Source organism: Telmatospirillum sp. J64-1 (assembly GCF_006980715.1).
GTDB lineage: Bacteria > Pseudomonadota > Alphaproteobacteria > Rhodospirillales > Magnetospirillaceae > Oleiliquidispirillum > Oleiliquidispirillum nitrogeniifigens.
This window is the reverse complement of record NZ_SBHN01000009.1, coordinates 57,672-114,695: the sequence shown is the minus strand read 5'-3', so window position 1 is coordinate 114,695 and position 57,024 is coordinate 57,672. Positions and strand designations below refer to the sequence as shown.

The following is a 57,024-nucleotide window of genomic DNA, read 5'->3' as shown; positions in this document are numbered from 1 at the left end:
TGGAGGCGGGCCACGACGGCGGGACGGCACAGGCGCAGGCGGCGGGCCAAGCCGGTGACGTCGGCATGGCCGATGGTGACGAGGCGGGTTGCGATCGCGGCACCGGGCAGGGCGCCGCCGCCTGCCTCGGCCTGGCCAACCTCGACACGGGCGTCCCAGCCCTGGGCGGAGAGCTGTTCCGCCAGGGAATGGGCGCGGCTTTCCAGCCGGGCGATGTCCTGGCTCAGCATGGACAGGACGGGCAGGCGGTCCTGCGGCCGGTCGGCATCGCGATAGAGGCGCAGGGTCGCCTCCAGCGCCGCGAGGTTCAGTTTGTCGATGCGCAGGGCACGCAGCAGGGGATGGGCCTTCAACCTCTCGATCAGTGCCTTGCGTCCGACGATCAGCCCGGCCTGCGGCCCGCCCAGCAATTTGTCGCCGCTGAAGGTGACGAGATCGACCCCGGCCTTGATGATTTCCCGCACCGTCGGTTCATGGGGCAGGCCCAGGGCGGGCAGGTCGATCAGGGTGCCGCTGCCCAAATCCTCGATCACCGGCAGGCCGTGGCCGTGGGCCAGCGTCACCAGGTCCGCCAGGGGCGGGGCGGCGGTGAAGCCGGTGATGCGGTAATTGCTTTGATGGACCTTCAGGAATGCCCGCGTTTCGGGCCCCAAGGCGGCTTCGTAATCTTTCGTCCGCGTCCTGTTGGTCGTGCCGACCTCGACCAGCCGGGCGCCGCCCTGGGCGATGACCTCGGGAATGCGGAAGGAGCCGCCGATCTCCACCAGTTCTCCCCGCGACACCACAACCTCGCCGCCTTGGGCCAGGGCCGACAGGGCCAGCAGGACGGCGGCGGCGTTGTTGTTGACCACCAGGGCCGCTTCGGCACCCGTCAGCTCCCGCAGCAGCTCCGGCACCGCGCCGTAGCGCGACCCGCGACGCCCGTCCTCCAGGTCGAATTCCAGGTTGGAATATCCTTCGGCGGCCTCGACGACGGCCGTCAGGGCTTGGGAAGGCAACGGCGCACGGCCGAGATTGGTGTGAATGACGATGCCGGTGGCGTTGATGACGCGGCACATATGGGGGCGGCTTTCGCGTTCCAGCCTTGCGCGGATCTCGGCGAAGAAGCGGCCGGGGGAGAAGAGGAGATCGTCCTTGTGACGCCATTCCTGGCGCAATTCGCCCAGGCGCGCGCGCACCGCACGCGTAAGACTGCGCCGCGAGAATTCCTCCCTCAGCGCCTGCGCCTCGGGCATTTCCAGCAGCAGATGGGTCTGCGGCAGGGCCCGAAGGACGTCGCTTCCGCGATTCCTGGTCTGGGACATCATCCTGCAAGAATGGGAAGGAACGGAGGACGGCACATCCCCTCCACATGGCAGAGGGCGGTCCTACCATGGGTAGGGCCTTCCGCCATCTCGACGGCACCATCGGCTGTGGGTATGATTCCTTACCCTATCGAAAAGGAGCGGCAGAGATGGACCAGCGGATCATCGATCTTTATGACGAATACACCCACAAGCCGTTGGATCGTCGACAGTTCCTCGATCGCCTGGCAAAGCTGACGGGCAGCATGGCCGTGGCGTTGTCGCTGGTGCCCTTGCTGGAGGCCAGCAAGGCCGCCGCCGCCATCGTGCCCGAGGACGATGCCCGGCTGCGGACCGAAACCGTTTCCTTTCCCGCCGCGGAGGGCGACCTCTCGGGCTATCTGGTTCTCCCGGCGGAGGCCTCGGGACCGCTGCCCGGCGTGGTGGTGGTGCACGAGAATCGCGGCCTGAACCCGCATATCCGGGATATCGCCCGCCGCGTGGCCCTGGCGGGCTATGTGGCGCTGGCGCCCGATTTCCTGTCCTCGCTGGGCGGCACGCCCGAGGACGAGGACAAGGCGCGCGACATGATCGGGCAATTGGACCAGGCCCGCACCACCGAGAACGCCCGCCAAGCCGTCTCCTGGCTGCGCGGAAGGGAGGAGACGACGGATCGTGTCGGTGCCATGGGGTTCTGCTGGGGCGGCGGCGTGATTGGACGGCTGGCCGTGGCCGAACCGGACCTCGATGCGGGCGTGGTCTTCTACGGCCCGGCGCCCGACCCGGCGCAGGTGAGCCGGATCAGGGCGCCGCTGCTGCTGCACTATGCCGGTCTGGACGAGCGCATCAACAGCGGCATTCCCGCCTTCCGCCAAGCCTTGGACCAGGCCGGAGTGACGTATCAGCTCTACATGTATGAAGGCGCCAACCATGCCTTCAACAACGATACCTCCGAGGCCCGCTTCGATCCCCAGGCGGCGGAACTGGCGTGGCAGCGGACCCTGGCCTTCCTGGAAGAGACGCTGAAGTCGGCCTGAGCTTTATTCCCCGACACGTTCGGCCGTGACGGCGGCCGTCTGCTGGCCCATCGAGGCATCGCCCTGCAGGGCTTCGCCCTCGATGGTGCCGGCGAAGCGGACCAGTTCCTCCTGGCCGTCGCGTTGGGGCCGAGCCTCAAAGGTCAACTCGCTGCCCTGCAGCCGGGCATTCTCGATCGGGGCTTCGGTGCCGAAGGCATGCAGGGTGCCGGTCACATGCTGGTATTGCTGGTTCAGTTCGACCTCGAAGGTCTCTCCGTTTTCCTGCCATTGCCAGCGCCCGGCAACATCGGCGGGAACGATCCACAGATGCACCGAGCGGCCATCGACCGTCTCGCTCTGGTCCGGTTCCCAATCCCCCATGTCGAATTGATGGGATACGACGCGGGTGCCGGGGCGCAGTTCCTCAAGGATCCGGGGGCGAAGCTGCACGTTGACCGACGGCAGCAGATACATGGTGACCACCGTCGCGTCGCTGAAATCGAAGTCGAAGACGTTGCCTTCCACGAATTCGACGCGGTCGCTGACATTGGCCTGCCGTGCATTCTCGATGCCGTCCTGCACCCGTTCGGGGTCGAGATCCACGCCGACGCCGCGCTGCACCCCGAAGTCCCGCGCGGCGGCGATCACGATGCGTCCGTCGCCAGATCCCAGGTCGTAGAGGATGTCGTCGGGCTGCACATCGGCGATGGTCAGCATCCGCTGCACCACGTTTTCGGGCGTCGGCACGAAGGGGACATCAAGCTCGTATTGCGCGCTGGCGCAGGCCGGAAAGGACAGGGCGGCAACCATACCGCAAAGGGCGGACAGGGTGCGGCGGGGAATGAACATGATTCGAGCCTCCTCTCTCACTCGGGGGAATGGGACGATGGAGCGGCGCCGGCAGGCATCCGGCGGCTCAACAGAAGAAGCGGCAGGCCCAGGGCCAGCACCGCCACGCCCGCCAGGGCGCCGATGCCGGTATAGCTGACGCTGGAATAGAGCATATAGGCGCAGACGAGGCAGAACAGAGCCGGGGTCAGCGGATAGAGGGGAACCCGGAACGGCCGCTCGCGGGCGGGTTCGCGTAGGCGCAGGACGAAGACCGACAAGCCCGTCAGCAGGAAGAACAGCCAGAAGACCGGCGACAGGTAATCGACCATGGTCTCGATCCCCCGGCGGCTGAGGGCGCCCAGCAGGACCAGGGCCAGGGCGATGCCCCCTTGCAGCAAAAGGGCCTGGACCGGGGCGCCGCGGTCGCTCCAGTTGGACAGGAAGCCGAACAGCGGGAAGTCCCGTCCCAGGGCGAAATTGGTGCGTGCGCCGGTGAAGATGGTGACGTTCATCGAGGCCAGCACCATCACCAGCACCAGGACCGCGATGAAGGTCCCGCCGGCATTGCCGAAGGCCGCCTGCATCACGTCATGGGCCACGGCGGAGGAGGCCGCGACGCCCTCGGGCGTCAGCACGCGAAGATAGACGAAATTGACGGCGAGATAGAGCAGGGTGATCAGGACGATGCTGGCGACCAGGGCGACGACCATGTTGCGCCGCCCGTTCTTGACCTCGGCCGAGATGTAGGCGGCCTCGTTCCAGCCGCCATAGGTCAGCAGGACGAAGATCATCGCCATGCCCCAGGCGGCGGAACCGGCACCCGCGGTCGGAATTTCGGGCGGCATGACATTCTCCGCCTGACCGATCACCGTCAGTCCGCCGGCGATGACGCAGAACAGCCCCACCAGGGTGGCGGCGAAGAGCAGGGTCTGGGTGGACATGGCCTGGCGCAGGCCCAGCACGTTCAGCCCGGTCAACCCGATCACCGCCAGCGCGGCGTACAGGACCGCGCCCTGTCCGCCCAAGGGCAGGATCTGGTTGGCGTAATCGCCGGCCACGAAGGCCAGCAGGGCAATGCTGCCGGTCTGCAGCACGCTCATCCGCGCCCAGGCGAAGATGAAGCCGCAATTGCGTCCATAGGCGCGGTTCAGGAAATGGTATTCGCCGCCGGTATGGGGATGGGAGGTGGCGAGTTCGGCGAAGCACAGGGCGCCGATCAGCGAGATGATGCCGCCGGCCAGCCAGGCGGCGAGGATCAGGGCTTCGCTTTCCAGGGCACCGGCGACGAGGCTGGGAAGGCGGAAGATGCCTGCCCCGACGACGGTTCCGACGATGATGGCGATGGCATTGACCAGGGATAGGATTGGCTTTGGATGTCCGCTGCCCATGAACTCCTCGTAACGTGGACATGACAATAAAAAGCCGCCAAGTCAATGCCTTGGCGGCTTTTCTTCAACCCCCGCCGATGCCCTCGACGACAATACCGGTGCCGCCGCATTCTTCGCATGTTCGGCCGTTCTCGAGCTGGCCGGTGCCACGGCAGGTACGGCAGATGTCTTCGCCGGTGCCGGGCGTGCCCTTGGCGGCTTCGTCGCCGGGCATCATGGGGCGCTTGTCCTTGTCGGAGTCCTGTTGCGGTTTATCAGCCAATTCCGCCTCCCTTGTTCTGCTCCTTGGAGGATGTTCTTTTGTCCTACACGGCAGGGAACCGAAGGTTCTTGCTAAAAAGGCTCAATAGTCGCCTTCAAATGGCTGATAAACCTCATCACGATGAGGCCGGACGCCATGGGCGAAAGGGGCGGGAATATCCATTCGCCCCCATGGAAGCGCTCTCCACCCTGCCACTGGAAATCCTTGTGGGCAGGGAAGCAATTTCGTACTGGACCTATGGTCGTGCGAGAATATTACCTTTGTTTCGGCTGCCATGCCAGACCGAAGATGGAGATCGACCGTTTTTTTGTTATATCTGAAATCATGCGAATATTACGATCCGCTTTGCTTCTGTTCCTGTTATCTTCCGCCGGCTGCAATCTGCTTTCCCATCCCGAGGGAGAGATATCGGCGCGGCCGGTTCCGCTCGAGTCCAGCCAGCCCGAACGCACGATCCTGGGCGCACTGGATTATCGCGGCGGCTTGCGCCTGAACAGCAGTCTCGATGGTTTCGGCGGCTTTTCCGGCCTTTCGGTGCGTGAGGGACGGGCCACCGTCGTCAGCGACCGGGGGCGCTGGTTCTCGTTCGACCTGATCCATGACGACGACGGCCGCTTGGTCGATGCCGCTGTACTGCGCGGCGGCGATCTGCACGAGCCGGATGGCCGACCGGTCCAGGGGCGACGGGGCGATGCCGAGGAAATTCAGGCTGAAGCGGACGGGACTTGGCTGGTGGCCTTCGAGCAGGATCACCGCTTGTGGCGCTATGGTCCTGATTTCGCTTTTCTCGGGGAAGTTCCGCTACCTGCCGAACTAGGCCCGCTGCTGCCGAGCAATGCCGGACTGGAAGCGGTGGTGCGGCTCGATGATGGGCGGCTGCTGCTGATTGCCGAAGGCAGCCGCAGCCCCGAAGCCGAGGACGTGACCCCCGCCTGGGTCGGTCCCGACGACGGCTCGGACTGGCGGCGGCTGTCCTATCGCGCCGCTCCGGGATACAAGCCGGTCGGCGCGGCGCGCCTGCCCGACGGCAATCTGCTCGTGCTGGAGCGCCATTTCTCGCTGATGGGAGGCTTTGGCTCCCGTATCGTTCTTGTTGAGTCCAAGAAAGTCTCGGAAGGCGTTGTTTTGCAAGGGAAAGAACTCGCTCTTCTGCGCCCTCCGGTCGTGACCGACAACTTTGAAGGAATATCCGTGTCGTCATCCGGTGATGGTGAAGTTTATCTCTATATAGTTTCAGATGATAACTTTTCGCCGTTGCAGGGAAACTATCTCCTTTACTTCTCAGTTACACTTAAGGAATGCTGCGAATAGTGGGGAGTCCAGGGTCATAGAGCGCTGGCCATATTGCTGTTCCGGCTGGCTATAAAATACTCTTAAGGGTAACCCGCCCAGGAAGTGAGAAAAGCCATGACCCTTGCATCCTGCACCGTTTACCCAGCCGATGTGAGCAGCATTCTCCTTTCGGCAGTAGGCGAGATGGACGCCGGATTGCTGCTCTACGACCATGCGGAAAGGCTGATTTTCTTCAACAAGAGCGCTGTCGAACTGCTCGGCCCGGCCGGAGCGGGGCTGCGGGCGGGGCAAGGCTTCGGCGAATGGCTCGATGCCTGTCGCAAGAAGGGGGCTTTCACCGGCTTGGCGCAGGAATGGATGTCCGCGCTTCGCGTGCAATCCAGGACCAACGGGTGCGGGGACTATCTGACCTGCCAGGGACGGTGGCTGTCCCTGCGCTGGAGTTCCTGCGACCAGGGCGCGCGGATGCTGACCGTGACCGACGTCACCGCGCAGAAGGCGCGCGAGACCGGACGCAAGGTCGAGGAATTGTTCCTGCTGCGCGAGGTGGTGGAAAGTTCGCACGAGGCGCTGGCCGTCTTCACCTATGACGGACGGATCACCTACGTCAATGCCGCCTATCGCCGCCTGTTCGGCGAGAATTGCGGCAAATATTTCTGCGATCCCTATCTGCCCGAAGCCCAGGCGGTCATCCTGGAGCAGATACGGCCCGCCTTGCAGAGCGGCAACGATTGGGAAGGCGTGTTGCAGGCCGTCGGCGCCGAAGGGCGGACTCTGGCGGTCTGGCAGCGCCTGGGCGTGGTGCGCGACGAGAAGGGGCGTCCCGCCTTCTATTTCGCCATGCTGCACGACCATAGCGGCCAGCAGCAGGTCGAGGACGAACTGGTCAAGGCGAAGGAGGCGGCGGAACAGGCGAATATCGCCAAGACCCGCTTCCTGGCGGCGGCCAGTCACGACCTGCGCCAGCCTTTGCAGGCCCTGAACATGTTCGTCGCCGTCCTGGCCGAGCGCGCGGGGCCGGAGTTGACGCCCCTGGTCGGACGCATTCAGGATTCCGTGGGTGCGCTCGAAAGCCTGCTCAACAGCCTGCTCGAAGTTTCGAAGCTGGAGGCCGGGCTGGTGGTGCCGGCCCGCGAGACCTTCTGCATCGGTACCTTGTTGCAGCGCCTGGGAGCCGAATTCAGGGCCGAGGCCGAGGCCGAGGATCTGGACCTGCGGCTGGTGAACAGCAATCTGCGTGTGGAAAGTGATCCCAGTCTGGTCGAGCGCATCCTGCGCAACCTGCTGCACAACGCCCTGCGTTACACGCCTCAGGGCCGTATCCTGATCGGCTGCCGGCGCCGCGGCACCGTCCTGCGCGTCGAAGTCTGGGATACCGGCATCGGCATCCCCGAGAACCAGACGCAGGCGATCTTCCGGGAATTCTATCAACTGGGAAATCCCGCCCGCGACCGGCGCCAGGGCCTGGGGCTGGGGCTGGCCATCGTCGAGCGCCTGGCGTCCCTGCTGGGCCATCGCCTGCATGTGCGTTCGAAGCTGGGGAAGGGCTCGGTCTTCGCGGTCGACCTGCCTTTGGCCGTGCACGACGCGCAGCTGGACGAGCAGGGAGAGACGCACCACCTGTCGCCGCCACCGGCGACCAGACGCGAGGCCTGCGTGGTCATCATCGATGACGAACCCGACGTGCTGGAAAGCACCCGCCTGCTGCTGGAAAGCTGGGGCCATCACGTGCTGACCGGATTGAACACAGACCAAGCCTTGCGCCGGGTGTCCAATTCCCGCTGCATGCCCGATTTGATCATTGCCGATTACCGGCTGCAGAACGGCAGCAATGGCGGTTTCGCCATCCAGCGCATGCGCACACGGCTGCAGAAGGAGATTCCGGCGATCATCCTGACCGGCGACACCGCCCCGGAACGCCTGCGCCAGGCCAAGGCCAGCGGCCACGGCCTGCTACACAAGCCGGTCCAGCCGCAGGCCCTGCGCGCGGCCATAGATCAGGCCCTCGCGCGCTATCCGACATAGGGCGTTCTTAGCCCGAAAGTCTGTACCTCCAAGACTTCCTTGATAGCCTGCCTCCTTCCGTCCCAACTCAACTGCGGAACGGAAGGAGGAGGTTCTATGGCCGACAAGTTGCCCCCCCAGCATCAGGAGCGCCAGCCGGGCCAGACCGGCGAGATGCAGCCCAGGCCCCAGGATCACGCCGAAGCCTATCAGGGCAGCGGCAAGCTTCAGGGCAAGGTCGCCCTGGTCACCGGCGGCGATAGCGGAATCGGGCGGGCCGTGGCTATCTGCTTCGCCAAGGAAGGCGCGGATGTGGCCGTGGCCTATCTTGATGAACACGAGGACGCCAAGGAAACGAAGCGTGCCGTGGAACAGGCCGGGCGGCGCTGCATCCTGATGGCCGGGGATGTGGGCGAGGAATCCTTCTGCAAGCAGATCGTGGAGCAGACGGTCAAGGAATTCGGGCGGCTGGACGTGCTGGTCAACAATGCCGCCGAACAGCATGTGGTCGAGAAGCTGGAGGAGATCGACGCCGCCCAATTGGAGCGGACTTTCCGCACCAACATCTTCTCCATGTTCCACATCACCAAGGCCGCGCTGGCCCATCTGGGCGAGGGGGCGGCGATCATCAACACCACCTCGATCACCGCCTATCGCGGGTCGAGTTATCTGCTGGATTATTCAGCGACCAAGGGCGCCATCGTTTCCTTCACCCGTTCGTTGTCGGCCAATCTGGCCTCGCGGGGGATCCGGGTGAATGCGGTCGCGCCGGGGCCGATCTGGACGCCCCTGATCCCGGCCACCTTCCCGGCCGAGCATGTGGAGACGTTCGGCCAGAGCCAGCCTTTGGGGCGGCCGGGGGAACCCGATGAGATTGCCCCCAGCTATGTCTTCCTGGCCTCGGCGGATTCTTCCTACATGACGGGACAGGTGCTGCATCCCAATGGCGGTGAGATCATCGGAGGCTGAGGTCATGCGCGTCCTGCCGGTCCTGCTTTCTATCTCCCTGGCCTGGGCGCTGCCGGCCGGTGCCCAGGAGGCCGTGCCGCCTCAGGTGGTGGAACCTGCTCCCTATGCCGAGCCCCAGGGGCCTCAGCCCATCTATCCGCGTGTCCTGGAAAGCCCGGCTCCCTGGCTGGAACGCCGGGACGCTGGCGGGCAGACCGCGGACCTCTCTGCAGCCAAGTCGGGTCAGGCGGCCCATTACCTGTCCCTGGCCCATAGCGAGGGCACCATCGCCCTGCGCCACCTGATCATCGCCCTGACCCAGGACACCGATCCGGCACGGCTCCGCGCGGCGCTGGACGTGGCGCTGAAGGCCATCGAGCCGATGGCGGTGCCCGAGGCGCGGGGCGCCACCCTGGGATATGGCATGCGCCGCCCCACCGGGCGTGCCATCAACAGCCTTGATTCCTCCATGGGCGATGCCGCCTTCAATGCCCGCCGGGCACTGGCGCAGATGGACCGGCTGGTCGAACTCGGCCATCGTGCCCGCGCGGCATCCGACCGCGAGGCCCGGCGTCTGGCCGGGGAAATGCGGGCGCTGCTGGAAGAATCCCTGGAATTGATGGACCTGGCGCTGGCCGAAACCGGCTACGGACAGACGCTCGCCGAAGCGCCTTAGAACAGCGTGCGTCAAATATGACGCGCTGTTCTCTGCGGCCGTTGAGGCCGTGGCCAAGCGCGCGGAGGCGCGCGCCCGGCGAGGGCAAATATAGAAACTGAAAGCATGATGCAGATTTACTGCATCACGCTGTAAGTTCCGGCGCTGTCCTCACCCCGCCTCCGAATGGCAGGACAGTCCCATCTCGCCTGCCGTGTTCTCGATCGTGTTGAGGCAGGATTCCACGGCTTCTTCCGGGATCGAGACGGAAAAGCGGGTGACATAGGTGCTGCCTTCGCCCGAAGGCAGCCTTTGCGCATCGAGCCGCACGATATTGGCACGGAATTCGCCGAAGACCTCGGTCAGGCGGGCCACAAGGCCGGGCTGGTCGCCGCCCGAGACGGCGATGCGGTGGGTGATCTTTCCCGACGGGCCGGAGGCCGAGGACAAGGTGAAGGGGCGCACCTCGATTTCCGCGCCCTGCAATTCCTCCAGCTTGCCCAGATCCTCGGCCACTTCTTCGGCGGAGACATCGTCGGGCAGGTCGCAGACGCTGGTGAATTCGGCTCCCCGGCCCAGGACGGCAAAGGATGTGTCGCCCAAATCCGCCCCCAGGTCGAACAAGCGCCCGGTGATGGCCGCCACCAATCCGGTACGGTCGGGGCAGAACACGGAAACCAGACAGGTCTTCATCCGGCGTCTCCTCTGAATTCTCGGAAACTGATGAACTCGGAAATACTGGTGTCGCTACTGTGGGGATGAAAGGGCGCAGAGAAAAGAGGAAATCGGCGGTTTCCTCCCTCTGCGGAAGTGTACAAATTATGTTCTCATAACGAACCAAATGGTTTAGAATAGGTTAACTCGTAGCTGGGTTTTCTTTCATCGCAGGCAGGGTGGGGTATGGTCCCGCCGCGGCACGATCGGATCGGAAAAGTTCATGGCACTCGCGGCTCGCATATCGGCTTCGGCCAGTCCAAGCGCTGCGGCGGCAACCGCCCGGGTTGCTGCTGGTGGGCGCAATGTGGCCGTGGTCTCGACGCCGAAGGTCGAGGACATGAGCGCCACGCACTGGGCCAGCAACCAGAACGAATCGCTGATCCATCATGACGAGGAATACCCGCAGGATTCCCATCAGCGCCGTCGGCGCAGCCTGTCGCAGAACCAGGATTTCCCCGCCTTCCGCAGCTATTTCGTCAACGCCTATACCGTTGCCGAAGCAGCCGGTCAGACCCAGGGGAACACGCCTTTCGCGCTGCTGATCTCGGAAGTCATGCGCGCCGTCGGGCGCTACGAGATCAATGCCCAGATCCTGCAAGGCGTCCCACCGCCGCCGGGCAGTTCCGTGAACCGCTGGCTCTAGCAGGTTGCGGAAAACCTCCTGCTTTCATCAGCAACTTGCGTCCGCGGAGTCTCGGGCTGGTTCCGCTTGAACGGAAACAGCCCGGGGACCCTCTATTTTTTCCCGTCCTTCAGCGCCAGGAAGGGCAGCAGGGCGCAGTCATGGCGCGAGCGATGACGGGCCAAGGGGGCGAAGGGGGCCCAGCGGGACGTAGGGTCTTCGTTGCCGGCCAGGATGGCGCGCAAGGCGGTTTCCTCGGCCAGCAGGTCGGCAAGGCTGCGTCCCGGGGCGGCTTCGGCCAGGGTAGCGGCGGCGGCCTGACAGATCATGCAGCCCTTGACCTCATGACCCAGGGCATGGACATGGTCGCCTTCCATCCGCACATCCAGCGTGACGCGATCCCCGCAGAAGGGATTGTCGGCGCTGTAGCTGGCATCCCTCGGTTCGAGCCGCTGCGGCTTTGCTCCCAGGGCCGCCAAGCGCTTGATCTCGGCGTGGTAGACCTCCTCGCTCATTTCTCGCTCCTCGAAAGATCCAGTTCCGCGAGGGCCTCGGGCGAGTCCACGTCGCGCAGGACGGCGTCGTCTTCCATGACCACTTCGCAGACGGTTTCAGTATAGGCGGCGATCAGGCCGCGCGCGCCGACATCTCCTTCCAGCCGGGACATTTCCTCGAAGAATACGCGGTCCAGCAAGACGGGATTGCCGCGCTTGCCGCGATGGACGGGAATGCAGATGCCGCGCGCCTCGTCGGGGTCGAAAGCGGCGATCAGGCGGTCGAGATGGTCGGGGCGGAGCAACGGCATGTCGCCCAGGCAGATCAGGGCGCCATCCACGTCGGCGGGCATGGCGGCCAGGCCGCAGCGCAGGGACGAGGCCATGCCGGTGGAGAAATGGCGGTTGTAGACGAAGGTGACGTCCAGCCCTTCCAGGGCTTCGCGCACCTCTTCGCTTTGATGGCCGGTCACCACGACCACCGGCCAGGCCTTCGAGCCCAGGGCGGCCTCTGCCACATGGCGCAGCATCGGCCGTCCGTCCACCAGGGTCAGCAGCTTGTTGACGCTGCCCATGCGCCGGGATTGACCGGCCGCCAGGATGACGGCGCCGATCCGCGCTTCATGGGGCAGGCCCTCCAGGGGCGGGCTGGCGCTGCCCTGGGGCGCGGGGCAGGCGGAAATGTCCTTCAGCAGGCCGCCCGCGCCCATGGTCATGATGTCGCGCGGGGTGATGTCGATCCCGGCGGACAGGCGCTGGAGCACCCAATCCAGGCCGTTGAGCTTGGCCGAGCGGCCGCAGCCCGGCATGTCCACTACCGGGATCGAACCGATCCTGGCCAGCAGCAGCAGGTTGCCGGGGTCCACGGGCATGCCGAAATGCACGATCTCGCCGCCCGCACGGGTGATGCCGCTGGGCACCACGTCGCGCCGGTCCACGGTGGCGGAGGCGCCGGAGATCAGCACCATGCGGCAGCCGGTGGCCAGGGCCTTGGTGATGGCGCGTTCGACCGCTCCCTCGTCATGGGGCACGCGCTGCTCGCTGGTGATGCTGCTGCCCAGGGCCTCGACCCGGGCGCGCATGGTCTGGGCGGTGGCGTCGAGGATACGCGGGCGGGTCCCGGGAAGCTCGGTCAGGATCAGCGCGACCTGCATGGGCTGGAACTCGGCCACGCGCAGCAGCGGTCCGCCCGCACCCATCAGTGCCTGGCAGGTTTCCAGCAGCGAGCGGCGCACGGCGAAGGGAATGATCTTGACCGTCGCCACCACCTGGCGGGCGGCGACGATTTCATAGGGTGGCAGCGAGGCCACGGTGATCGCCTCGTCCACCAGGTTCAGGCGATCGAGCCGCTCGCGGTCGATGACGGCCAGCCCCGAAGTGGTGGCGACGATGTTGCAGCGTCCGGTGAAGGCGGCGCTGCGGGCGGTGCCGGGGCCCGCCAGCACCTCGGCCACGGCGCTGGCGGCTTCGTCCTCGGCCACATCCTCGGCCTCAAGGCGGATGCCCGTCACCGCATGCAGGCCCGATTGTTTCAAGGCGGCCACATCCTCGGCCGAAAGCAGGCGTCCCTTCTTCATCATGCGGTCGCCGACGCGAAGGGAATGAGCCAGGATCAGGCCTTCGGCATCGTCGAGATGAAAGGAATCAAAGATCAACGGGTGGCCTTTCCGTGTCTTGCCGCAATGATCTGGGCCAAGACGGAAACGGCGATCTCGGCCGGCGAGCGCGAGCCCAGGTCCAGGCCGGCCGGGCCGTGGATGCGGGCCAGTTGCTCGGGGCCGAAGCCCCGTTCCGTCAGCCGCTCCAGCCGCTGGGCATGGGTGCGGCGGCTGCCCAGGGCACCGATATAGAAGGCCGGACTGTTCAACGCCACTTCCAGGGCCGGATCGTCCAGCTTGGGGTCATGGGTCAGGGTCACCACGGCGCTGCGGCGATGCGGCGGCTGGGCGGCCAGGGCCTCGTCGGGCCAGGCGGTGACGATCTCCAGCCCCGGAAAGCGCTCGGGCGAGGCGAAGGCGCGGCGCGGGTCGATCAGGCGCACGGCTAACCCGCTCATGCTCGCCATGGGCAGCAGGTATTGCGAAATATGCACGGCGCCGACCACCACGATCTCGGCGGCGGGCGCATAGCTGCGGACGAAGATTTCCTCTTCGCCTTCGCCGAGGACGCCGCTCCGATCCTCGTCGAGCATGGTCCGGACCTGGGCGAGGCGGTCGGGGGGCAGGGTCAGGTCGCCGGCGCTGCCATGGTCGAAGATCAGGCCCTGCACGCCGTCGCCCAGCCGGGTCGCCAGGGCGACGGGCAGACCCTCGGCGCGGGCTTGGCGCAGCTTGTCGAGGAGTTTGCGCTGCATGTCAGTCGATCCGTTCGATCATGATGCGGATGGCGCCGCCGCAAGCCAGGCCGACGTCCCAGGCCTGCTGGTCCGAGACGCCGAAATCGAGGACGCGGGGTTTGCCGTCGGCGATGACTTCCAGCGCCTCGCGCACCACCGCTCCTTCGACGCAGCCGCCCGAGACCGAGCCCAGGAAGGTGGTGTCGTCGGCGACCACCAGATGGCTGCCCGCAGGGCGGGGCGACGAGCCCCAGGTCTTGATCACCGTTGCCAGGGCGACGCCCCGGCCCTGGTCGCGCCATTGGGCTGCGGTGTCGAGCAGGTCATTGTCAATGCGCTCGTTCTGCGTCATTTGCGGATCCACTTGCCACTGGCGTCCATGACGTAGCTGCCGGCCGGGGCGTTCTGGATCAGCCTGTCGCCGGTGATGGCCTGGACCTGCGCAGCCGGCACACCCTGCTTCGCGGCGATGTCGCGGTAGCGTTCCAGGCGTTGGGAATTGACCTGTTCCACCAGGCTGCGGAGTTGGGGGGTGGATTGGCCGACGATGCCGACCATGCCGTCCGGGCGTTCGCCCACCAGGCCCTGCGCCTTGGCGGTGGACAGGTCGAGGGCATGGGCGGCGGACGGCAGGCCCGCGAGCGACAGGACGGCCAGCAAGGCGATGGCCAGCATTTTCAATTTGGAGCCTGACATAGCGGCCTCCCTTAGAAGAGGTCAGGATTATTGCGGATCAGGTCGTCGACCTCGCGTTCGACGCGGACCCGGATTTCCTGCTCGATTTTCACGTTCAGATTAATGACGATGGGCTTGTCCGGCGGCTCGATCTTCACCGTCGGCTGGCATGCCCCCAACAGCAGGGCCAGCCCGACAAGACCCAAGGCCGGGGCGGCCCATCCTCTATGAAAAAAATAACCCTGCACGGCGCGCATCCTTCGCTTAAGGCGCAATGCCGAAATCCGACATGCGCTCCTGTATTCTATCCGGAATTCGGTATCCCGTCAGTGCTTCGCCTAAAATTGTGTCAAGTTTACCGCTGACATTGAGATTGAACTCGACCGGATAGCCCCCGAACAAGTCGGGATTCGCCCCGGCGAGATGCAGGGTCGCCAGCATCTCCTCGCCGGCCCGGCCGTTCAGCGTCATGTACAGGTCGCGGTAGTGGAAATTGTCCAGGGCCTGCAGCATCAGATCGACCGAACCGCCTCCGGCGGCCAGTCCGGGCGGGGGTTCGCTGGGGCGATAGCGCAGGATGCCCGGCCCGTTGGAGCGCAGGATCCCGTCCGAGATGATCACCTGGGCGTCCTGGATGGCGACGGGAATGCTGCCGGTCAGGGTTCCGGTGGCGGTCAGCCCCTCCATCTCGATCATCTCGGCCAGCCGGGCGAGGTCTAGGCCGCTGACATCCAGCGTCACTCCATGAGTCCGGGCGGCGGGGTCGAACAGGGTCTCGCCGATGGACACGCTGCCTCCGGCGAGGTTCAGGCGGGCTTGATGGATCAGCCAGTTCCCGTTCTCGACGCGGAACAGGATTTCTCCCTCGGTCAGGGGCAGGCCCGCTTCGACGAGGGCCACCGCCGCGGCCTGATCGGGCAGGGTGGAGAGCGGCGCCAGGTTGTTGAAGGTGATGACGCTGTTGAGCAGATGCACCGGCACGCCGCCCAACTGGCCGGAGAGGTCGCGCAGCAGCAGGTCGACGCGCGGACGGAGCGTCCCGCCCTGCCAGGTCATGGCGCCCTTGGCCGAAAGGCTGCCGGTGGTTTCGCGCAGATGGTCGGCCAGGATGGGGAAGAAGCGGCCGGGCTGGTTGCCGGGGCCCAGGTCCAGCGGCGGCATGGTGATGTCGGCGCGGCCCTGGTTGGTGGCGGTGTCGTGCCAGCCCTTCACATTCAGGGCCAGCGGCCCGTTCGCGGCGCGGCCTTCGAAGGCGAGACGCTGGCCGTCGGGGCGCATGGTGCCATGCACGGCAAGCGGCGCCAGGGGGGCGGGCTCCTGGGTCAGGCGCAGGGCGGCGACGGCGAAATCGGCATGGTCCAGGGCGGGCATGTGCAGGGTGATTCCGGCAAGCTCGACATTCTGCTCGGGCAGGGCGAGGCGCGCATCGGCCATGCGCAATTCCTGGGTCAGGCGATCCTGCCCCGGCTCCCACTCCGCCCGCAGATGCAGCCGCCCGGTATTGCCCTGAAGGGGCCGTTCCACGCCGCCGAGATAGCGCCCTTGCAGATCGGCGGGATCGGCATCGATATCGGAAGACAGCACCACGCCCCCACCGGCGACATAGCTGACCTCGATCAGCGGCCGGGGCGAAGGGCGCAGCCTCAGGTCGATGCGGCTGGCGGCGCGGAAGATCTCGGGGATCAGCAGGTTCGACGTCCGCAGCAGGCCCGGCTGGTCGAGGACCATCTGCAGGCTGAAGCCGTCCAGCCGCAGGCGGCCCGGGGCCTGCAATTCCATGGCGCGGGCGGACAGACGGGGCGAAGCGACATTGAGGGCGGTCACGGTGAGGGTGGCCGCGCCTTCGGCGACGGGGGGAGAACCGGCGAAACCGCGCAGGGCAAGGGTGGCGTCGACCTGGGCCTCGGGCAGGGGCAGGTTCAGCAGTGCCAGATCGCCGTCCAGCGACAGGATGCGCCGGGGGATCAGGTCGTCCAGGACCTCCGCCGCGCCCGACAGGTCGGCGACGAGGCGCGTCTGGTTGATCCGTCCCCGGATCTGGCCGCTGCCTTCCACATGCCACCAGTTTTCCTGAGGACGGGCGGTGAGGGCGACGCCGCTGATCGTCACCTCGGCGTCACCCGCCAAGCCCTCGTGCAGAGTCTCCGGCAGACGGGCCAGCAGGATGTCGGGAATGTCGGACAAGGCGATACGCAGCGCCTCCGGCGCCGTCAGGTGCCAGGCTCCGTCGCCATGCTCGGCCAGCAGGTCGAGGGCGAGGGTGGGACCGTTGACGGTCAGCCTTCCCCAGCCTTCGCCATTCTCCAGCGATGCCTGCGCCTGGAGCAGGGTCGGGGTCTTGGCCGCCAGCGACGTCTCGCGCAGCAGGTCGGTCAGGATGGCCTCGGCCTCGACGCTGATGGCCCCATCCAGGCTGCCACGGGCGGCGAAGGGCAGGTGGCGTTCGCCCAGCGGGGTATCGAGTTGCAGGACGGCGTCTTCAAGGATGATCTGTCCGACCTGCCAGCCGCCTCCTTCCTCCTCCTCCTCCGTTTCGTCCTGGCGCAGGGCATCGAGGGGGCCGAAGGACAGGCCGTTCCCGTCGAGGCGCGCCTGAAGACGCAGCCCTGCCGCGCGGATGGCGGCCAGACGCTGCCGCCGCAGGTCTTCCAGCGACCAGGACAGATGCAGGCTGTTCAGGTGGACTTGGCCATCCCCCACGCTGATATCGGTGACATGGGCGCCGCCCAGGCCGATCCCGGCGACGGTCAGGCCGTCCGGCTCCAACCCCCGCTCGCGCAGCTGATGCAACACGATTTGTTCGGCGATGCGCGGCAGGAAGAGCCAGGTTCCACCCGCTACCAGCAACAGCAGCAGGAGCAGCGCCAGCAGGGCCGGGAACCAGCGGCGCCGGGGGCGGGGAACCTCGCGGGGCTGGTCGGGCTCTGTCATCGGGGAAAACATCCCTGTGGAGAGAGGAGACGGGGCGCCTTTCGGGAGGGGTGTTTCCCCAGCCGAGGTAGAAGGTGGCCTGCTCGCTTCCTCCGGTCAAGACCGGGCGCGTCCGGGTGACCCGAAGGGAGGTGCCGTAAGGGGCGTAGCGTCCGGAGGCCGGCACGATTATGTTTAGGGAGAATAGCGCGACCGACCCGGAGAAGCATTGCATGGCCGCAGCCGCCGTGGAGTCCGTCTTCGACGTGGCATACTGGTTCATCGACCGTGCCCTTGAAGACAATGAATATCTGCAGCCCCAGAAGATGCAGCGTCTGCTGTATCTGGCCCAGGCTTATTTCGCCGTGGCCCATCACGGCCGTCCCTTGATGCCGGCGACCTTCGTCGCGCTGGAGGTCGGCCCGGTCGAACCCAATGTATACAGGGCCTTCGAACTGGGGCGTCCGCCCATGGAGGTCCGCCCCATGGCCGAGAATGTGCGTCATTTCCTCGACAGCATCTGGCGGCGTTTCGGATCCCATTCCGCCGATCACCTGACGCGGGTACTGTGCAATCATCCGCCTTTCGCCACCGCCTTCGCCAAGGGACCGCGAAGCGAGATCCCGCTGGCCTCGCTGGCACAGTTCTATGGCGCTCCCCAGCTCGCCAAGAGCCAGGCCGCACCGCCCTTGAAGCAGGTGCTGCGCCCGCGCGTCATGCGTTCGCAATCGGGCAAGCCGGTCAATGTCCATGCCTGGGTACCGAGCAAGACGGTCGTGAAGAAATAGTCTTCCTTCCTTACCGTGACCGCCGCTGCATCTGGCGGCGCATCTCGGCGCAGGCGTCGATATCGCGGTGGCGCGGCGTGAACCACAGCAGGTCGAAAGGCAGGCTGCCGTCCCACCGCGCCGCATAGGCCGCCGGGTCCTCGGTTTCTTGGCCGATCTCGACGAAGGCCAGGCTCAGCACCCCGGCCCGCGGGGCGATGGCGCGCAGATGCATGGGCACGCCGCGATCCTGGCGGACATGGCCGTTGCCGGCGATCAGGGCGGCGCCATCGGTCGCCGGGGCCGCGGCGCCTTCGAGCATCGACCAGGCCATGGTGGCGTCGCGGGCGCGCTGGACCTCGACCATCGGGGCGATGGCGTGGTCCGGCATCATATGGCAATGGCTGACCGCGATCTCCTCCGCCATGGCCTCGGCGATCGGGGCGGGCAGGGGAGCGTCGAGGCCCAGGCGTTCGGGCGGCGGCGCGCCTTCGCGGACCATTGCCCTGATTCGCTCGTTGGACAGATTGGCGGTCAGAATCGGCAGTCCGGCATCCAGGGCCGCCTGGGCGATGGGGCGGTAATGCTCCCAATCGGGCCAGCCCGACCGCTCCCACTCCACCGCCGGTCCCAGACCCTCGGCATCCCGGGGAGAGCGGCTGAGATGGTGCTGAATGGCCGGGGCCTGATCCTCGCGGAACATCTCGAAGGCCACGGCCGGACGCCGGTCGCGGCGGATCAGCTGCTCCACCAGCCAGGCCTGGAGGCGATGATGGTCTGGATTGCCGTGGCTTTCCCCCAGTAGGACGAAACGGGCACCCGCCATCTGGTCGAGAGCCGTTTGCACGTCGAGGAAGCGTCCCGTCGAAGGCTGCCAGATCCGTCCGACCAGCGGCGCTTCCTGCCCCAGGCTGCTCTGCCAGGGCGGGACGGGCGGCTCGGCGGCGAAGGCGCGGGGCAGAAGCAGCGTCAGGACGGCGATCAGCCACAGGAGCGGGCGAAAGGGGACCGGGGACATGGACTCTCTCAGCCTGGGAGTAAAAACCATCATATCATTGTGGAATTTGGGGCGAAGAAAAGGGAAAATCCAGCGAACCATGTCAGAGGGGATGCCGTTTCGGGGGGCTTTTTGCGTCAATTCGGGGAAAATCTGTTAAAGTCCCCCTCGGAAAGGTCGGAGGAGAACGGATGATACGCTGGCTTGCGACCGCACTTTGCTGTCTGCTGGGGGGGCTGGGCACGGCCCAGGCCAAGGAGCCGATCGTCATCAGGTTCAGCCATGTGGTCGCGCCGGACACGCCCAAGGGCAAGGCGGCCGAAAAGTTCAAGATGCTGGCCGAGCAGCGCACCGACGGCCGTGTGGTGGTGCAGATCTATCCGAACAGCCTGCTCTACGGCGACAAGGAAGAGCTGGAGGCGCTGCAACTGGGCGCGGTGCAGATGCTGGCGCCGTCCCTCGCCAAGTTCGGAACGCTGGGCGTGCGGGAATTCGAGGTCTTCGACCTCCCCTATATCTTCCCTTCGCGCGAGGTGCTGCACCGCATCACCAACGGCCCCATCGGCGCCGCTTTGCTGAGCAAGCTGGAGTCGCGCGGGATCGTAGGGCTGGCCTTCTGGGATAACGGCTTCAAGCTGATGAGCGCCAACCGCCCGCTGCGCAAGCTGGAGGATTTCCAGGGCCTGAAGATGCGCATCCAGTCCTCGGTGGTGCTGGATGCCCAGATGCGGGCGCTGGGCGCGCTGCCTCAGGAATTGTCCTTCTCCACCGTCTATCAGGCCTTGCAGGCCGGTATTGTCGACGGCACGGAGAATCCGCCCTCGAATATGTATACGCAGAGAATGCACGAGGTGCAGCGGCACGCCACGCTGTCGAACCATGGCTATCTCGGCTATGCGGTGATCGTGAACAAGGCCTTTTGGAATGGCCTGCCCAGCGATATCCGCTATCAGCTGGACAAGGCCATGGCCGAGGCGACCCTTTATGCCAATGAGATCGCGGAGCGCGAAAACCAGGAAGCCCTGGAACAGATCCGGGCCGCCGGCACGACCATCATCCACGAACCGACCGAGGAAGAACGCCAAGCCTGGCGCAAGGTGCTGCTGCCGATCCACCGCGAGATGGAGAACCGGGTCGGCAAGGATCTGATCGACGCCATCTACCGGGAAGCCGAGGCCGTCCAGAGCCAGGAGTCGTGAACAGCGACGCTGCGTGACGCGGGCTTGCCGCGTCATCCGCACTGGCCGTGCCGGAGCGGAAGAAGACCGGGATCAGATTTTGCCTGAAAGGCTGCTGCCGTTCAGGAAGATATCCACGGCATCATCGACCAGCCGGTCGATTTCCTCTTCCTCGGGTGGCGGGCGCACGCCCAGGATCAGCGCCAGATGCACCTGCCCGGCCAGCATGTGAAGGAACATGCCTGCCGCCTGACGCGGCGGCAGGGGTTTCATCAGGCCGGCCTCCTGGGCGGCGCTGACATGCTTGGCCACGGCCTGATAGATCAGTTCCGGACCGGCTTCGAAATAATGCTTGGCCAGGTCGGGGAAACGTTCGGCTTCGTGGATCACCAGGCGGTGCAGGCCCAAGAGGTCGGGCAGGATCAGGCTGTGCAGGAAGTTCCGCCCCAACTGGCGCAGGGCCTCGCGCGGGGAGACACCTTCCGAGGGGATGGTGACCGCTTCCCGGATCATGCGGCATTGATGCTCGATGATCTCGGCGAACAGCCCTTCCTTGCCGCCGAAATAGGTGTAAAGGGTGGTCTTCGATCCCCCCGCTTCCTGGATCACATCATCGATCGTGACGCGGTCGTAGCCTTTTTCCAGAAAAAGGCGGGTGGCCTTTTCCCGCAGTCTTGCACGTTTTTCTTGTGACACAATTGCCCTCCCTCTGGCTAAGGGTAACTTGTGTCCATCGCCGGTGCAATGGGACGCTCGGCTATCTGCTGTCCGGCCGCACCCGCGGATGCGGCCGGGGCGGAAGGCCTATTTCGGGGGCTCCTCCGGATCGTTCTGCGTCAGCATCTCGTCATGCTCGGCCATGTTCCAGGGCAGGCTGGCCGGAGAGATGTGGAGGAAGTGCAGGTATTTCTCGAGCTGGTCGAGGATGTCGCGGATGACCTCCTGCTCGTCATAGCCATAGATGTCGTAGGACTGGCCGCCACGGCTCAGGAACACCTCGGCCCGGTAGTAATGCTCGTCCCCCTCGTCGTCGCGGTCCATTTCCGGATAGGCGAAGCTGGGCAGGGGGTAGGCGCGGCTGCGGATTTCATAGAGGAAATCCAGCTGGTCGGGTTTCAGCACCTCCAGATAGGCGCGGCCGGATTCCTCGTCGAAAGACACTTCGGTCGGCCAGTCCTGCTTCTTCAATTCCAGCTGCAGCTTGTGCATCGCCTGCATCACGGTGGTGGCGATGAAACGGTCCACCTCTTCCTTGGTGGGGAATTCCACCAGGCCCGCCAGGCGCTTCTTCCACAGCGAGGCGGTGACCCGTTGGGCGCTCTGCATATAGGCCTTCAGGCTGGTCTCGCGGTGGCCCTCGATGATCAGGGCGCGCCACATGCCGATGGCGGAGAGCAGCATGATGATGGCGAAGGGCAGGGCGCTGACGATGGTCATCGTCTGGAGCGCGTTCAGCCCGCCCGCCAGCAGCAGCGTCGCCGCCACCACGCCTTCGATGACCGCCCAGAACAGGCGTTGCCAGGCCGGCGTCTTGGTGGCCCCGCCCGAAGCCAGGGAATCGATGACCAGCGAACCGGAATCCGAGGAGGTGACGAAGAAGGTGACGATCAGGATGATGGTGAGGAACGAGATGATGGGAGTCAGGGGCAGCAGTTCATAGAGCTTGAACAGGGCGATGGCGTGGTCGGTCTGCACATCGGTGATCAGGCTGGTATAGCCCTCGACCATGATCAGGTGCAGCGCCGTGTTGCCGAAGATCGAGAACCACAGGAAGGTGAAGATCGTCGGTACGAACATCACCCCGAAGACGAATTGGCGGATGGTCCGTCCCCGGCTGATCTTGGCAATGAACAGCCCGACGAAGGGGGCCCAGGCGATGGTCCAGCCGAAGATGAACAGCGTCCAGTTGCCGATCCAGTCGCTGCGGCTATAGGCCTGGAGGTTGAAGGTGCGCTCGATGATGTTGTTCAGGTAGCTGCCGGTATTCTGCAGGAAGGTTTCCAGGATGATGATCGTCGGGCCGACCAGGAAGACGAACAGCATCAGCCCCACTGCCAGGACCATGTTGACGAGGGACAGGCGCTTGACGCCCTTGTCCAGGCCGGCCACGACGGAGATGGTGGCAAAAGCGGTGATGACGGCGATGGCGGTGATCTGGACGTTGATGCTGATGGGGATGGCCGGCCATAGATAGTTCAGCCCGGCATTGATCTGGGCGACCGACAAACCTAGCGTGGTGGCGATGCCGAAAAGCGTGCCGAGGATCGCGAAGACGTCCACCGCATGGCCGATCGGGCCGTGGATGCGTTCGCCGATGATGGGATAAAGGGCCGACCGCATGGATAGCGGCAGGCCGTGGCGGAAGGCGAAATAGGCAAGAACCAGCCCGACCAGCCCATAGATCGCCCAAATATGGAAACCCCAATGGAAGAAGGCGATCTGCATCGCCTGTCTTGCGGAATCCACCGTCTGCGCGCTGCCGTAAGGCGGCTCGGCGTAATGCAGGACCGGCTCGGCCACGCCGAAGAACAGCAGGGCGATCCCATATCCGGCGGAAAAGAGCATGGCGAACCAAGCGGGGAAACTGTATTGCGGTTCGGCATGGTCAGGCCCCAGCTTGATCTGTCCCCATTTCGTGAAGGAGATGGAGACGATGAAGACCAGGAAAATCGCCACCGCCAGCATATAGAACCAGCCGAAGCTTCGGGTGACGTAGCTCAGCGTGGCGGAAAAGGCTTCTCCTGCCATTTCGGGATTGCTGATGGTGCCGATGATCAGCAGAAAAGTCACGGCAATGGCAGGAATGAAAACCGGCGCGAGAAGGGTCGATCGAACGATCTTGTTTTCCGGCGACATGATTTTTCTTCCGATTTCACCTTATGAGGAAGTGATGCCCTCTTTCCGGTAGAAACTTCCGTGGATTACTTTCCGTAATAAGTTTTGTTTTGTGAATTTATGCTTGCGTGATTTCTGAACTTTGGGTGCGCGCGCCCCTCCTTCAACAGGGGCGTCCTCGGCCCCGGTGGGGGAAGAGGCTTCTTGCAGGCAAGGAAAAGGCCCGCAGGTATACCTGCGGGCCTTTTAGGGGGATGGCGCTACCACAGGATCTGGGCGTAGCGCTCTTCGTTTTCTGTCATGAAACGAAAGCGATGGGCCGCTTCGTTCCAGTCGGTCCAGTCGTGGCGAGCCGCAACGGCCATGCCTTCGGTGGTGTCCAGCAAACCAGGCCGTTGATGCCTGCGGTCGCAATGCACGGGGTAGACATGACCGCATCGCGCTTCGAGGACCGCAAAATGGTTCAGGCCGTCGCTGATCAGGCGGTAAGGCCTTTCCTCCTGGATGATGGTGATGTCCATGGCAGTCTCCCTTCGCCTTGGGGACCATTTCAAGACGTAAGGGTCTCTCCCGCCAATTCGATGCCCTGCCGCCTGTTCATAGGGATTACCCCGTCAGGCGCGGGAAAAGGGCGATTGCGTCTTCCTCAATTGCTCAGCGACAGGATTTGCGCCAATTCAACGGCCGAGCGGACTTCCATCTTGCTGAACAGGTTGGCGCGATGGACTTCCACCGTGCGCATGGACACGCCCAGTTCCTCGGCGATCTGCTTGTTGAGCTTCCCGGCCAGGATGAAGTCCATCACTTCCCGTTCGCGGGCCGACAGCTTCGCCAGCCGGGCGGCGAGGGTGGAGCGCACGTCCTCGCGCGAACGCTGCTCGGCCTCGAGATTGATGGCGGCGATGACGCGGTCCACGAGGTCGTTGTTGTTGAAGGGCTTTTCGACGAAATCGTAGGCCCCTTGCTTCAGCGAACTGACGGCGATGGAAATGTCGCCATGGCCGGTCAGGAAGATCACCGGCAGGCGGTTGCCCAATTCGCGCAGGCGGTCGAACAATTCCAGGCCGCTCATCCCCTCCATGCGCAGGTCGAGCAGCAGGCAGCCGATCTTGCCGGGCTCCCAAGCGGCAAGGAAGTCCTCGGCCGAGGCATATTCCTCCGCCGCGACATTGCGCGACTGCATCAGCCAGACGAGGGCGTCGCGGGTGGCTTCGTCGTCATCGACGATATGAACGGGGCCAAGGGTCATGGGCGTATCGTGGGCAAGGTGAACAGGAAGGTGCTGCCGCCTTCGGGATTCTGTTGAACCCACAGGCGGCCGCGATGGCTTTCGATGATGGAACGGCAGATGTTCAAACCCATTCCCATACCTTCTTCCTTGGTGGTGTAGAAGGGTTCGAAGATATGTTCCGTCGCCGCCGGGTCGATGCCGCAGCCGCGATCGGACACCGAGACGACGATCGCGGCCTTCTCGGCATAGGCCGAAATCCTGAGCACCCGCTTGTCCCGGTCGGTCGCGGTCATGGCATCCATGCCGTTACGGGCCAGATTGGCGATGGTCTGGCCGATCAGCACGCTGTCGGCTTCCACTTCCGGCAGGGTGGCGGGCCAGTTGCGTTCCAGGCGCACGCCCCGTTTCTTGGCCTCGGGCTGGAACAGTTCCGCCCAGTCCTCCAGCACGGCGGCGATATTGCAGGGGCCGAGCTTCGGCTCGCTCTTGCGGACGAAATTGTAGACGCGGCGGATGGTCTCGCCGGCACGCTGGGCCTGGCGGTTGAGCTTTTCCAGGACGGCGAGATGCTGAGCGGTGTTGCGGTCACCTTCCTCCAGCCGGTTGACCAGGCCGGTGGCATAGGAGGCGATGGCCGAAAGCGGCTGGTTGAGTTCGTGGGCGATGGCCGAGGCCATTTCCCCCATCACCACCAGACGCGCCGTATGCTGTAATTTCTCGCGGTGCAGCCGTGCCATTTCCTCGGCTTGGCGACGGTCGCTGATATCGAGGACCGAGCCCATCCACCCGGCTTGGCGGCCATCGGCGCCGATCAGCGGGGCTTCATAGACCAGGGCCTCGAAATGGGTGCCGTCGCGGCGCTGGAAACGGATCTCGAATCCGCCCGCTGGTGCTTTGCCGGAGAGGATGGCGGCATGGAGCTGCAGGGTCCGTTCCATCTCTTCCGGCGCCCAATAGGGCATGGGCGGGGCGCAGCCGACCAGTTCTTCTTCCGTCCAGCCGACCATCCGGCAGAAAGCGGGATTCACATAGGTGATGCGGCCGTTCATGTCGCGCGCGCGCATGCCGACCATCAGGGAATCCTCCATCGCCTTGCGGAAGGCGTGTTCCGCGCGCAAGGCCTGCTCCGCCTGCAGGCGTCGGCTGATCTGGCGGCGGGCGCTCCACAGGCTGAAGATGGCGGTCAGCACCACGGCGGCGATGGCGACGATCAGCAGGTTACGGGCGAGGGTGGTCTCGGTGTGGTAGACCGTGGCGATCAGCGCCATGCCGTTGCCCGGCGGGTCGAGGGTGATGGTATGGCTGGTGCCGCCTCCCAGGGCGGGCACCTGCGAGCGGGCGGTCAGGATGTTGCCCTGGCCGTCGATGAGTTCGGCGTGGTAGCGTTCCGCGAACCACCAGGGCAGGCTTTCCTTCAGCAGGGCGGGCAGCGAAATGACGGCCACCAGCATGCCGTCGAAGCGGTCACCGTGGAAGATCGGCTGGTGGATTTCCAGGCGGCTGTCCCCGGCAGGGCTTTTGACCGGCCCCGAATACCTGCGGTTGCCGAGCGCGCGGGCCAGCAGGAAGGTTTCCTCTGACGGGGTGAGGGAGCCTTCCACCGGCGGCACCGCCAGCTTCACCTGGGCATTGCTGTCGAGCCAGATCACCCGTTCAACTTCCGGCCGGTTCGCCACCAGGTGGTGGGCCTGGATGATGGATGTGGCCGTGACCTCGCGGTCGAAGCCGGATTGAAAGGAAAGCTGCTGCAGGCGCTCTTCCACGGCGGTCAGCTGAAGATGCAGGTGCTGCTCGGCCCACAGCATGCTCTTGATCAGCGAATGGCGCTCGGCGGTGACTTCACGGCTGTGAATCAGGGTCAGCAACCCGCCCAGGAACAAGGTGATCAGCGCGATGGCGGCGATCGACATCACCAGCGAATCGCGGTGCCAGTTCCGGCGCATGGTCTTGAACAGGGCCCGGATCGGAAAGCGCGGGAGATAAAGCCTGGGCTGGCTGACTGACATGCATAGGGTCCTGAACGGGGCGGAATTACTCGCTTCTCTTAGCATTCCGCAATGGAATTTACGCTACCTATCCAACCGGCAGGACGGAATCTGCGGGAATCCACAAGTAGCCAACTTCCCCCCAAATAAGCTTTTGTCCCGGAGAGTAAACTTTTGGAACAGAGCTGGGCGCAAGGTGAATAACTCCGCCACACCGCTGCATCCGCCTGTTCTTTGGTAACGCGGATCAGGAGACGGCTGCAATCAATATTGCAGAACTTTTTGCAGTGCAGCAAGAGGGGAAGGCCGAAGTTCCCGAAGACAGGGAAAAGCCATGGAAGAGATGGCCCGGGCAATGGATTTCTTGTTGATGGCCCGGCGGTTCTTGTTGAAGGCAGCGCGTCGACCGATCTAGGGACTTAAGGCACCTGATGTAAAAAAGAGGGTGTCGCTCCGGCAGGGGACAGTCCCCCTGCCGTTAGTTGGGAGGGATAGAAGAATGATTACCAAGTGCTACAAGCTTGCCGCTGGCGTTGCCGTGGCTACGGCCCTGCTGGTGGGTGGTCCGGCTTCGGCCCAGGATCGTACGGGTTGGCCCTCTTCCATCAAGATCGGCACCGCCTCGCAGGGTGGCACCTACTTCATCTACGGCGCCGGCTGGGGCAACCTGGTCCAGGAAAGCCTGAAGGTCACCGCCACCCCGGAAGTGACCGGCGGCCCGGTGCAGAACATGGCGATGGTCCATTCGGGCGATCTGCAGTTCGGCATGGTGACCATGGGTCCGGCCTATGAAGGCTGGGTCGGCGAAAGCGAACTGGCGCCGGGCATGAAGATGGACAACGTCCGTGCCATGTTCCCCATGTACGAGACGCCCTTCCACATGATCGCGCTGGCCCGCAGCAACATCACCAAGGTCGCGGACCTGAACGGCAAGACCGTGGGCGTCAGCCCGCGCGGCGGCACGGCGGGCACCTATTTCCCGCGCTTCTTCCAGGATCTCGGCATCAATGTCCGGGCCCAGTACGGCGGCGCCAGCGACCAGGCCGGCCAGCTGCAGGACGGCCTGCTCGACACCTTCGCCTTTGCCGCCGGCGTGCCGATCTCGGCCTTCAGCCAGGTCGAAGCCCAGACTCCGGCCGTGGTCTTCGCCTTCAATGAAGAAGAAATCCAGACCCTGCTGAACAAGTATCCGTCGCTGAGCGAGTTCACCATCCCGGCCGGTACCTATCGCAGCGTCACCACCGACCTGCCGACCGTGTCCATGTGGAACTTCGCGATCGCCAACAAGGACGTTCCGGCCAGCATGGTCTACGAGATCATGAAGACGGTGCTCGACAACAACGATCGTATGGTCGAAATCCATCGTTCGGCGCTCGAAACCCTGCCTGAGAACATGGTCCACAACAAGTTCCTGCCGTTCCATGCCGGTGCGGTCCGTTACTTCCAGGAAAAGGGCATCGAGGTTCCGGCCGAACTGATCCCGGCTGAATACCAGGCCAACTAAAAAACAGCGGCGCTCCGGGTAACCGGGGCGCCGGCTTTTGATGGCGTGAAACCTGCGGCCGGCAGGTTTCACTTTCCTGCCATCCGCCTTCGGGCATCACCGGCCTTTTTGAACATGTTCATTGGAGTGACGGGCGGTCATGGCGAACCACGAGCCTGCGGTTCCGGGCGCGCGTATCATCGCGTCCGGGGTCGACGAAGAAGAAACGACGGGTAACCAGCGCGTGCTGGCGGGATGGCAACGGTATTTATTCTTCTGGCTCTGCGTGGGCTATACCGTCTTCCATCTGGCCGTGCTGAACGTTTTTCCGCTTGAAACCTGGGCTTTCCGCATCATCCACGTGGCGGGTGCGCTGGTCCTCGGTTTCGGCATGATCGCGGCCTGCACGCCGCGCCATGCGGAAGGCGGGGGCTTCAAATTCTCGGCGCAGACCCTGCCCATGGTGGCGGGATTGGGATTGGCCGTCTATGCCCTGGCGGCGGGTATCGCGCTGATGGTGCAGCGCCACCTGATGGGCGAGATGACGCAGCCGGCCTGGCTGCTCAGCAGCTTCTCGCAAGCCCTGCTGGCCTCGGTCGCCATCGGCATCCTCGGCTCCTGGATCTTCAAGCCGAAGGGCGGCGCCATCGGCTGGTATGACTGGGCGTTGGTTTTCGGCAGCATTTCCGTCTGCCTATACCTGCTGACCTATCTCAACCAGTTGCAGTTCCGCGCGGGCGTGATGCCGACTCCGGCCGATTACCTGACCGCCGTGGCCGGTGTGGCGCTGATCCTGGAACTGACGCGCCGCGTCGCGGGCCTGGCCCTGGTCATCATCGCCGCCATCTTCATTGCCTATTCCTTCCTTGGTCCGTGGCTGCCGGGCTTCCTGAGCCACAGCGGCTACAACTTCAACCGCTTCTTCACCTATCTCTACACCGATAACGGCATCCTCGGTCCGACGACCGCCGTGTCCTCGACCTATATCGTGCTGTTCATCGCCTTCGCCGCTTTCCTGCAGGCGTCCAAGGTCGGCGATTATTTCGTCAACTTCGCCTTCGCCGTTGCCGGACGCGCGCGCGGCGGTCCGGCCAAGGTGGCGGTCTTCGCCTCGGGCCTGATGGGCATGATCAACGGCACCTCGGCGGGCAACGTGGTGGCGACCGGTTCGCTGACCATTCCGCTGATGAAGCGCGTCGGCTACAAGGGCCGCAGTGCCGGCGCCATCGAAGCCGCCGCTTCGTCGGGCGGCCAGATCATGCCGCCGATCATGGGCGCCGGCGCCTTCATCATGGCCGAAGTCACCGGCATTCCCTATACCGATCTGATCGTGGCGGCGCTGATCCCGGCGGTGCTGTATTTCGTCTCGGTCTACTTCATGGTCGACCTGGAAGCCCGCCGGACCGGCATGCAGGGCCTGCCCGCCCACGAATTGCCGGTGATGAGCGAGATGCTGAAGCGCGTCTATCTGTTCATCCCGATCATCATCCTGGTCGGCTCGCTGTTCATGGGCTATTCGGTCATCCGCGCCGGTACGATGGGCCTGGTTTCCGCCCTGGTGGTGTCCTGGCTGACGCCGCACAAGATGGGCCTGAGATCCTGCATCACCGCCCTGGATTCGGCGGCCCGCATGTCGATCCAGCTGATCGCGGTCTGTGCCTGTGCCGGTATCATCGTCGGCGTCATCGGCCTGACCGGCGTCGGCCTGCGCTTCTCGGCGATGCTGCTGGCGGTGGCCGAGAACAGCCAGTTCCTGGCCATGTTCTTCGCCATGTGCATTTCGATCCTGCTGGGCATGGGCATGCCGACCACCGCGGCTTATGCCGTTGCCGCCGCCGTGGTGGCGCCCGGCCTGATCCAGCTCGGCATCAGCCCGCTGGTGGCGCATTTCTTCGTGTTCTACTACGCGGTGATCTCGGCCATCACGCCGCCCGTCGCGCTGGCCGCCTATGCCGGTGCCGCCGTGGCCGGTTCCGAGCCGATGCGGACCTCCGTCACCGCCTTCAAGATCGGTCTGGCCGCCTTCATCGTGCCGTTCATGTTCTTCTACAGCCCCGGCCTGCTGATGGTCGGCGACTGGGACGTGATCGCCCGGAACTTCGCCACCGCGTTGATCGGCGTCTACTTCCTGTCGGCCGCAGTGCAAGCTTGGTTCTTCGGCCCCTTGAACTGGGTGACCCGCATCATCGCCTTCGGCGTGGCGCTGTGCATGATCTCGGGGGCCTTCGTCACCGACCTGGTGGGCATCACCGCCGGTATCGCTCTCTTCTTCTGGCAGAGGAAGATGGTCGAGCCCAAGCCGGTGCCCCAGACCTGACCCTTTCCTGCGCCGGCAATGGCGTCATGGAGGACGAAAGGCCCGCTTCGGCGGGCCTTTTTGTTTGTCCGGCGTCAGGGCGGCGGCAGGTGCGGCGCAAGGAGCACGAGCGCCGCCACGGCGCAGGCCAGCGCCAGCCCCAGGAGCCAGACCCGCCATCCGGCCTTGGCCAGGGTGGGGGGATGGTCCAGGTCTTCCGTTGCCGATAGGCCGTCGAGGGCGGCCTGCCGGAACAAGTGCTTGCGGGCGGCGGGGGTGGGGGGAGCGTCGGTCTCTTGCACGGGGGCACCTTGTTCGTCCGGTTCTGCCGCAAATTCCTTGACGGTCGGACCGCATCCTATCCCCTGTTCCCGTGCCAAGGCAAAAAGAGGGGAGATATTGCTTGCGGCATAGGCATGGCCCAATCCCCGGCGCGAGTGGTTTTGTCACTTGATGGCACAGGGGCGCTCCCGCATAGTGCCGTGATTCCAGATGGAATTTAGGCACACGAACCTCCGCCTTCCGAGAGTGAAAACCCTTGAAAGGCGATAAGGAAGTCTGCGCCGCCTTCACGGCACGCAGTTCGTAAGTCGAACCGGCGAAGGAAGAGGCGGAATGCAGAAGTATGGGGCGTTCAAGGGCAAGAGAGGCGGTACGGAATGTCTTCCGTGATGCCCTTCGCCGCGCCGCCGGTCGCTTTCGAGCGCTTGCATGGGAATGCCTCGCTCTTCGCCGCCCTGGGCTTTCCGCGCCTTGCCCCGGTTCTCAACGATCTTGCCGCTCCGTGGATCGCCGTGGGGGCTTGGTCCGGCGAAACTCCCGTGGGACTGGCCTTAGGGCAGATGCAGGGGGAGAGAGGCTGCCTGCTGTCGCTGAGCGTCACCCCCGCCATGCGCCGTCGCGGCATCGGATGTGGCCTGGTCCGAGCCTGGGAAGAGGCTGCGCGGGCAGAGGGCGCATCATCCCTCACCACAGGATATTCCAACCGTCTGCCTGCACGGGCGGCACTGGCGGCGACACTCGCTTCCGCAGGATGGTCGGCGCCTCGTCTGGAGCAGATCTCGGTCATCGGCGAAACGGGCCCGATGGTGGAAGCTGTCGCGCAATGGTCTTCGGTCGCACGGTCTCTGCGGGACCCCGGCAGCTTTACCTTCGAGCCCTGGCGGACCCCGGATGCCGCCGATATTGCCGCCCTGGCGGCCTTGGCCGCCGAGCCGGATTACATTCCCCAGATGCATCCTGACGAGGGCTCGGCACCGATCGAGGAAGCCTGTTCCATAGCCGTCCGGCGCGACGACCAGTTGCTGGGCTGGGTCATCGGCGAGCGGACGGACCGGATTCCGCTGGACGGCTACCGTGATCGCCCGGCCATTCACTACCGCAGCGCCTATCTCGCGCGTTCCCTGTGGCATACGGGTCTGCTCGTCACGGCTTATTGGCATGCCTATGCCCGCCAGGCAGAGGCCTTCGGGCCGGACTCCATCGCCTTCTTTTTCACCTGCGTGCCGCGTATGATGGCCTTGACGCAGCGTCGCTTCGCGCCGATCGCGCTCCGTGTGGACGAAAGTTTTTTCTCGTTCAAAGGCGTTCTGCCCGATTCAGGCCGGAACTAATTTTCTGGAAGAGCCACTCAATTGAGTATCGGCAAGGATTTGAGCCCATGACGCCCGTCAATTTCGAAGAGATATTCACCCCGGACGCCATCCAGACCGTTGTGGAACGGCTGAAGAGCGATCCTGTTTTCCGCGCCGAAGCGATGGCCGATCTGAATGCGGCGGTGGAGGCACATTACGGCGTGACCTTGCCGCAGCCGATGAAACTGATCCAAGACGCTTCCGGCTTTCATGCCATTCCGGCGGAGGGGAGCGAAGAGCTGTCCGACGACGAATTGGATCTGGTGGCCGGTGGGGCGCGGGCTCCCGGCTTTAGTGTGAAGCAGGGATAAGACGTTTCCCGTCTCTGTTTTTTGAACTGACCGTGGCTTTCATGCCGATCCGGCGGACGAGGCCGATTTCCAAGAAAGGATTATGTGAATGTCTACTGTTAATCTTGAAGAAATGTTCGGCCTGGACACCATCGAGACGGTCCTGGCGCGTTTGAAGAGTGACCCGGCTTTCCGCGCCGAAGCGATGGCCGACCTGAATGCGGCGGTGAAGGCGCATTACGGCCTGGTTCTGCCCCAGCCGATGCAGTTGACGGAAACGGATGCTGGTTTCCATGCCGTTCTGAAGGATGAGGGCGTGGAATTGTCCGACGATGAACTGGATCTGGTGGCCGGGGGCGTCATTGCGCCGGTGAGATTTGATAAAACTAATGGCACCAAGCTCAAACTGGGCTGATCGACGCGGTTCTTCACCGTGAGAATGGCGCTGGTTCCATCGGGATGGGACCAGCGCCGACTTCCGTTTATCATGGATTTCTAAAAGGCTTTGCTGCTGCATCGGTTCGGCGGAAGCGCAACGCCCGATTTGCGTCAGGGCGAGATGACCGAATGCGGTCTTGCCGCCTTGGCCATTCTTCTGGCGCATCACCGCCAGCCCGTTTCCTTGGAAAGCTTGCGGGAGGCGGCCGGTTCCACGCGTCTGGGCACGACGGCGCGTGTCCTGATCCAGCTTGCCCGCCGCCATGGCATGGATGCCCGCGCCTTCCGGACCGAACCGGAGAAACTGGCCGCGCTGGGCTTTCCCCTCATCGTTCATAGCCGTTTCATCCACTTCCTGGTGGTCGAGGGAATGACCGGCAGCGAAGTGCGGGTCAATGACCCGGGGCTTGGTCCGCGCATCATCCCGATGGAAATCTTCGCCGAGGACTTCACGGGCATCGCCATCACTGTCCGCCCCCCTGCGGATGCAGCCCGATCATCCAGGCAACGGGGATGGGCCGGGCAGATCCTGGAACGGCTGGCACCCTATCGAAGCCGCGTTCTGACCGTTCTGGCGCTGGCGGCGGCTACCCAGGCGGCGGGTCTCGCTGCCGCATTGGCGGCAGGACAACTGGTGGACGGGCAGGCCGGATGGGCGCTCTTTCTCGTCCTGGCCGCTGTGACGGCCCTGGCCGCCGCCTGGTTGCGGGACCGGGTGTCGGAACATCTGGCGGCCCGGCTTGCCGGAGATGTGGCGGCGACAGGTCTCATGCGCTTGCTGGGCCTGCCGTCTCTCTGGTTCGCCCGCCGTTCGCCGGATCAGGTTGCCCAGGCGCCGATGGCGGCAGTGAAGATGCAAACTCATCTCGGCGCCGTCTTGGCTGTGGCGGAACTGCCCATCCTGCTCATTCCCGCCGTGGCAGCCGTGATCCTGGACCCGCTGGCGGGCGGCGTGGTGGTGGCGACGGCCTTGGCAAGCCTCGCGGTGCTGTGCGGCGTCTATGGCCGTCGGGGGGGCGTGGTGGCCCGGCTAGGTGCCGGTGGCAGGGGCCGGACCTTGCCAGAACCGGGAATAATCGCGGCGATCCATACCAGCAAGACGGGGGGCGGCGAGGCCGAACTTTTCACCATGCTCGCCGGTCGTCATGCGGCGCAACTGGCCGAGACCCAGCAGGCGGCCGGTACGCATGCCCTGGTGGGAGCAATGCTGACCGGACTGGCGGCGGCAGGATTGGCCGCGGCTCTCGGCCTTGGATGGCTTGGGGTAACGGAGGGATATCTGACAGCGGGAGGAGTCGCGGTCCTGGCCCTTTTGTCGGTCGCGCTGCACTTTCCGCTTGCCCGTTTGGACCGCCAGCTTCCCGGCCTGCATGAATTGCGCGCTACGTTGGCGCGGCTGAGGGATATGGAAACCTCCCTCCCGTCATCGGAAAGCGTGCCTGTGGGTCCCCGGCCCACCGGCTGTCTGGTGCTGGAGGGCGTGTCGTTCCGGCCTTCACCGCTGCTGGGGCCGGTACTGTCGGGCGTAAGCCTGACGGCGGAACCGGGGACGCAGATCGGAATCGTCGGTCCGTCCGGCAGCGGCAAGACAGTGTTGGCGAAAATGGCCTGCGGCCTGCTGGAACCGGATGCCGGAAGCGTGCTGTTGGGGGGCGAGCCGGTCGGCCTTGTCGCACAACGGCATCCCGGCGCAGTGGCCTGGGTGGATGCGGCCAATTCGCTGCACCGGGGCAGCGTGGCCGACATCCTGCGTTGCGGCAGCACCGCCTATCCGGATGATGCCTTGTGGGAAATGCTCGATCTGGTCGGCTTGGCCGGTGACCTGGCACCACGCGGCGGGTTGGGCCTGGAGTTGGTGCGCGGCGGCGCCGAACTGAGCGGCGGCCAGAGGCGGCGCCTGATGCTGGCCCGCTCCTTGCTGCGCCGCCCGGCCTTGCTGGTACTGGACGAGACGTTGGATTCCCTGGAACCGGAATTGGACAGGACCATCCGCAGCCGGTTGAGGCGGCTGGGATGCACCGTCCTGATCACCAGCGGCAGGCCCTGGAATCTGGGGGAGTGCGAACAGGTGATCGATCTCGGCCGTCTCCACACAGAAGAGACGGCATCGTGACCCCGGATGTGGCGCGTGCCTTGGCGCGGATCGCTGTCGCCTTTCCACAGGACGGCATGGCGCTGCGTGACGCGGCCCTGGCGGCGGACATCCGTCTGCGCCGTGTCCGGTTGCGTCAGCGTCGGTGGTGGCGGGAGGATCACGGCCTGCTGCTTGCGTTCGATCCGGCGGAGGAACGGGCGCTGGTGCTCGCGCCGGATTTCCTGCAGGGTGGATATCAGGTGGTGGAAGCGGGGGAGGAACGGCCCCGTCCTCTTGATGATGCAACCGCGTCTCGCCTGGTCCGCCAGGCCTATTCCGTGAGCCGGTGCTGCAAGGAGAAGGTCCTGACTCCGCCGCTCTGGCACCGCTTCGCCGGGCAGGGCAGTGGCGAGGATCGTGCTGTGGAAACGGTTGCAGCCCTGGGTGCCGGTGTGTTGGCCGTCATTCCGGCCCTGGCGCTGTTGTCTCTTCCGTCCCTGGGCGCTGGGGGAATGATCGCGGTGCTGGCCTTGGCCGTCGTGGCCGGGGCGGTGTTCGAGTATCTCCGCCGCCTTGCCTCTGCGCGCCGAAGCGGCCGGACGGATCAGGGGCTTCATGCCGCCCTGTGGGAGCGTCTGCTGGCCTTGCCCCTGCGCCCGCTGCAAGAGGCGGGGGCGGCGACGATATCGGGCCATCTGCATCACGGCTTGAGCGCCATGCAGGACAGGAACGATCACCCTGGCCTTGTGCTCCAGGGCCTGGCTCTGCTGCTGCCGGCTCTGGCGGTGCTGGTCTATGCCGCTCCCGGCCCGGCGCTGGCGGTGATGGTCCTCCTGGTGATCGGCGGCGGGGGGAAGGGACTTTTGCTGCGGCATGCCGATGCTCTGCGTCATCGCAGGGAGCAGGTTCTGCCCGAGCTGGAGGAGACCCTGTCCCGGTCATTGCCCGCCCTGCCGCAATTGCGGCTGCTGGGTGCGGTGGGCTGGGCAGCCGGAAGAGCGCAGGAAGCGATGAAGGACCTGCTGAGCTCGGCCCGGGACGAGCGGCTGATTCGGGCTGCCGCCGTTGCTGCCGGGCGAGTGATGCTTTTCGCCGCCCCATTGGCGGCGGTCGGTCTGCTCCTGGGGGAAGGGCGGCAGGTCACGGCGGTAGGAGGCGCGGCCCTGGCGGCCTGGGTGGCGGCGCAAGGCGCGGCGCATCTGGCCGAGGCTTTCGGCAAGCTGCCTTTATCGGTGCGGCTTTCCCCCTTGCAGCCGGTGCTGGAAGCCGAGCCGGAAGGCTTCGCGGCGGCGCCGGTTCCCGCGCGGATCGAGGAACTGGCGCTGGTGGATGTCTGCTTCACCTATCCCGGTGCCGCCGCTCCCTGCCTGCGCGGAATCACTCTGACGGTGAAGCGGGGAGAGGTGGTGGCTCTCGCCGGCCCCTCGGGAAGCGGAAAAAGCACGCTGCTGATGCTGGCATTGGGGCTGATGCCGCCGGATAGTGGCGAGGTCCTGCTGAACGGGCAGCGCCTTTCCGCATGGAACATGCGGGCCTGCCGCGACCGGATGGGCAGCGTCCTGCAGGACGAAAGGGTGGAACTGGCAACCGTGCGCTCCGTCATCCTCGGCATGTCGCCCCTGCCGCCCGAGCAAGCATGGGAGGCGGCGCGGCTGGTCCGCCTGGACGAGGATATCGCCGCGCTGCCCATGGGCATCCAGACCATCGTGGGCGAGGGGATCTTCCCGGCCGGAATGATGCAGCGCCTGCTGATCGCGCGGGCCCTGGCGCGAAATCCCGACCTGCTGGTCCTGGATGAGGCGACCGCCGCCCTGGACGAGGAAATCCAGGCGGCCTTGTTCGCTGCATTACGGGAACGGGGGATGGCGGTTCTGGTGGCCAGTCACCGTGCGACGACCCTGGCGCTGGCCGACCATGTGCTGCATCTGGGCGAAGCCTGAAACCGTTACGCGAGGCGGGCGGAAGACAAGGTCTTGATCAGGCGGTCGAAGCGGTCTCCGGCCTGAGAGACCGAATCCAGGATGGCGTCGTCCAGTTCGTCTTCCAGCACGTCCTCGGTGGCGAGCGTGCTATCCTCGCCATAGCCCCGATGGCTGGCCGAGTTGCGCAGCCGGTCGGCCAGGAACAGGGCCATGGCCTTGTAGAAGCGGCCCATGAAGCCGGGATCGGATGCGAGCTTGGCCGTCAGGTCGCGACGGGACAATTCCAGCACCACACACTCTTCCTCGGCATCGACCGAAGCGGAAGGCGGCGCGCTGTCCACGAAGGACATTTCGCCCACGACTTCCCCCGCGCCGATCGAGGCGATGCGGCCGACGCCGTTCACGGTGACGGCGAGATGCCCCTCGATCACGATATAGAGGGAATTGATGGGCTGGCCTTGGGTGATCAGGCGCTGCCCTGCCGGAACACGCCGCTTGACCCCGATCCGCGCGAACCAATCCACATCCCGGTCATCCAGTTGCCCGAGGATATAAAGCACCTTGCGCATGTCGTCGTTTCTCCTGTTCGGCGCGGCCGGACGCTAGAGGGTTTGCCGCCGCGCCATGTCGGCGAAGGGGCCGGGGGTGGCGAGCAGATCGTGATACTTGCCCTGCTGCACGATGCTTCCCTGTTGCAGCACCACGATCCGTCCCGCTTTTTCCACCGATGACAGGCGATGGGCGATGACGATGCGGGTGATGGGCAGGGCCGCCAGCGTTTCGGTGACCACGGCCTGGGTGCGATTGTCGAGGGCGCTGGTCGCTTCGTCCAGCACCAGCAGGCGCGGACGGCGGATCATGGCACGCGCCAGCAGCAGGCGTTGCCGCTGGCCGCCCGACAGGGTGGGGCCGCCGTCCATCAGGGGCGTATGCATGCCCATGGGCATCGCCTCGATATCCCGGTCCAGCCCGACCAGCCGTGCTGCGGTCCAGGCATCCTCGAGTCCTAATCCGCTGGAGCCGACGATATTGCTGAGGATGCTGCCGCCGGACACCTTTCCGTTTTGCAGCACCACGCCGGTCTGCCGCCGTACCGCCGCCAGATCCAGGTCGGCGAGCGGCTTGCCATCCAGGAAGATTTCGCCGCTGTCCGGGCGCTCGAAACCCAGGAGCAGGCGCAGCAGGGTGGATTTTCCCGATCCCGACGGCCCCACCAGGGCGATCCATTCGCCGGGCTCGATGCTAAGAGACAGGTTCTGGATCAGGCGCGGTCCGCCCGTTTGATAGGCGAAGGAGACATTTAAGAATTCGACGGCTCCCTGCAGCGGTCCGGGATCGCGCCGCAGGCCGGTTTCTTCCGGCACCGCGTCGAAGAGCGGACGGGCGCGGCGATAGAGAGGCACGGCCCCCAGTACATCGGTGAGGGATTGGCCGACGCCGTTGAGGGCGGCCAGGAATTGCCCGAAAGCCGCCAGGAAGGCCATCATGGCCCCGGGCGTGAGCCCTCCGCCCAACTTGTCTGGATCGGCGCCACCCAGGCTGCGCAGCTTCTGGTCGATCATCCCGTCCTCGATCAGCAGGACGGCGACGGCCAGCAGGATCAAGGTGGCCAGCCCCGGAAACAGGGCATGGAAGACGGTGATGCGGTTCGAGACCCGGCTGGCATCGGCGAAATGACGCTTCTGCTTGGCGTAAAGCCGTGCCCAGGTACTGAAGGCCCGGTCCAGTGCGGCAGCCGTCTTCAGCTTGCCGATGCCCGCCATGATCTGGAAGACCAGCCCTTCCACACGACCACGCGCGTCGGCATGCCGGGTTTCGTGACGGAGCTGAAGGGCCGCAAGCCCCAGGGTCACCCCTAGCGACGTCACGGCCAGAACCAAGCCTAGCAAGGCGAGTTTGGCGTCGAAGAAGAACAAGGCTGCCAGGCTGAAGACCGAGAACAGCAGGCTTTGCATGGCTGTCAGGGCCGCGCCGGACAGCCGCTCGCGGATAGCCTGGATGCCGAGCACGCGGTCGGCCAGATCGCCGGCGCTGTAGCGCGAGAAAAAGGCTGCGGGCATGCGCAGCAATCGATCGAACAGCCCGGCTTGCAGCGCCCAATCCAGGCGCCCTTCGACGGTCAGGGTGGTCAGGAAGCGGACCAGCTGGAAAGACCCGGCGCCCAGGGCGGCGGCAAGAAGACCGGCCACCAGAATCATATGCTGGTCGACCATGCCGCGCGGGATGATCTCTTGGACCAGGAGATTGGTGGCGAGGGGAACGCTGAGAGTGAGCAAGGCGGTGAAGGCACCCAGCCATCCCAGGCGGCGGAGTGCGCCTTGCGTATCGTGCAGGCCGAAGCGCAGCAGGCCGGCCGGTCCCAGGGGCTGGTCGGGCAGGCGGCGATAGAGCATCCGGGCCTGCCCCTTCAGGGCATCGGCCACCGCCTCGTCCACGCGCCGGACGGTGCCGTTGGCCGGGTCGTGCAGTTCGTAACCCCCCGCACCGGGCAGCAATGCCACTGCTGCCGCGCCGTCCGTCTCGTCGTCCTTCTGCCACCATGCCAGCAGAGGGCCGCTGTCGTGGCGCCACCATTGGCCGCGCAGCAGCACGGTCCGCCAGCGGAGGCCCGAGGCCTTGAGGGTCGCCTGCAAGCGGTTGGTGCCGTCGTCGCTGCCTTGCGGCGGGCGCAGGGGAAGGTCGAGGTGACGCGCCAGCAGATGCAGCGCCGCCAGATCCGAGACGATGCCCTCGGGCGGCGGAGGCGGGGCCTTGCGGTCGGCGACCGTGGCTAGGGCGCGCAGGCCTTCTTCCCGGACTTGGCGGCTCAGATCGCCCCGGCGCTTCTGGCGCTCGGCGATCCGGCTGGCATGCAGGGTCAGATCCTGGTCGATCAGTGCCGCCACATGGGCATGCAGCCTTGTGACCGCCGCCTGGATGTCGGCTTCCGATATCTCCTCGATGATTTCGATCTCACCGGCTTCCAGGCATTCGACCCAAAGGGTCCGGGTCAAGGGAAGGGGAGGTGTGTCCGAATCGGCCAGGGCTTCATCCTGGCCGCGCAGCCTGAAGCGTCCGCTACGAATCTTCGCCCAGACCGGCAATATGCCCGTGCCGCCGCAGCGCAATCCGGGAGGAATCTCGTGCCGTCCGTCGGACAGGGCGAGATCGGCCATGGCGGTGCCCAAGCCCTCCATCAGGGTCTCGACCAGTGAGGCGGCCCATTGGTCGAGGGCATGGCGCGGCAATGAACAGAGGGATTCGTCGCGCTCTTCGATCTCGCTGCCGAGGCCGGGAACTAGGCGCAGGTCCCAGGACGGCGAGGGCGAAGAGAAGGGAAGAATCCAGCCGCCGGTCTCGATGCGGCACAGGAAATGACGGCGGCCGTCTGCGGCACCGTCATCCTTTTCCTCGCGCAGCACCGCGAAGAGGTCGACCGTGCCACGGCGGACCAGTTTCAGGCCTCCCAAGGCGGCTTGATCGGGCTTGGGATCAAGAAGGACGGTCATGTCAGGCGCTCCGGATCAAATCGGCATAGCGCCCGTTCCGGGCCATCAGGTCTTCATGCGTGCCCCGTTCGACGACGGTTCCATGCTCCATGACCAGGATCTCGTCGGCATCTCGGATGGTGGACAGGCGATGGGCGACGATCAGGCAGGCGCAGCCGCGGCGGCGCAGATTGGAATCGATGGCGTGTTCCGTGACCGGGTCCAGGGCCGAGGTCGCCTCGTCCAGGACGATGACGGCGGGATCGTTGACGAGCGCCCGCGCGATCTCGAGGCGTTGCCGCTGGCCGCCGCTGAAATTCAGCCCCCCTTCGCGGATCATCCCGTCATAGCCGCCGGGACGGCTCGCCACTTCGGCATGGATCTCGGCATCCTTCAGGGCGCGGGTCAGTACCTCGTCGGGAACATCCTTGGCCCACAGGGTCAGGTTGTCGCGGACGGTGCCTTCGAACAGCATGATGTCCTGATCCACATGCGCGATGGTGGCGACGAAGCGGGCCGGAGAAAGTTCGGCCAGCGGAATGCCGTCGATGAGGATTTCCCCTTCCCAGGGCTGCAGAAGGCCGCTGACGAGCCGTCCGATGGTGCTTTTGCCGCTGCCGGAGCCGCCGACCAAGGCGATGCGCTTCCCCGGTTCCAGCGTCAGCGAGAAATTGGCGATCAGCGGCTCGTCCAGCGGCGAATAGCCGAAGCTCACCGAGCGCAGCTCGACCCGCCCCTGCGGCGGTGCCGAAAAGGCCGGGTCCTGCTCTTCCATCTCGGCGGACGGGGGAGGCGGAGTGCTCAGGACGTCCGACAGGCGGGCGATGTCGCCCTTGATGAGTTGCAGCCTTGCGCCCAGTTGCGTCAGCCCGGCCAAGGGGCCCATGAAATTCTGGAACAGGGTCTGGACGGCGACCAGGGCGCCGATGGTCAGCACGCCTTCCATGACCCGGTAGCCGCCGATGCCCAGGACGGCAACCGGCGCAAGGGCCGTGGTCAGGGCGGGGATGACGCTCAGCAGGGCCGATTGCACGCCGATTTCCTGCCGGGTCGTCAGCAGTCCCGCCTGATGGCCGCTCCACAGCGCGAAGGCGTCGCTCTCGCCGCCGGTGGCCTTCAAGGTCTCGATATTGTGGATGCTGCCTACCGTGGCCGAGAGCAGCTTGCCCTGCTGGCCCAGAAGCTGGCGGTTCAGGTCGTCGCGCTTGCGTGCGGCGAAAACCAGCGCCAGGGCGTTGCAGCCGCCCAGGACGGCGGCCGCGGCCGCCATCACCGGGTCGAAGAAGGCGATCACGGCCAGATAGAAGACCAGCGACATGGCGTTGAACAGGTTGGTCGCCAGTTCCCCCGACAGCAGGGTCGCCACCCGGTCGGTGGCGGCGACGCGGTTGGCCAGTTCGCCGGCATGGCGCTGGGTGAAGAACCGCATCGGCAGGGTCATCAGGCGGGACAGGTAGCGTCCGGCCAGGGTGACGGCCAGCTTCGCTTCCAGGCGCAGCAGATAATGTTGCTGCAGGGCCGTGACGCCGCCTTGCAGCAAGGTGGCCAGAAGGAGGCCCAGCACCAGCGGCATGACCCAGCTTTCCATCTGCTGGACCAGGACCATGTCGATGAATTGGCTGGTCAGGCCGGGAATGACGATGCCGGGCAGGACGAGGAACAGGCTGAGCAGGGCCACCAGGGCGAGGGCCGGGCGCGATCCCCGCAGGGAATCCGCAAGCTGGGCGAAGGGCCTGGGCGGCGTGCCGCCGGGGGCGAAGTCCTCCCCCCGTTCCAGGGCGATGACGACGCCGGTGAAGCTTTCATCGAGTTCCTGCCGCGAGATCACGCGGGGGCCACTGGCCGGGTCGTTGAGATGGACACGGTCGCCCTTGATCCCCCGGAACACCACATAGTGATTGAAATTCCAGTGGATGATGGAGGGAACGGGCAGGTCGTGCAGGGTGTCCGGTTCCTTGCGGAAGCCCTTTGCCGCCAGGCCGAAACGGCGTGCCGCCTTGAGCAGGTTCGACGCCTTGCTGCCGTCCCGGGAAACGCCGCAGGCCTCGCGCAAGGTCTCGAGCGGCACCCAGCGTCCGTGATAGGCCAGGACCATTGCCAGACAGGCGGCGCCGCATTCGGTCGCCTCCATCTGCAGGATCGTCGGAACCTGGACCGGCCTGTGGCGGGCCTTGGGGATCATCCGTCGAGCCCCGTATATTTCCGGAATAGCGGGACGATCAGGTCGATGGGGCGCAGCTCGCGCACGGTGATGTCGGAGTCGAGGGTCGTGCCGCTATGCAGGCGGATCGGCGGACCCTGGCGCGAGGACCAGGCATAGCCGCTTTCGGTGGGGCCGGGCAGCAGGTCGATGCGGATCTCGTAAGGAGCGCCGTCGCGGGAGAAGCTGTCGATCAGGGCGTCGTTCTGCAGGACGGCAGCCATGCCTTCCCGCGTCGACGGGAAGGACGAAATGCTGCGCACGATGCCTTGCAGGGTGCCGTGTTCCTCGCGCCGCACATTGTCCGGGGCGATGCGCACCTTCATTCCCGGCTGCACCATCTTGCCGTGACGGGTGGGGATATAGGCCACGGCTTCCAGCCCTTGGCCGGCACTCTCGATGCCCAGGATGGCATGGCCCGTGGCGACCATGTTGCCTGCGGTCGCCCTGATCTCTGTCACCCGCCCGCTGGACGGGGCAAGGACATGGGCATCCCGGGCAAGCTGGCTTTCCAATTCACGGATGCTGCGCTGGGCAGTGGCGATGGCCGCCTGGGTCTCGCTGATTTCCCGCTCGTGGCGCAGGGTGACCTCGTTTTCCTCGGCTTGCAGGCGCAACAGGGCGCTCTGGCCGTCTGCCTGTGCCTGATTGGCCCTGGTCAGGTCGGTCTGGATCGCCTGGACCTGATTGCGAGTGGCGAAGCCGTCCGATGCCAGATCCTGGTGGGCCCGCAGGCGTTCGGACAGCCAGCCCGCCTGTTCCCTGGCTGCGGCGATGGATTGTTCCAGGGCGCGGCGCTGCTGCGCCAGATTGGCCTGGACGATCTCGCGTTCACGGGCATGGGCCGCCTGCCGCCGCGCCAAATCGGCCTCGCGCTCGGCCAGGAGTTCGCGTGCATTCTCAAGCCGGGTCTGGACATCGACTTGCAGGATGCGCGCCACCGGCTGGCCTTCCTCGACGCTGTCGCCCAGCCCCACCAGCAGCGTCTCGATCTGTCCCATGGCCGGGCTCATGGCGGCCACGACACGGCCTTCGCGGGCGATCAGGATGCCCTTGCCCGCCACATTGGTCGGGATCGTTCCCAGGAAGCCCCAGGCGACCAGGGCCGTCAGCAACAGCCCCAAAGTCGCGGCGACGATCCAGCCGCGCGCGTCGGTGACGACGATCAGGCGGTCCAGTTGATCGGGCGAGGACAGACGGTCGAGGGCAGACTGGCGGAAGATACGGTTCTGAGCGCTCATCCTGGGCCCCATTCATTCCTGCAAAGCCAGGGGCAGCGTCGTCCCGGATGGCGTGGCGTTTCCGGCACGATGCAGGCTTCCCAGGACGGAATCAAGACCGGAGATATACATCTGTTCGTCGGCGGGGGCGGCGTTCCCCTTTGCCGCCCCCTTTCCTGTTTCCCTTCCGATGTCAGGGAGTTAGGCCAGGACCTCCTTGACCCGCTCGGGCGTGAACGGCAGGTCGCGGAGCCGGACGCCTGTCGCGTCGAAGACGGCATTGGCCAGCGCGGCGCCGGTGGGGCCCTGCGAGGCTTCCCCGGCGCCCAGATATTCGGTGCCGGGCTGGTCCAGCAGGACCACCTCGATGGGCGGCACCTCGCTGAAGGTCAGGATCGGATAGTCGAACCAGTCGCGGCTTTCGATCCGGTTGCCCGAGAAGCGGACCTGTTCCTTCAGGGTCCAGCTCAGCGATTGCACGATGCCGCCCTCGATCTGGTTGGATACGCCGTCGGGGTTGACGATGTGGCCGGCATCGGCGGCTGCGACGGCGCGCAGGACGCGGATCACGCCGCTCGACGGGTCCACCGCCACTTCCAGGCAGACCGCGCAATAGGTCGCCAGGTTCTTGTATTGGGCGAAGGCGATGCCCCGGCCATGGCCCTCCTTCTTCTCGAAGGTGCTCCAGCCGAATTTCTCCGCCGCCGCCTCGATCACGGCGCGGGAGCGAGCGTCCTTCAGCTGCCGCAGGCGGTATTCTACCGGATCGGCCCCGGCGGCATGGGCCACTTCATCCATGAAGGATTCGGTGGCGAAGACATTGCCATAGGCCCCCAGCCCGCGCGTCGAGGACACGCGCACCGGCATCGCGGTGATGAAATGCGTCGTCACTTTATGATTGGGGAAATCGTAAAGGACGATGGCGTTGCGGTCGGCCGCGTAATTGGGGGCGCCGCCATTTCTCGGTACCGGTTGCTCGAAGGGCGTCGCCAGGGAACGGGCGGCCAGCAGATTGCCCGCCCGTCCGCCGGGGCGGGTGCCGTGCGGGGTCGACCACAGATCATAGACCCAGTCGATGACCTCGCCGCTCTCGCTGATCCCGGCCTTCAGTTCCATATGCATGGCCGAGCCATAGGGCTCCCAGGCATGCTCGTCGGCACGGCGCCATTGCACCCTCACCGGACGGCCCGGCAGGGCGCGGGCGAGCAGGGCGGCGTCGGCGGCGACATCGTCGGCCCCGTTATGCCCATAGCATCCCGATCCTTCCAGATGCTGGAGGCGGACCTTTTCCCGGGGCAGGCCCAGCATCTCGGCGATCGCCGCCGCCGTCGGATAAACGCTCTGGCTATGCGTCTGCACGACGAATTGGTCACCGTCGAAAAGCGCGACGGCGGCGGAGGAACCGATGGAGCCATGCATGTGATAGGGGCGGCGATAGACGGCCGCGACCTGTTTCACCGGCCGGGCGGTGGAGCGGGACTCGTCCTTGATCGGGATGTCCTGGCTGTCCTGCGCCTTCATCCAGTCGTAGATGCCGTCATGGGTCAGGGGGCTTGTCCCTTCCTCCCATGTCGCCGCGCTTTCCAGGGCCTCAACCGCCGCCATGGCCTGGTCTTCCCGCTCGGCGATCACACCGAGGAAGCTGCCGTCGCGGACCACCTTGAGCACGCCCGGCATGGCTTCGACCTGCGCGGTTTCGACCGAGACGAGCTTGGCGCCGTAGGACGGCGGGTGCAGGACGCGGCCATGGACCATGCCCTGGGGGCGGTAGTCCTGCACGAAGGCGGGCTCGCCCAGCACCTTGGCGGGAAAATCGCGGCGCGGGACGGGCTGACCGATATAGCGATAGGCGGCAGGGTCCTTCGGCTGGACCGTGCCGGTGGCTTCGCGCTCGATGCTCAGCCCTTGGACAAGATCCCAATAGGTCAGCGAGCGGCCGTCGGCGGCCTTGATCGTGCCGTCCTCGACGCTCAGGCTCTCGATCGGGGCGTCCAGCTTCTGTGCCGCGAGGTCGAGCAGGATGTGGCGCACTTCGGCGGCGGCGTAGCGCACGGCCGTTGCGCCGTTGGGCATGGATAGGCTGCCCGCCGTGGTTCCCTCGTCGGGGGTCTGGGCGGTGTCGCCGGAAATGATGTTGAGCCGCTCGATGTCGATATCGAGTTCGTCGGCAGCGACCTGGCTGAGAGCGGTGAGGATGCCCTGTCCCAGCTCGACCTTGCCGGTCAGCAGGGTCACGGTGCCGTCGGCATTGATGCGGATCCAGGCATTGAGCATGGGGTGCGCATTGAGGCTGCCCGGCAGCCTTGCCTGCGAGGCCTGGGCCATGCCCACCGGACCGAAGAGGTTGAAGGCGAGGGCCAGTGCGCCGCCGGCTTTCAAAAGCGTGCGGCGGGAGAGGAGCATCTTGTCCGGCATCATGCCACCTCCTTCGCGGCGCGGAGAATCGCCCGGACGATGCGGTTATGGGAACCGCAGCGGCAGAGATTGCCGTCCATGGCCTTGCGCACCTCCTGGTCGGTGGGATTGTCGTTCTCTCTAAGGAACGCGGTCGCCGTCATGATCATTCCCGAGGTGCAGTAGCCGCATTGCGCCGCCTGTTCCTCGAGGAAGGCCTTCTGGAGGGGGCTGGGGCTGCCGTCCTCGCCCCGCAAACCGGCGGGGGTTTCGATCTTCGCGCCTTCGACGCTTTGGACCGGCAGGCTGCAGGAGCGGGCGGGCTGGCCGTCCACCAGCACGGTGCAGGCCCCGCATTGGGCAAGGCCGCAGCCGAATTTTGGGCCGTTGACGCCTAGATCATTCCGTAGGACGAACAGAAGTGCTGCATCAGGAGGTGCCTCGACGTCGCGTTTTCTGCCGTCGACATTCAAAGTGATCTTCATGCCGGAGTTCCTCCCTGGTCTTGTGAAGTGAGAGGGACGGCGGGCGCCCCTTCGTCAGAGAGGCTATGTTTGCATACATTATAGTTGACGGTCAGTCCCTGATATTGTGACTTTCCTTGGGTCTCGGTTGAAGTTTCTTGGCGTGATCAGCCGGAGCAGGCTAGGAAATTGAGGGGGTCCGGCGCCTGAGAAGCCGGATCCCCTGCTTGCCGAGTGTCCCAGCTTTTTGCTCAGGCCAATTCCTCGCTCAAGATGGACAGGCTGCGCTCGACGGCAGAAGCCATGCGGCGTACCGCCTCCTCGGGAGAGATGTTTTCCTGGCCCTTCTGCGGGACGGCGAAGACGCTGACATTGACCTCGTTGCTGCCTTGGAAGGCAGCCGGCGGCAAGTTGTTGCGTTGCAGGATGATGTCGGCGACGAGGCGGCAGGTGCGGCCATTACCGTCCGAGAAGGGATGGATGCTGACCAGCTTCTGATAGGCAAGGGCGGCCAGTTCGATCGGATCGGTCTGCCCCATCTTGTCGTTCAGCCAAGTCATGAAGTCGTCCATGAACAGCGGAATCCGCTCAGGGGTCAGATAGGCGGCGCCGCCGCCCGCCGTTTCGGGACGCTCCCGGAATTCGCCGGCGATTCCTTCATTGGCCGGCATGCCGGTATTGAGCAGGCGGTTGATCTGCTTGATGCTGTCGAGGGTCAGCGGCTGGTTGCTGCTGGCGATTTCTCTGGCGAAGGCGCTGGCCGCTTTCCAGTTGTCGGTGGCGCGGCGTTGTCCCTCGGCTATTTCTCCGCCACCGCTCTTGCCGGCGATGGTGTCCGAGCTTCCCATGCGGATGGCGTCGATCCGTTCCGTTGCCCTCGCCAGCTTTCCGGGGTCGGCATTTTCCAGATCGAGCTGGTCAGCCGTGTCACGGATGCGCTGGGACATCTGCTGCAAGGCCGGGCGGTTTTCCTCGGCAATGGGGCGTGCAAGTGCGGCGCTGAGGTCCTGCGAGATGATACGCCCGAATTCCTTGCGATTTTTAACTGACAAGGCCAGGGCATCGCTGTCCAGTGTCTGGAATAGCGGTTCGGCGCGGGTGAAGATTTCCGATTGCAGGTCGATCCTGGTTTCGTCGCAATAGGCGGCGGTGCGGTCCCAGTTGGAAGCGGCCTTGAGATCGGCCAGCATCTGGCGGGCCTGGCTCAGGCCTTCGATGATTGCCGCCTGGTCCGGGCCTGCCTGGCGTACGGCATCGCAATAGGCATCGATCACTCGGGTGGCTTCGTGTTCCAACATGTTGCGGAGGCTCGCCGCGGTGGTGCTGGCGCCATTGGTGCCCTGGATGCCTGCCAGGCTAGAGCCCAAGGCGGTCAGGACCTGTGCCTGGGCCTGAAGTTGTTCGGCATTTCCACTTTGCAGAACATCCCGGCTCAGGTTGAGGTTGAGCCAGGCGTTGGAAAGCTGCTGCTGGACTTCGGGCGGACCGACGCGCTCGATCTGCTTGTCGATGGTGAAATTGACGTCGCCCATTCCTCTGCCGCGCAGTGAATCGATGATCGCTTCGGGGATGTCGTCCACCCTCTCGATGACGAATTCCACCTTCATGGCCGCCGAGATTTCGTCCGCAGGCCTGCCCAGGGCCGGGCCGACCAGCCGGATCGCGAGGGTAACCGTATCAGCCAAACTACGGATGGTGGAAAGGGATCGCGCGCTGATATCCTCGTCCGCGCCATTGCAGAACAGGAAGTTCAGGCTATCACGCATCTGGCTCATCTCGGGGCTGGTCAGGGATGTCCACAGAGTCTGCATCTGCTCGGCACTGGCCCCCGCTGTGAGCAGGCCCATTTCCACGAGATTGGTGTTGAAGTCGATCAGATCGTCCGCGCCCACTTCCGCGCCTGAGGCCACCATGTCGGCTAATAGCGGCGTGAGGGCCGCGTCATAGCGGGTGAAGTAGGTGTGAAGAGCATCGGTCCGGTCGGCATGCGACGCCTCGGGATTGCCGAGGACCGTCAGCAGGGCTTGTCCGGCATCCCGGTTATTCCAAAGCGCTTCCAGGAATTGCGGGTTTGCCATGTCGTGGCTCAGCGCCATCTTGCGGAGGGCGGCCCGGTCGCTTTCGTTGGTGCTCAGCCGGTCGGCGGTCTGCAAAAGGGCAAGCTTGTTGTCGAGGAAGCGCTCGACACGCTTTTCGGTGACTTCCCGGGCTTGAGCCATGGAAACGACCTGATTGCCAAAGCCCGCGCGCTCGATGTCCCTTTTGATGGCCTGTTGCAGGCTGGACAGGTTGAGGTCCTTGTCGTCGTGCTTGAGGTCCATCCCCTTTTCGTGGACCAGGTCGGAGAAGACCTTGCCGAAGCTGTGGGGGTCGTGCGCCGCCGTGTTCTCGCTGAAATGATAGGCGACCATGAAGTTCAGGCCCTTGACCTGCTTCATATGGGCTTCGCCCTGCTGGATGATCTTGTTGACCGTACGGGCACTCAACGGCTTGCCCGATTCGATGTCCAGCTTTTGGCTGGCGGTGGTCGCGTAGGAACTGCCGAATTGCTTTTCCAGCGCGGCCACGAAGGATTGCATGATCTGGCGGTTTTCAGCCTTCAGGCTGTCGCCGCGGAACCATTGTGCGATCCGTCCGCCAATACTCATCTTGCCGACGGTGGGTTGGCCGTTGCCGGCACCGTTCTCGAGCTTGAGCATCCCGCCATCGGCGGCGGCCTTCTGGAATTGGGTAATGGTAAGCGCCATCGTCGAACCTCCTCAGACCCGCAGGCCCTGGAACATGGGCCCCTGCTGTTCGGAGGTGTCCGTGCCGCCGGCGGGTTGGTCCAGCCGGGTCATCCAGCTTTCGGCGATATCGACGAAGCCTTTGATCTCGGCTTCGAGCAAGACCGGCGTCAGTGACGGGAGGGGCAGGGCATAGACCAGGGCGATGCTGCGCGTCGCCGGATCGACCCCGATGGTCGCGCCGCCGGTACCGCGGAAGAAATGATTGGCTTCCAGGAGGGATTCGTACAATTCCGCGCTTGCCGGTTGCGGAGCCAAGCCCAGATGTGCATAGAGCATCAGTTGCTGGGCCTGGGGGACCAGTTCCATGTTGACGAGCACGTTGTCGAAGCCCAGGCAGCAATAGCCATAGGCGTCGAAGGTCAGCTCTTCCAGGCCGATCGTGCGTCCGAACTCCGCGAGTATCTGCTGGGCTTGTTCCAAGTTTTGCACCGCCAGGTCCTCCTGATTGATCCTTCTGCCTTTTTAGTAACGGCAGAGGCGTATCGGTTCGGAAAAAGGGCGGGTTTTGCAGACTGGTCCCCAGGCAGGGTAAGCTGGCGTCATTCTTCGGTCCGCTGGAATCATGCGGACGGCCGAGACGGAAAGGAGCGTTGCATCATGTACATCGCCATGAACCGGTTTAAGGTCCGCCTGGATGCGGAGAAGGATTTCGAGGAGATGTGGCTCAATCGCGAAGTTCATTTGCGCGAGGTGCCGGGCTTTGCCGAATTCCATATGCTGCGGGGGCCGCGATACGAGGATCACCGCCTCTATTCCTCGCATACGGTCTGGGAGTCAGAGCAGCACTTCCTCGACTGGACGAAGTCAGAAGCCTTCCGCTCCGCCCACCGGGCAGCCGGTGGCAGCAAGCCCCTTTACCTCGGACCGCCCCAGTTCGAGGGCTTCGAGGTCATTCAGACGATCGGACGGGAAGGTTGAACCGGATTTCAGCTTCTGGAATTGTGCGCCGCAGGCGTTCGGGAGCCCCGACGCCTGCCTGTAACGAACCAGAGTCTCAAGGACGGTAACGATGCGTGATCCAGCGACCAAGGGGTATACACTCAACCAGACGATGCTGCGCGTCCGCGACCCGGATGCGTCGGTCCGCTTCTATACCGAAGTGCTGGGCATGACGTTTCTTCAGCGCTTTGACTTCGAGGAGATGAAGTTCTCCCTTTACTTCCTGGCGCTGCTGAAGGAAGGGGAAACCGTGCCGGAGGATCCTGCCGAACGCAGCCGCTTCGTCTTCTCCCGGGAGACCACGCTTGAGCTCACCCATAACTGGGGAACCGAGAGCGACGAATCCTTCGCCGGCTATCACAACGGGAATTCCGAACCGCGTGGCTTCGGCCATCTCGGCATCAGCGTGCCCGATGTCGATGCCGCTTGCGAGCGTTTCGAAAAGCTTGGCGTGGAATTCGTGAAGCGGCCGAATGACGGCAAAATGAAGGGCATCGCCTTCATCAAGGATCCCGACGGTTATTGGATCGAGATCCTGTCGCCGAACGGCATGGCGTCCATCGCCGCCGCTCAGCCGAAGTAAGCCCGTCGGGGAGGGGAGGAAGGGGAGCTTTCATTCCCTTCCTCCCCTCCGCCACGGTTCGAGGTTTCAGTGAAGATTGCTCCGCAATCCACTGGAATCCTTAGGGCTTGCCGCAGGCGGCGGGAGGCGCGACACTCCTCCCATTTCAACGTTGGACAGAGGCTTTCATGCTGACGCTCTATTATTCGCCCGGCGCCTGTTCGCTGGTGCCGCATGTCGCCCTGGAAGAAACGGGCGCGCAATTCGAGGCCAAGCCCGTTTATCTGCGCAAGGGCCAGCACAAGCAGCCGGAATATCTGGCCATCAATCCCAAGGGCAAGGTGCCTGCCCTGGATATCGGCGGGTGCGTCCTGACCGAGAATCCCGCCATCCTGACCTATATCGCCCGCACTTTCCCCGAAGCCAGGCTGCTGCCCAGCGGCGATCTGGTCAAGGAAGTCGAGGCGCTGTCGCTGCTTTGCTGGTTCTCGTCCGGCGTGCATCCGGTGATCGGCCGTTTCTTCGGTCCCGCACGCATCTGCGATGCCCCTGGTTCGGAAGGGCGCCTGCTGGAGATCGCCCGCGAGGGAACGGCGCAGAACTTTGGCATGATCGAGAAGATGCTCGAAGGCCGGGAATGGCTGCTGGGGGACTATTCCGTGGCCGATGCCTATGCCTACGTCTTCTTCAGCTGGGCCAAGGCACTGAACCTGGATGTTAGCGCCTATGGCAATTACGCCGCCCATTTCGAGCGCGTCGGCGCCCGCCAGGCGGTGCAGCGCGCCCTGGCCCGCGAGGCTGAAGCCCGCGCGGCGATGGAAGGCTGAAGTCAACGAGCCCAGCCCCCGGGATGAAGGGTGTCCCGGGGGCTGGACTATCCTGTGTCTTTACTCAGTACGGAACTTTCGCCGGGTCCCGGAACCACGCCTCGAAACCGGCCTTGGCTTCTTCGGCCAGCAGGCGGGTCATGGGGATGTCGCGTTCCTCGATGGGCTTGACCACTTCCCGGTAAAGATAGGCGTCGTCGAAGCCGATGGCGGCGGCATCCTCGCGGCGGTTGGCGTAGTGGATGTGGCCGATCCTGGCCCAGTAGATGGCGGACAGGCACATGGGGCAGGGTTCGCAGCTGGTATAGATCTCCGCCCCTTCCAGCGAGAAATTTCCCAGATTGCGGCAGGCATCGCGGATGGCGACCACCTCGGCATGGGCGGTAGGGTCGTTGCTGCTGGTGACCTGGTTCCAGCCTTCCCCGACGATCCGTCCGTCCAGCACCACCACGGCGCCGAAGGGGCCGCCCTGGCCCTGGCCCGATTTTTCGGCGGCAAGCGCGATGGCGCGCCGCATGAAGTCTTCCTTATCCATAGGCCCATTTTAGACACAGCCTTCTCATCCCGCCAAGCCATGCGAAAGCGTATTGACGGAAGAGGTGAAATCTCACAATGTGATTTTGCAAATGACTCGCAATTTCATGGCGGAGGAGCGAGATGTGCGGTTCTGAAATGTGTCGTCCGATCAAGGCCGGGTCGGGACGGCGGCGCAAGCTGTGGGAACTGGAGCGGCAATGGCATTGCTCGGTGGTCGGCACCTGCCTGACCATGGCCGATCTGCGGCGTATCATCGCCAAGACCAGGGTCAGCATGGAAGCCGATGTGACCGACTATCACATCCACGGCTTCTTCGTGACCCGTGCCGGCGAGAACGGTATCCATGCCAAGTTGATGCAGAAGATCATGGACCAGCGCTTCCTCGTCACCATCAACCGCTTCGGGCGGGCGAAGACGGAAGAGGAATTACGCAGCCTGTGGGACGAGCACGAGGCGCGCGGCGAGGTGTCGGGGGCCTATTGGGCGCTGGTGACCCATCCCGCCGCGCCCCTGGACCTGCTGGAGCATGTCTTCGGGCAGGTGCACATGCTTTCCCATCTTTCCGGCGCCTCGCATCGCGGCGACTTGCGGCGGACGGTGGAACTGGAAGCACGGGTGGCCGAGCTGGAACAGCGCCTGACCCAGGAACGCGCCGCCGCGCGCGCGGAGATCGCCCGCCGCGACGAGGACCTGGGCGAACTGCGCAACAATCTGGCCGTGGCGAGCATCCAGCAGGGCCGGGTGGAGGCGCTGGAAGCCCGGCTGGCGGAACTGGAGGACGGCAGCGCCCTGCGCAAGGCCGAGAACGAGGCTGCGACCCTGCGCCGCGCCCTGTCGCGGGCGGAAGGGCGGATCGCCCGCGCCGAGGCCCGGCTGGTCGAGCGGGAGGCGGAACTGACGGCCCTGCGCGAGACCAGCCGCTGCTACCGCGACGACGTGGAGCGCATGCGCTGCGACAAGGCGGCGATGATGCGCGAATTGGCGGAATTCGCCCGCCACCAGATTCCGCCCGCCGAACAGCGCCCCGATCTGGGCGGGTCCTGCCTGCTCTATGTGGGGGGGAGGGACCATCTGGTGCCCCATATGCGGGCCATGGCCGAACGCTGCAACGGCCAGTTCGTCCATCACGACGGCGGCGTGGAGTCAGGCGTGGCGGCGCTCAGCGGGGCGCTGGAAAGGGCCGATGCCATCTTCTGCCCGGTCGATTGCGTCAGTCATGAGGCTGTCAACCGCATCAAACGCGCCTGCGAACGCTGCTCCAAGCCCTTCATTCCCCTACGCAGTTCCGGCCTGTCCGCTTTCAGCCAAGCGTTGCGCAGCCTGCCCAAGGAAGCAAGGCTGGAGCGCTGATCCCTCTACTCCGGCCGAAGCATCCCGGCCGTCGGCGTGACGCGCCCTTGCCAGGATGGAAGACGTTCTAGACGGCTTCTTCCTGGCAGGCATCCCAACGGGCGTTGAGGACCAGTTTGCTGACATCGCTGCGCGGGCGGGCGAAGTAATAGCCCTGGCCGTAATTCACCCCGGCCTCGCGTAGCAAGCGGATGGACTGACGGTCTTCGACTCTTTCGCCGACGGTCTTGATGCCCAGGTCATGGCACAGCGCGGCCATGGCCTTCAGAAAGGCCGAGGCGCGGCTGCTGCCGAGTGCTTCCTGGATGTAGCTGCCGTCGATCTTGACGTAATCCACCTCCAGCGCCCGCAGATACTGGAAAGCGGCGGCACCGGCGCCGAAATCGTCCAGGCAGACCGCGCAGCCCAGCTTGCGCAGCATCGTCAAGGCGGCGTTGGCCGCCGGAAGGTCGGTGATTTCCGAACTTTCCGTGATCTCGAACATCAGCCGGGGCAGGAGGTCGCTTTCTCGTTTCAGCAGGGACAGCAGGTCGGCCAGGAAGGCGGAAGACGCGATGGAGCGACCGGACAGATTGACGGCGATGCTGTCGGTGGGCCGCACCACCGCATTCTGGCGCAGGACCTGAAGAGCCTTGCGGCAGGCCACCATGTCCAGCTCGCTGACCACGCCCACATCCTCGGCGAAGGAGACGATGCGCGAGGGCAGGAAGACCTTGTTGTCCCGCAGGAAGCGCGCCAGGGCCTCATAATGATGGATGCGGAAATCGCCCAGGCTCACCACCGGCTGGAAAACGAAGACGAAGCGTTCGGAATGGATGGCATGGCGGAAGGAATTGACCCGCGCCAGCGTTTCCCCGACGGCTTGGCGGTAGCCGTCGGTCAGGCTGCCGATGGACAGGTTCTGGCCGCCCTGGGAGACGAATCGGTTGATGGTGTAGATGAGCGCCTTGGTGACATCCTGGGGGGTCAGCGATTCCGCCGTCATCTCCAGCGAGGCCGAGGAGACGGACAGCCGGGTCTCGGGGGACATCTTGCGGGCCATATCCTCGATATGGCTGTTGAAGTCCTCGTTCAGGGCCTCGTCTTCATGGATGATGCCGAACTTGCTGTCATCCAGCCGCCCGACCGATTCGCCCCCGACCGACCAAGCCTTGAGATAGCCTTCCACATTGTCGAGGAAGGCGCTGACCTGTTCCGGCTCCAGCCCGTCCCATTCGCCCTGGGACAGGTCGAGCAGGGTCATGGCATAGTCGTCCCCGACATCGAAGCTTTCCTTCAGCCGCTGCTCGACCATCTGTACGAAGCTGCCCGGGGTCTGGGGCGGGGCCAGGCTGTCGTCGAGGCCTGCGGCGGCGGCGGAGCCTTTCAGCTTGGCGATGGTCAGATGGACGAGCCCGCTGCGGTCGGGCAGCTGGATGCCGGAAAACAGCGACGGCACGGTGCTGCCGTCGCTGCGCAGGCCGGTCAGTTTTAGGCGGTCGAAACGGCCCCGCTTGCCAAGCCGCACCAGGGCTTCGCGCAAGGTGAAATGATCCTGGGGGGCGATCAGGGCGAACAGGTCCCGGCCGAGCATCTGGCTGTTGTCCAGGCCGAAGAGCGGCCTGGAAGCACCGGCGCAGAAAGTGATGCATCCGTCCGGGCCGACTTCGAGAAGAAGGTCAGCGCCTGCGAAAGCAAAGGCGACAAAGCGGTCGCGCTGGCGGCGGATGCTGTCCGTCATGGAAATCCTGATCTTGCCCGCAGAAAGGGTAGAGCGGCTGCCGACATTCCACAAGAGGTGTAAGGGCCGGTTTCGTATTTTGGCGAAGGTATTGATGAAAATGGAGAAAACCAGGACCTTGGGCCTAATTTTTTCGGTCTGGCGAAGGGAATGCCTCTAGACTGAAGAGCCGTTGCAATGTGCAAAAATAACGGTAATGATCCGGTTTCCGTACATTCCTGAAGGCAAATACAATGGGCATCGGCTTTGGTCTCCGGGCTGCAGCCGCTGATGGCGGTGGACTTCTCGGGTCGGTGCGTCGGCTTTTTCTACTGCTGGTTTGCGTCGTTTTGCTTTTGTTTGCCAGTTTCGCAGCCTGGAGTTTCCATCACTATCGCAGTGAAGCCTTTGCGGAGCTTGAGATTCTTTCGCATCTGGCAAGCGGCCACGCCGATCGCAGCTTGCAGGCCGCCGACATCATCCTGGAGGAAGCGGTTGCCTTGGCCGCGACGACGGACTGGAATGACCAGGGGGCCATCGATCACCTGGAGGAACGGCTGCGCGAACAGGCGAGCCGTCTGTCCGCCCGTCCCCGGCTCAGTGTCTGGGATGCACAGGGCGGGCTGCGGTTCAGCACGTCCAACTTGGCCCATCCCGATATGAGGGCGGAGCATCGCTCTTATTTCACGGCGCATAAAAGCGGCAATATCGGGCTTTTCTTCAGCGAATTGTTCATCGGCCAGTCCGGAAAGAGGCCGATTTTCGTCCTTAGCCGCCGCATCGACGGCCCGGCGGGAGAGTTCGCCGGTGTCGTGGCGGTCGCCGTGGACATGGAATTGCTGGCAGAGAGCTATAACGGCATCAAGTCGCGGCATGACCGCAGCGTGCTATGGCTGCGCGAGGACGGCCAGCCGCTGATGCGCGACCCGATGGAATACCTGGAAAAAATGGTCGGCCAGCCGCCCAGCCCCGCTAGCGAATGGGTAGTGACGCAGCAGCAAAGAGAAGGCCATGCGACCTGGCGTTCCATCTATGACGGAAAACTGCGGACCCTCGTCTACCGGAAAAGCAATGAATTCCCCCTTTACGTGCTGGTTTCGGTTTCCGAGATGGCCGTGGCCGCCGCCTGGGCGAAAAGCATCCTGCCGCTGGTCCTGTTCGGGCTGGCCTGTATCGCCAGCTTGCTCTGGCTGCGGCATTATGCATTGCGGTGGGCCAAGCGCGAGGAAGGCTATCTCGCCCTGCTGGCCGGCATGAACGACAGCCTGCAAAGCAGCAACAACGAACTGGAACAGCGCGTGGCCCGGCGGACGCGCGACCTGGAGGAGCAGTCCACGGCGCTGCTGCGGGCCCTGTCCGAGAAGGACAGCCTGCTGCGCGAGGTCAACCACCGCATCAAGAACAGCCTCCAGTTGGTTTGCAGCCTCCTGACCCTGCAAGGCTATAAATCCCAGGAGCCGGGCGTGCGCCATCAATTGGCGGAAGCGGTCTCGCGGGTCAGCGCCATTGCGCGCATGCATGAACGCCTGTACCTGACCGACAAGATCAAGGAAGTGGACCTGCCGGAATATCTTGGCGGCCTGCTTACCGATCTGGAACGTTCGACCGGCGACGGCGCCTTGTGGCAGGTGCGTTTCTCGCCGGTGCCCGCCCGTCTTTCGCCCGACCAGGCGGTACCCCTGGCCCTGCTGGTGAACGAACTCGTCACCAATGCCTTCAAATACGGCCGTCCCATCGACGGCAGTGAATGGCTGGTCCAGGTGGTGATGAGCCGTCCCGAGCCCGGAAAGCTGCAACTCGAGGTCTTCGATCCGGGGCCCGGCCTACCCGATCCGGACCTGCTGCACAAGGGCGGCAATCTGGGCATGCAATTGGTGCGCAGCCTGACGCGCCAGATCAACGGCACGGTCACCATCGGCGAGGGTCCGAGTTTCTCCCTGCGCATCATCCTGCCATGCCCGGAAGCGGAAGCCCCGGCGGATGCGGAAAAGGCGGATGCCTGACGTGGCG

At 64.8% G+C, this 57,024-nt stretch carries 49 protein-coding genes (1 of these 49 cut by a window edge); 20 read left to right on the top strand and 29 right to left on the bottom strand.

Annotation, left to right across the window (positions count from 1 at the left end):
* A protein-coding gene (selA, locus tag EPD66_RS10635; protein ID WP_142848484.1) for an L-seryl-tRNA(Sec) selenium transferase crosses the window boundary here: on the bottom strand, window positions 1-1,304 show its 5' portion. Its footprint begins 88 nt before the window's first position; only the first 1,304 of its 1,392 coding nucleotides appear in the window; the start codon lies at window positions 1,302-1,304; its stop codon lies off the left edge, out of view.
* A gap of 149 nt (window positions 1,305-1,453) precedes the next feature.
* On the opposite strand from selA, the gene EPD66_RS10630 reads away from it, so the two are divergent.
* Complete coding sequence (locus EPD66_RS10630; RefSeq protein WP_142848483.1) at window positions 1,454-2,320, top strand: dienelactone hydrolase family protein; 867 nt, start codon at window positions 1,454-1,456, stop codon at window positions 2,318-2,320.
* A 3-nt stretch (window positions 2,321-2,323) separates the two neighbouring features.
* Here the strand turns inward: EPD66_RS10630 and EPD66_RS10625 are convergent, their stop codons facing one another.
* The 3 genes from EPD66_RS10625 to EPD66_RS10615 all read right to left on the bottom strand — a co-directional run bounded on the left by EPD66_RS10625 (window position 2,324) and on the right by EPD66_RS10615 (window position 4,783).
* Window positions 2,324-3,151, bottom strand: a complete 828-nt coding sequence (locus tag EPD66_RS10625; protein ID WP_142848482.1) for a class I SAM-dependent methyltransferase — start codon at window positions 3,149-3,151, stop codon at window positions 2,324-2,326.
* 17 nt (window positions 3,152-3,168) lie between these two features.
* Complete coding sequence (locus tag EPD66_RS10620) at window positions 3,169-4,521, bottom strand: APC family permease (RefSeq protein WP_142848481.1); 1,353 nt, start codon at window positions 4,519-4,521, stop codon at window positions 3,169-3,171.
* A 64-nt stretch (window positions 4,522-4,585) separates the two neighbouring features.
* A complete protein-coding gene (locus EPD66_RS10615) occupies window positions 4,586-4,783 on the bottom strand; it encodes a hypothetical protein (protein ID WP_142848480.1) in 198 nt (65 codons plus the stop codon).
* 288 nt (window positions 4,784-5,071) lie between these two features.
* Here EPD66_RS10615 and EPD66_RS10610 point away from each other — a divergent pair, with 288 nt between their 5' ends.
* The 4 genes from EPD66_RS10610 (at window position 5,072) to EPD66_RS10595 (ending at window position 9,704) form a co-directional block, all read left to right on the top strand.
* A complete protein-coding gene (locus tag EPD66_RS10610) occupies window positions 5,072-6,094 on the top strand; it encodes an esterase-like activity of phytase family protein (protein ID WP_185961359.1) in 1,023 nt (340 codons plus the stop codon).
* Window positions 6,095-6,190: 96 nt separating this feature from the next.
* Window positions 6,191-8,101 (top strand): ATP-binding protein, encoded by a 1,911-nt coding sequence (locus tag EPD66_RS10605; RefSeq protein WP_142848478.1) that lies wholly within the window; start codon window positions 6,191-6,193, stop codon window positions 8,099-8,101.
* Between the two features lie 96 nt (window positions 8,102-8,197).
* The gene (locus tag EPD66_RS10600; protein WP_142848477.1) at window positions 8,198-9,049 is read left to right on the top strand and encodes an SDR family oxidoreductase; all 852 of its coding nucleotides are present in this window, start codon (window positions 8,198-8,200) and stop codon (window positions 9,047-9,049) included.
* A 4-nt stretch (window positions 9,050-9,053) separates the two neighbouring features.
* Complete coding sequence (locus EPD66_RS10595) at window positions 9,054-9,704, top strand: hypothetical protein (RefSeq protein WP_142848476.1); 651 nt, start codon at window positions 9,054-9,056, stop codon at window positions 9,702-9,704.
* A gap of 150 nt (window positions 9,705-9,854) precedes the next feature.
* Here the strand turns inward: EPD66_RS10595 and EPD66_RS10590 are convergent, their stop codons facing one another.
* The gene (locus EPD66_RS10590; protein WP_142848475.1) at window positions 9,855-10,376 is read right to left on the bottom strand and encodes a glycine cleavage system protein R; all 522 of its coding nucleotides are present in this window, start codon (window positions 10,374-10,376) and stop codon (window positions 9,855-9,857) included.
* Window positions 10,377-10,620: 244 nt separating this feature from the next.
* Between EPD66_RS10590 and EPD66_RS10585 the strand changes: the two genes are divergently transcribed.
* On the top strand, window positions 10,621-11,043 hold the full coding sequence (locus EPD66_RS10585; protein WP_142848474.1) for a hypothetical protein: 423 nt from the start codon (window positions 10,621-10,623) through the stop codon (window positions 11,041-11,043).
* Window positions 11,044-11,135: 92 nt separating this feature from the next.
* Here the strand turns inward: EPD66_RS10585 and EPD66_RS10580 are convergent, their stop codons facing one another.
* From EPD66_RS10580 to EPD66_RS10550, 7 genes are read right to left on the bottom strand one after another with little or no spacing between them, the layout of a single operon-like run.
* Window positions 11,136-11,537, bottom strand: a complete 402-nt coding sequence (locus EPD66_RS10580) for an iron-sulfur cluster assembly scaffold protein (RefSeq protein ID WP_142848473.1) — start codon at window positions 11,535-11,537, stop codon at window positions 11,136-11,138.
* Window positions 11,534-13,171 carry an NTP transferase domain-containing protein gene (locus EPD66_RS10575; RefSeq protein ID WP_255448445.1) on the bottom strand — a complete coding sequence of 546 codons (1,638 nt, stop codon included), beginning with the start codon at window positions 13,169-13,171 and terminating at the stop codon, window positions 11,534-11,536. The genes EPD66_RS10580 and EPD66_RS10575 overlap by 4 nt, the downstream gene beginning before the upstream one ends.
* Window positions 13,168-13,869, bottom strand: coding sequence for an XdhC family protein (locus tag EPD66_RS10570; RefSeq protein WP_142848472.1), 702 nt, complete (start codon window positions 13,867-13,869; stop codon window positions 13,168-13,170). The genes EPD66_RS10575 and EPD66_RS10570 overlap by 4 nt, the downstream gene beginning before the upstream one ends.
* Before the next feature lies 1 nt (window position 13,870).
* A complete protein-coding gene (locus EPD66_RS10565; RefSeq protein WP_142848471.1) occupies window positions 13,871-14,203 on the bottom strand; it encodes an XdhC family protein in 333 nt (110 codons plus the stop codon).
* The gene (locus tag EPD66_RS10560) at window positions 14,200-14,547 is read right to left on the bottom strand and encodes a YdbL family protein (RefSeq protein WP_255448444.1); all 348 of its coding nucleotides are present in this window, start codon (window positions 14,545-14,547) and stop codon (window positions 14,200-14,202) included. Before EPD66_RS10560 ends, EPD66_RS10565 begins: the two co-directional genes overlap by 4 nt.
* 11 nt (window positions 14,548-14,558) lie before the next feature.
* Complete coding sequence (locus EPD66_RS10555) at window positions 14,559-14,774, bottom strand: YnbE family lipoprotein (protein ID WP_255448443.1); 216 nt, start codon at window positions 14,772-14,774, stop codon at window positions 14,559-14,561.
* 16 nt (window positions 14,775-14,790) lie between these two features.
* The gene (locus EPD66_RS10550; RefSeq protein ID WP_142848469.1) at window positions 14,791-17,457 is read right to left on the bottom strand and encodes a YdbH domain-containing protein; all 2,667 of its coding nucleotides are present in this window, start codon (window positions 17,455-17,457) and stop codon (window positions 14,791-14,793) included.
* Between the two features lie 212 nt (window positions 17,458-17,669).
* On the opposite strand from EPD66_RS10550, the gene EPD66_RS10545 reads away from it, so the two are divergent.
* On the top strand, window positions 17,670-18,224 hold the full coding sequence (locus EPD66_RS10545; RefSeq protein ID WP_142848468.1) for a Panacea domain-containing protein: 555 nt from the start codon (window positions 17,670-17,672) through the stop codon (window positions 18,222-18,224).
* Between the two features lie 10 nt (window positions 18,225-18,234).
* Here the strand turns inward: EPD66_RS10545 and EPD66_RS10540 are convergent, their stop codons facing one another.
* Window positions 18,235-19,221 carry a ChaN family lipoprotein gene (locus tag EPD66_RS10540; protein WP_185961357.1) on the bottom strand — a complete coding sequence of 329 codons (987 nt, stop codon included), beginning with the start codon at window positions 19,219-19,221 and terminating at the stop codon, window positions 18,235-18,237.
* A 170-nt stretch (window positions 19,222-19,391) separates the two neighbouring features.
* On the opposite strand from EPD66_RS10540, the gene EPD66_RS10535 reads away from it, so the two are divergent.
* The gene (locus EPD66_RS10535) at window positions 19,392-20,399 is read left to right on the top strand and encodes a TRAP transporter substrate-binding protein (RefSeq protein ID WP_142848466.1); all 1,008 of its coding nucleotides are present in this window, start codon (window positions 19,392-19,394) and stop codon (window positions 20,397-20,399) included.
* A 72-nt stretch (window positions 20,400-20,471) separates the two neighbouring features.
* On the opposite strand, the gene EPD66_RS10530 is transcribed toward EPD66_RS10535, so the two are convergent.
* The 5 genes from EPD66_RS10530 to EPD66_RS10510 all read right to left on the bottom strand — a co-directional run bounded on the left by EPD66_RS10530 (window position 20,472) and on the right by EPD66_RS10510 (window position 26,450).
* Window positions 20,472-21,074: a TetR/AcrR family transcriptional regulator gene (locus EPD66_RS10530; RefSeq protein ID WP_142848465.1), complete on the bottom strand. Its 603-nt coding sequence runs from the start codon at window positions 21,072-21,074 to the stop codon at window positions 20,472-20,474.
* A 108-nt stretch (window positions 21,075-21,182) separates the two neighbouring features.
* Window positions 21,183-23,234, bottom strand: a complete 2,052-nt coding sequence (locus EPD66_RS10525) for a BCCT family transporter (protein WP_142848464.1) — start codon at window positions 23,232-23,234, stop codon at window positions 21,183-21,185.
* 239 nt (window positions 23,235-23,473) lie between these two features.
* Window positions 23,474-23,734 carry a hypothetical protein gene (locus EPD66_RS10520; protein ID WP_142848463.1) on the bottom strand — a complete coding sequence of 87 codons (261 nt, stop codon included), beginning with the start codon at window positions 23,732-23,734 and terminating at the stop codon, window positions 23,474-23,476.
* Window positions 23,735-23,859: 125 nt separating this feature from the next.
* The gene (locus EPD66_RS10515; RefSeq protein ID WP_142848462.1) at window positions 23,860-24,462 is read right to left on the bottom strand and encodes a response regulator transcription factor; all 603 of its coding nucleotides are present in this window, start codon (window positions 24,460-24,462) and stop codon (window positions 23,860-23,862) included.
* Window positions 24,459-26,450, bottom strand: coding sequence for an ATP-binding protein (locus EPD66_RS10510; RefSeq protein ID WP_255448442.1), 1,992 nt, complete (start codon window positions 26,448-26,450; stop codon window positions 24,459-24,461). The genes EPD66_RS10515 and EPD66_RS10510 overlap by 4 nt, the downstream gene beginning before the upstream one ends.
* A 478-nt stretch (window positions 26,451-26,928) precedes the next feature.
* Between EPD66_RS10510 and EPD66_RS10505 the strand changes: the two genes are divergently transcribed.
* Together EPD66_RS10505 and EPD66_RS10500 are read left to right on the top strand one after the other, a co-directional pair.
* Window positions 26,929-27,933 (top strand): TAXI family TRAP transporter solute-binding subunit, encoded by a 1,005-nt coding sequence (locus EPD66_RS10505; protein ID WP_142848461.1) that lies wholly within the window; start codon window positions 26,929-26,931, stop codon window positions 27,931-27,933.
* Window positions 27,934-28,072: 139 nt separating this feature from the next.
* Complete coding sequence (locus EPD66_RS10500; protein ID WP_142848460.1) at window positions 28,073-30,229, top strand: TRAP transporter permease; 2,157 nt, start codon at window positions 28,073-28,075, stop codon at window positions 30,227-30,229.
* A 74-nt stretch (window positions 30,230-30,303) separates the two neighbouring features.
* Here the strand turns inward: EPD66_RS10500 and EPD66_RS10495 are convergent, their stop codons facing one another.
* Window positions 30,304-30,510 carry a hypothetical protein gene (locus EPD66_RS10495; protein ID WP_142848459.1) on the bottom strand — a complete coding sequence of 69 codons (207 nt, stop codon included), beginning with the start codon at window positions 30,508-30,510 and terminating at the stop codon, window positions 30,304-30,306.
* 357 nt (window positions 30,511-30,867) lie between these two features.
* Between EPD66_RS10495 and EPD66_RS10490 the strand changes: the two genes are divergently transcribed.
* The 5 genes from EPD66_RS10490 (at window position 30,868) to EPD66_RS10470 (ending at window position 36,584) form a co-directional block, all read left to right on the top strand.
* Window positions 30,868-31,821 (top strand): GNAT family N-acetyltransferase, encoded by a 954-nt coding sequence (locus EPD66_RS10490; protein ID WP_142848458.1) that lies wholly within the window; start codon window positions 30,868-30,870, stop codon window positions 31,819-31,821.
* 47 nt (window positions 31,822-31,868) lie between these two features.
* Entirely contained in the window at window positions 31,869-32,153 is a 285-nt protein-coding gene (locus tag EPD66_RS10485; protein WP_142848457.1) for a hypothetical protein, read from the top strand.
* A gap of 88 nt (window positions 32,154-32,241) precedes the next feature.
* Window positions 32,242-32,547 (top strand): hypothetical protein, encoded by a 306-nt coding sequence (locus tag EPD66_RS10480; RefSeq protein WP_142848456.1) that lies wholly within the window; start codon window positions 32,242-32,244, stop codon window positions 32,545-32,547.
* 90 nt (window positions 32,548-32,637) lie between these two features.
* Window positions 32,638-34,683 carry a cysteine peptidase family C39 domain-containing protein gene (locus EPD66_RS10475; protein ID WP_142848455.1) on the top strand — a complete coding sequence of 682 codons (2,046 nt, stop codon included), beginning with the start codon at window positions 32,638-32,640 and terminating at the stop codon, window positions 34,681-34,683.
* Window positions 34,680-36,584, top strand: coding sequence for an ATP-binding cassette domain-containing protein (locus tag EPD66_RS10470; RefSeq protein ID WP_142848454.1), 1,905 nt, complete (start codon window positions 34,680-34,682; stop codon window positions 36,582-36,584). Before EPD66_RS10475 ends, EPD66_RS10470 begins: the two co-directional genes overlap by 4 nt.
* A 5-nt stretch (window positions 36,585-36,589) precedes the next feature.
* On the opposite strand, the gene EPD66_RS10465 is transcribed toward EPD66_RS10470, so the two are convergent.
* The 8 genes from EPD66_RS10465 to EPD66_RS10430 form a co-directional block, all read right to left on the bottom strand.
* Window positions 36,590-37,135 carry a cyclic nucleotide-binding domain-containing protein gene (locus EPD66_RS10465; RefSeq protein WP_142848453.1) on the bottom strand — a complete coding sequence of 182 codons (546 nt, stop codon included), beginning with the start codon at window positions 37,133-37,135 and terminating at the stop codon, window positions 36,590-36,592.
* A 33-nt stretch (window positions 37,136-37,168) separates the two neighbouring features.
* Complete coding sequence (locus EPD66_RS10460) at window positions 37,169-40,054, bottom strand: NHLP bacteriocin export ABC transporter permease/ATPase subunit (RefSeq protein ID WP_142848452.1); 2,886 nt, start codon at window positions 40,052-40,054, stop codon at window positions 37,169-37,171.
* A 1-nt stretch (window position 40,055) separates the two neighbouring features.
* On the bottom strand, window positions 40,056-42,215 hold the full coding sequence (locus tag EPD66_RS10455; protein ID WP_142848451.1) for an NHLP family bacteriocin export ABC transporter peptidase/permease/ATPase subunit: 2,160 nt from the start codon (window positions 42,213-42,215) through the stop codon (window positions 40,056-40,058).
* Window positions 42,212-43,474: an NHLP bacteriocin system secretion protein gene (locus EPD66_RS10450; protein ID WP_185961355.1), complete on the bottom strand. Its 1,263-nt coding sequence runs from the start codon at window positions 43,472-43,474 to the stop codon at window positions 42,212-42,214. Before EPD66_RS10450 ends, EPD66_RS10455 begins: the two co-directional genes overlap by 4 nt.
* Before the next feature lie 180 nt (window positions 43,475-43,654).
* Window positions 43,655-45,871 carry a molybdopterin cofactor-binding domain-containing protein gene (locus EPD66_RS10445; protein WP_221930954.1) on the bottom strand — a complete coding sequence of 739 codons (2,217 nt, stop codon included), beginning with the start codon at window positions 45,869-45,871 and terminating at the stop codon, window positions 43,655-43,657.
* Window positions 45,868-46,332: a (2Fe-2S)-binding protein gene (locus tag EPD66_RS10440; protein WP_142848449.1), complete on the bottom strand. Its 465-nt coding sequence runs from the start codon at window positions 46,330-46,332 to the stop codon at window positions 45,868-45,870. The genes EPD66_RS10445 and EPD66_RS10440 overlap by 4 nt, the downstream gene beginning before the upstream one ends.
* A 230-nt stretch (window positions 46,333-46,562) precedes the next feature.
* Window positions 46,563-49,058, bottom strand: coding sequence for a Fic family protein (locus tag EPD66_RS10435; protein WP_142848448.1), 2,496 nt, complete (start codon window positions 49,056-49,058; stop codon window positions 46,563-46,565).
* Between the two features lie 12 nt (window positions 49,059-49,070).
* Entirely contained in the window at window positions 49,071-49,529 is a 459-nt protein-coding gene (locus EPD66_RS10430) for a type III secretion system chaperone (protein WP_185961354.1), read from the bottom strand.
* 168 nt (window positions 49,530-49,697) lie between these two features.
* On the opposite strand from EPD66_RS10430, the gene EPD66_RS10425 reads away from it, so the two are divergent.
* From EPD66_RS10425 to EPD66_RS10415, 3 genes are all read left to right on the top strand, one after another.
* Window positions 49,698-50,018, top strand: a complete 321-nt coding sequence (locus EPD66_RS10425) for an antibiotic biosynthesis monooxygenase (protein WP_142848446.1) — start codon at window positions 49,698-49,700, stop codon at window positions 50,016-50,018.
* A 91-nt stretch (window positions 50,019-50,109) separates the two neighbouring features.
* A complete protein-coding gene (gene gloA, locus EPD66_RS10420) occupies window positions 50,110-50,622 on the top strand; it encodes a lactoylglutathione lyase (protein WP_142848445.1) in 513 nt (170 codons plus the stop codon).
* Window positions 50,623-50,789: 167 nt separating this feature from the next.
* Entirely contained in the window at window positions 50,790-51,428 is a 639-nt protein-coding gene (locus tag EPD66_RS10415; RefSeq protein ID WP_142848444.1) for a glutathione S-transferase family protein, read from the top strand.
* A 64-nt stretch (window positions 51,429-51,492) separates the two neighbouring features.
* Here EPD66_RS10415 and EPD66_RS10410 read toward each other — a convergent pair whose 3' ends face one another.
* Window positions 51,493-51,963 (bottom strand): nucleoside deaminase, encoded by a 471-nt coding sequence (locus EPD66_RS10410; RefSeq protein ID WP_142848443.1) that lies wholly within the window; start codon window positions 51,961-51,963, stop codon window positions 51,493-51,495.
* A 122-nt stretch (window positions 51,964-52,085) separates the two neighbouring features.
* Between EPD66_RS10410 and EPD66_RS24600 the strand changes: the two genes are divergently transcribed.
* A complete protein-coding gene (locus tag EPD66_RS24600) occupies window positions 52,086-53,315 on the top strand; it encodes a DUF2325 domain-containing protein (protein WP_142848442.1) in 1,230 nt (409 codons plus the stop codon).
* 67 nt (window positions 53,316-53,382) lie between these two features.
* Here the strand turns inward: EPD66_RS24600 and EPD66_RS10400 are convergent, their stop codons facing one another.
* A complete protein-coding gene (locus EPD66_RS10400) occupies window positions 53,383-55,035 on the bottom strand; it encodes an EAL domain-containing protein (RefSeq protein WP_142848441.1) in 1,653 nt (550 codons plus the stop codon).
* A 440-nt stretch (window positions 55,036-55,475) separates the two neighbouring features.
* Here EPD66_RS10400 and EPD66_RS10395 point away from each other — a divergent pair, with 440 nt between their 5' ends.
* Window positions 55,476-57,017: a sensor histidine kinase gene (locus tag EPD66_RS10395; protein ID WP_185961353.1), complete on the top strand. Its 1,542-nt coding sequence runs from the start codon at window positions 55,476-55,478 to the stop codon at window positions 57,015-57,017.
* Window positions 57,018-57,024 lie beyond the last annotated feature (7 nt).

Bases quoted from the DNA above. Each gene is read 5' to 3' on its own strand.
- EPD66_RS10630 (WP_142848483.1), top strand. From the start codon at position 1,454: ATGGACCAGCGGATCATCGATCTTTATGACGAATACACCCACAAGCCG.
- EPD66_RS10625 (WP_142848482.1), bottom strand. From the start codon at position 3,151: ATGTTCATTCCCCGCCGCACCCTGTCCGCCCTTTGCGGTATGGTTGCC.
- EPD66_RS10620 (WP_142848481.1), bottom strand. From the start codon at position 4,521: ATGGGCAGCGGACATCCAAAGCCAATCCTATCCCTGGTCAATGCCATC.
- EPD66_RS10610 (WP_185961359.1), top strand. From the start codon at position 5,072: ATGGAGATCGACCGTTTTTTTGTTATATCTGAAATCATGCGAATATTA.
- EPD66_RS10605 (WP_142848478.1), top strand. From the start codon at position 6,191: ATGACCCTTGCATCCTGCACCGTTTACCCAGCCGATGTGAGCAGCATT.
- EPD66_RS10600 (WP_142848477.1), top strand. From the start codon at position 8,198: ATGGCCGACAAGTTGCCCCCCCAGCATCAGGAGCGCCAGCCGGGCCAG.
- EPD66_RS10595 (WP_142848476.1), top strand. From the start codon at position 9,054: ATGCGCGTCCTGCCGGTCCTGCTTTCTATCTCCCTGGCCTGGGCGCTG.
- EPD66_RS10590 (WP_142848475.1), bottom strand. From the start codon at position 10,376: ATGAAGACCTGTCTGGTTTCCGTGTTCTGCCCCGACCGTACCGGATTG.
- EPD66_RS10585 (WP_142848474.1), top strand. From the start codon at position 10,621: ATGGCACTCGCGGCTCGCATATCGGCTTCGGCCAGTCCAAGCGCTGCG.
- EPD66_RS10580 (WP_142848473.1), bottom strand. From the start codon at position 11,537: ATGAGCGAGGAGGTCTACCACGCCGAGATCAAGCGCTTGGCGGCCCTG.
- EPD66_RS10570 (WP_142848472.1), bottom strand. From the start codon at position 13,869: ATGCAGCGCAAACTCCTCGACAAGCTGCGCCAAGCCCGCGCCGAGGGT.
- EPD66_RS10565 (WP_142848471.1), bottom strand. From the start codon at position 14,203: ATGACGCAGAACGAGCGCATTGACAATGACCTGCTCGACACCGCAGCC.
- EPD66_RS10560 (WP_255448444.1), bottom strand. From the start codon at position 14,547: ATGTCAGGCTCCAAATTGAAAATGCTGGCCATCGCCTTGCTGGCCGTC.
- EPD66_RS10550 (WP_142848469.1), bottom strand. From the start codon at position 17,457: ATGACAGAGCCCGACCAGCCCCGCGAGGTTCCCCGCCCCCGGCGCCGC.
- EPD66_RS10545 (WP_142848468.1), top strand. From the start codon at position 17,670: ATGGCCGCAGCCGCCGTGGAGTCCGTCTTCGACGTGGCATACTGGTTC.
- EPD66_RS10540 (WP_185961357.1), bottom strand. From the start codon at position 19,221: ATGTCCCCGGTCCCCTTTCGCCCGCTCCTGTGGCTGATCGCCGTCCTG.
- EPD66_RS10535 (WP_142848466.1), top strand. From the start codon at position 19,392: ATGATACGCTGGCTTGCGACCGCACTTTGCTGTCTGCTGGGGGGGCTG.
- EPD66_RS10525 (WP_142848464.1), bottom strand. From the start codon at position 23,234: ATGTCGCCGGAAAACAAGATCGTTCGATCGACCCTTCTCGCGCCGGTT.
- EPD66_RS10520 (WP_142848463.1), bottom strand. From the start codon at position 23,734: ATGGACATCACCATCATCCAGGAGGAAAGGCCTTACCGCCTGATCAGC.
- EPD66_RS10515 (WP_142848462.1), bottom strand. From the start codon at position 24,462: ATGACCCTTGGCCCCGTTCATATCGTCGATGACGACGAAGCCACCCGC.
- EPD66_RS10510 (WP_255448442.1), bottom strand. From the start codon at position 26,450: ATGTCAGTCAGCCAGCCCAGGCTTTATCTCCCGCGCTTTCCGATCCGG.
- EPD66_RS10505 (WP_142848461.1), top strand. From the start codon at position 26,929: ATGATTACCAAGTGCTACAAGCTTGCCGCTGGCGTTGCCGTGGCTACG.
- EPD66_RS10500 (WP_142848460.1), top strand. From the start codon at position 28,073: ATGGCGAACCACGAGCCTGCGGTTCCGGGCGCGCGTATCATCGCGTCC.
- EPD66_RS10490 (WP_142848458.1), top strand. From the start codon at position 30,868: ATGTCTTCCGTGATGCCCTTCGCCGCGCCGCCGGTCGCTTTCGAGCGC.
- EPD66_RS10485 (WP_142848457.1), top strand. From the start codon at position 31,869: ATGACGCCCGTCAATTTCGAAGAGATATTCACCCCGGACGCCATCCAG.
- EPD66_RS10480 (WP_142848456.1), top strand. From the start codon at position 32,242: ATGTCTACTGTTAATCTTGAAGAAATGTTCGGCCTGGACACCATCGAG.
- EPD66_RS10465 (WP_142848453.1), bottom strand. From the start codon at position 37,135: ATGCGCAAGGTGCTTTATATCCTCGGGCAACTGGATGACCGGGATGTG.
- EPD66_RS10460 (WP_142848452.1), bottom strand. From the start codon at position 40,054: ATGACCGTCCTTCTTGATCCCAAGCCCGATCAAGCCGCCTTGGGAGGC.
- EPD66_RS10455 (WP_142848451.1), bottom strand. From the start codon at position 42,215: ATGATCCCCAAGGCCCGCCACAGGCCGGTCCAGGTTCCGACGATCCTG.
- EPD66_RS10450 (WP_185961355.1), bottom strand. From the start codon at position 43,474: ATGAGCGCTCAGAACCGTATCTTCCGCCAGTCTGCCCTCGACCGTCTG.
- EPD66_RS10445 (WP_221930954.1), bottom strand. From the start codon at position 45,871: ATGATGCCGGACAAGATGCTCCTCTCCCGCCGCACGCTTTTGAAAGCC.
- EPD66_RS10440 (WP_142848449.1), bottom strand. From the start codon at position 46,332: ATGAAGATCACTTTGAATGTCGACGGCAGAAAACGCGACGTCGAGGCA.
- EPD66_RS10435 (WP_142848448.1), bottom strand. From the start codon at position 49,058: ATGGCGCTTACCATTACCCAATTCCAGAAGGCCGCCGCCGATGGCGGG.
- EPD66_RS10425 (WP_142848446.1), top strand. From the start codon at position 49,698: ATGTACATCGCCATGAACCGGTTTAAGGTCCGCCTGGATGCGGAGAAG.
- gloA (WP_142848445.1), top strand. From the start codon at position 50,110: ATGCGTGATCCAGCGACCAAGGGGTATACACTCAACCAGACGATGCTG.
- EPD66_RS10415 (WP_142848444.1), top strand. From the start codon at position 50,790: ATGCTGACGCTCTATTATTCGCCCGGCGCCTGTTCGCTGGTGCCGCAT.
- EPD66_RS10410 (WP_142848443.1), bottom strand. From the start codon at position 51,963: ATGGATAAGGAAGACTTCATGCGGCGCGCCATCGCGCTTGCCGCCGAA.
- EPD66_RS24600 (WP_142848442.1), top strand. From the start codon at position 52,086: ATGTGCGGTTCTGAAATGTGTCGTCCGATCAAGGCCGGGTCGGGACGG.
- EPD66_RS10400 (WP_142848441.1), bottom strand. From the start codon at position 55,035: ATGACGGACAGCATCCGCCGCCAGCGCGACCGCTTTGTCGCCTTTGCT.